Origin of the sequence: Chromobacterium vaccinii, from assembly GCF_001855275.1 — a bacterium.
GTDB lineage: Bacteria > Pseudomonadota > Gammaproteobacteria > Burkholderiales > Chromobacteriaceae > Chromobacterium > Chromobacterium vaccinii.
On the sequence record NZ_CP017707.1, the window covers coordinates 1,011,199 to 1,067,291 of the forward strand.

The window sequence follows — 56,093 nt, forward strand, 5'->3', positions numbered from 1 at the left end:
CGTGACATGCCCTCCGCGCCGCCGGCCAGGCCTGCGGCCAGCCGTCCCAATTCCCCCCGCCGGTGCTCCACGCATTGACGCAGCGCCGCCAGCAATGGGATCACCGGCCCCTCGCCCAGCCGATAGCGCACATGCTTGCCATCCCGGCGCGACAGCACGAAGCCGGCGCGCTTGAGTTGCTGCAGATGCTGCGAGGCGTTGGCCACGCTCAAGCCCGCCTGCTCGGCCAAAGCTTCCACGCTCCACTCCCCCTGCGCCGCCAGCTCAAGCAGCAGCAAGCGATGCGGGCTGCCCAGCGTACGCGCCAGCTCGGCGAATTCATCCAGCGCGCCATGCCTCGACACATCCAAGCCCATTGACATCTCCGCCTCCATCGCATCATCATTCAACCAATAAATTGAATGATAGTTTATCAAAACTTAGACTCACCTGCGAATCGAGACAAGAAAGGCATTCCCAATGGACAAGGCATGGCAATCGCTGCTGCCCTACGCGGTGGCGCTGGGCATAGGGGCGACCCTGATCATGGATGCGTGGGCGCTGTTGCTGAAACGCGCCTTCGGCATTCCATCGCTGGATTACGCGATGGTCGGCCGCTGGCTGGGCCACCTGCCGCGCGGCCATTTCCGCCATGACGGCATCGGCCGCTCCGCCCCCATCCCCGGCGAAAAAGCGCTGGGCTGGGCTGCGCACTATTTGATCGGCATGCTGTTCGCCTACTTGCTGCTGGCGCTGTGCGGTCCGGCTTGGCTTGCCCGGCCCACGCTGCTCCCGGCGCTGGCTTTCGGCCTGCTAAGCGTGGCCGCGCCCTTCCTGATTCTGCAACCGGGAATGGGGGCCGGCATCGCAGCCCGCAACACGCCCAACCCCAAGGCCGCCAGGCTTCGCAGCCTGTCCGCGCACGCGGCGTTCGGCCTGGGTTTGTATCTCGCGGCGCAGTCTTTGGCGATCTTGCGTTTTTGACGCCGAAAAATCGCTCTGCAACCTCCGGTTAGCAGGTATTAGCAATCTTTCCGTACCGTTCGGGCCAAACCGGCAATACAATGCAGCGCAAAGATTCATCGGCGCCGTCCGCGCCCAACAGCAACACGGAACAACAATGAGAATTTTCCCTCTGCTAAGCCTCGGCCTGCCCCTGCTTTCCACCCTGGCCCAGGCCGCCGCGCAACCGGCCGAATCACCGATAGACCGTTACGGCCAGCAGATTTTCAAGAACAGCAGGGCCATCGGCATGACCATGGTGGTCATCGACAAGAATCAAACCCAGATGCGCTTCTACGGCGAGACCCGGTCCGGCAGCCGGCAGACGCCGGACGCCGATTCGCTGCTCCGCATCGCCAGCATCAGCAAGGCCATGACCGGCGAAGTGTTGAGCGCGCTGACCCTGGACAGAAAAGTGAAGCTGGACGACCCGCTGCAGAAATACGCGCCGGCCGGCGTGGCGCTGCCGTCGGCGGGACAATCGATCACCCTGCTCAACCTCGCCACCCACACCAGCGGCGTGCCGCGCGAAATGCCGGGCGAAAAGCCCAAGGACACGCCGGTTTTCGTCTGGCCCAATGTCCAGCAACGCTGGAGCTGGCTGTCCGGCACCAAGAACAAGCTTGCGCCCGGACAGCGCGCCCAGTATTCCAACCTCGGCTTCGACCTGCTGGCCGACGCGCTGTCCCGCGCCTCCGGCAAGCCCTATCCGGTCCTGTTCCGGGAAAAAATCACTGTCCCGCTGGGCATGAAGGACACCACCTTCAGCCCCAGTCCCGCCCAGTGCGCGCGGCTGATGGAAGGCTACGGCGCCAGCCCCTGCGTGGACACCACGGCGGCGATAGGCAGCGGCGGGATTTATTCCACTCCCCGCGACATGCAGCGCTGGCTGCAGGAGCTGCTCCACCCGCAGAACGAGGCCCGCCGCCAGTTGCGCGACCAGACGCTGCGCATGCATTTGCAGCGCGCCGACCTGAGCAGCCTGCGCGGCATGGACGTGGCCGGCCAGGCGGACCAGCTGGGCCTGGCGTGGATACGGATGGAGCCCAGCCCCAACTCGCCGGAAATCATCCAGAAAACGGCGGGCGGCGGCGGCTTCCTGGGCTACGCGGCGCTAGCGCCGCGCAACGACGTCGCGGTATGGGTGGGCCTCACCCGCAGCGGCGGCACCCACTACCAGCATCTGAGCAACGGCGTGAACAAGCTGGTGGCCGAACTGAGCGGCTACAAGCCGGTTGCCGCGCCAATGCCCAAACCCACGTTGGCCAAAGGCAAGGCCGCCCGCGGCAAGGCGGCGATCGCCCAGGCGGCTCCGGCCAAGCCGCGCGCGAAAAAGGCCGCGCGGAAAGCCGCCGGCCCCAAGACTGCCGTCGCGAAGAACGGCGCCAAGAAGAAAACCCACTTGGTCAAGACGTCGGCACACCGGGCGCAGTGAGCGCGAAGCGCGCGATCTCGTCCTTGCGCATGAAGCGCACGCCGGGATGGCCCTGCGCGTAGCGGATGAAGGTCTCCAGCGCCCTCACCCGCGCCGGCGTGCCGGAGATGCGGTCGTGGGTGCTGATCGACATCATCCTGCGGCGATGGCCGGCCTCCTGGTACAGCAGGTCGAACTCGGCCTTCAGGTCAGCCAGATAGGCATCCGCGGTCAATGCCGGCGAGTCGTAACGGACGATATCATTGTTGCGCAGCGTGTACGGCACCACCATGAACGGCTTGCCGTTCACCGGCACCGTGAACGGCTCGTCGCGGCTGATATCGTCGATGTGGTAGACGAAGCCCAGCTCTTGCAGGATGCCCAGCGTGTTGGGCGTGCCGCGCAGCCAGAAGGCGTTGAAGCCGATCGGCCGCGTGCCGGTGGCGCGCTCGATGCTGGCGATGCTGGCCTGGTAGCCAGCCCGCTCCTGCTCCGGCGTCATCGAATACTGCGGCTCCCAGGTCTGGCCGTGGCCGGCCGCTTCATGGCCGCGCTCGACGATCTCGCGCGCCAGCCGCGGATTGCGGTCCACCGCCTGGCCCACCATGTGCGAGGTGATCTTGACGCCGGTGCGGTCCCACAGGTCCAGCATGCGCGGGATGCCCTCCTTCACGCCATAGTCGTACCAGGTCTGCATCGGCAGATCCGGATACTTCGGATCCAGCGGCGGAAACGGCCCGCCGGCACCGCGCTCCGGCTGCGCGCCGGCCTCGAACTGCATGGAGATGGAAATCACCAACCGGGTGTCTCCCGGCCAGAATCCGGTTTGCTCATGCTTGTTTTGCGTCATTTTTCCTGTCCTTCCCTTTGCCGCCCAGGCCTGCCCTTGCCCCATGGCCAGGCTCGCGCCTCCGGCCGTGGCGCTGGCCAGAAACTGGCGGCGGTTGATTGCTAGCGTTCTCTTCATCGCGTCCTCCGGCTACAGCAAACCGCCGCCATCCACATCCAGCACCGCGCCGGTGAGGAAGGCATTGCCCATCGCGAACAGATAAGCTTGGGCCAAATCCTGCGGCCTGCCCACCCTGCCCAGCGGCAGCCCGGACGCGATCCGCGCCATCGCCGCCCCGCGCCCTTCCGCGCCGGGCTCGCCCCACAGCTCGGTGTCCACCACGCCGGGACTCACCGCGTTGACCCGGCGCGGAGCCAGCTCCTTGGCCAGATTCCTGGCCGCCGCCTCCAGCGCCGCGTTGACCGTGCTCTTGAGCAAGCCGCCGGCGCTGTATTTGCGCGACAGCAGGCCTGACGTGAAAGTGATGGAGGCATCCGCGGCCAAGTAAGGCAAGGCCTGCTGCGCCGCCAGAAGATTGCCGAACAACTTCACCTCGAAGGTCTGGCGCAGATCGTCGCCCGTCATGTCCTCCAACCTCGGCGAGCCGACCCGCGCGCCGGCGGTCAGAATCAGATGGTCGATGCGGCCGATGCCGGCGAAGGCGTTGCGCAGGCTGTGCAGATCGGTGACGTCGGCCCGCAGGCTCTGCCAGGGGCCGGGCTGGGCGACGGAACGGCCCAGCACGTAAACCTGGGCGCCGGCGTCAGCCGCGGCCTGCGCCACAGCCCGCCCGATGCCGGAGGTGCCGCCCAGAACCGCCACCGTTTTTTGCCGCAGAAAATCCGTGGCCGCGCTCATGGCTTCAGCGCTCCCAATTGCTTCAACAGGGTCAGGTTGTCTTCCAGATGCCAGTTCTCGGCGATGCGGCCGTTTTTCACCCGGTAGAGGTCGAAAGCCTGGAAATCCACCGCCTGGCCTGCGCCCTGGATATCGCCGAACTTGCCGCTGAAATGGCCGGTGAAATGCAGGCGCAGCGCCACCCGGTCGGCGGCCAGCACCATATCGGTGACTTCCACCTTCAGATCCGGCACGGCGGCGCGGAAGGTTTGCGAAGCCTGCAACGGCCCGGCCGTACCCTGGCGCCGCCCCTCGGGCAGCGTGCGGTCGAGAAAGTCCGGGTCCAGCGCCAGCTCGGCGTAGCGCGGATCGCCGGTGTTCCAGAAGGCGGCGTAACGCAAGGCCGCCAGTTTCACCGCGGCGGCATTTCCGCCGTTGCGTTCGGAAAACACCCGCGCCGGTTGCGGCAACGCATCGGCGGCCATCGCGGCGCAGGAAACGAACGCCAGCAGGCTGGCGCTTATCAGATTGGGAAGACGGTTCATATCGGCTCCTGGTTGCTGGTTTGCTTGGGAGTCGATTATTGCCCTGCCAGGCCCAATTGATAATTAGCCTGAAGATTGGATGATTTTACAGTTTAATTTGAAAATAATCCCAAACCCAAGCAAGGAGCCGCACAAGCCGGCAGTGACGGCCAAAGCCGCGGCGCGGCGCCACGCCCGAAGAAAAGACCCGCCAGCATGCCGTGCTCCATCAAACCGGGGACAATAAAAAAGCGACCCGAAGGTCGCTTTTTCGCACGCTGCGCCGGCTCAGGCGCGCACGTCGAGATTTTGTCCCAGATGGGCGGGATTGGAAGCCTGGATCTGCTGCGCGGACTGTTCCGCGCCCTGCAGCAGGGTCATGGCCGCCTGCGATTGCGCCTGCATCGCCTTTTTCAGCACCAGAGCCTGCGCATTGGTGCTGACATTCGCGCTCACTTGACTTAATCCATCCATACCCCAACCTCCACGTTTGACATGCTGCCATTGCTTGCAGTGTAGCGGCCCGCAGGCCTGCTGTCACAACAAAACTGCTAGAATGTCAGCCAATCCACCCCTTTTGACGACAGGAAAACACACATGAGCGCACCCCGTCACAGCCCTCTGCTGATTCTTGGCTCCGGCCCGGCCGGCTACACCGCAGCGGTCTACGCCGCCCGCGCCAACCTGAAGCCGGTAATCATCACCGGCATGGCCCAGGGCGGCCAGCTGATGACCACCACCGACGTGGATAACTGGCCCGCCGACGCGGAAGGCGTGCAGGGGCCGGAGCTGATGCAGCGCTTCCAGCAGCACGCCGAGCGCTTCGGCACTGAAATCCTGTTCGACCACATCCACACCACCCACCTGAGCGAGAAGCCGATCCGCCTGGTGGGCGACGCAGGCGAATACACCTGCGACGCGCTGATCATCGCCACCGGCGCTTCCGCCCAATACCTGGGCCTGCCGTCCGAAGAAGCTTTCTCCGGCAAGGGCGTGTCCGCCTGCGCCACTTGCGACGGCTTCTTCTACCGCAACCAGGACGTGGCGGTGGTCGGCGGCGGCAACACCGCGGTCGAAGAAGCGCTGTACCTGGCCAACATCGCCAAGCACGTCACCCTGATCCACCGCCGCGACACCTTCCGCGCCGAGAAAATCCTGGTCGACAAGCTGATGAGCCGCGTCTCCGAGGGCAAGATCAGCCTGAAGCTGAATGCCACGCTGGACGAAGTGCTGGGCGACAACACCGGCGTGACCGGCGTGCGAGTGAAGCTGAACGACGGCGCCAGCGAAAACCTGGCGTTGACCGGCGTCTTCATCGCCATCGGCCACAAGCCCAACACCGACATCTTCAAGGGCCAGCTGGAAATGGACGCCACCGGCTACCTGATCACCAAGGGCGGCCGCGACGGCAACGCCACCCTGACCAGCATTGACGGCGTTTTCGCCGCCGGCGACGTGCAAGACCACATCTACCGCCAGGCAGTGACCAGCGCCGCCTCCGGCTGCCAGGCCGCCCTGGACGCCGAGCGCTATCTCGACAGCCTGAAGTAAGCGCCGGAACCCTGCATCATGAAGACCTTCAAGGACACTCTGAAGGGCCTTCGCCAGACGCTGCGCCAGGCCGCCCCGCCGCGGGCGGCCTTGCCGCAGCCTGCAGTGCCCGAGGAGGCGGATTTCCGCCAGTCGGTCGGCAAGGTCAAGCCGCTGAAGCCTGACGACCGCCACCACCCTCAGCCTCCCAAGCCCAGTCCCCGTCCGCGCAAGCCCAGCCAGGGCCCGGTGCTGCACGCGGCCGCCTGCCAGGAAATCCTGCAGCATCAGATAGGCTGGTTCGAACCCACCCACCAGTTGCAGCAGTACGCCCGCCCCGGCATGCCGTCCGCCACGCTGAAACGGCTGCGCCAGGGCAACTGGCCGGTTTGCGCCCAGCTGGACCTGCACGGCTACACCCGCCATCAGGCGCAGGACGCGCTGGCGCTGTTCATCCACCGCGCCCGCCACCGCGGCCAATGCGTGAAAGTGATCCACGGCAAGGGATTCGGCTCGCCGCAGGGAGAGCCGGTGCTGAAAAAACTGGTGCGCAGCTGGCTGCAGCACCACCCCGACGTGCTGGCTTTCTGCGAGGCGGAAACCGGCGGCGCGGGCGGCTCGCTGCTGGTGCTTTTGCGCCGGCCCGCGCCCGGAGAAATCCATGACGAAGGATAACGTGACAACCGCAAGGATAATCCGCTAAGCTCAAAACAAGGCGGACCCCTGCACACTACCAGGAGTTATGCATGACAGGCACACCCTGCCCCGACTTCACCCTGCCCGGCACCGCCGGCGCCGATTTTCAGCTCTCCTCCAGCCGCAAGCCGCTGGTGATCTACTTCTACCCCAAAGACAACACGCCCGGCTGCACCAATGAAAGCATGGCTTTCCGCGACCTCCATCCGGAATTCGCCGCGCTGGGCGCCGAAATCGTCGGCATCTCCCGCGACAGCCTGAAGTCCCACCACAACTTCAAGGCCAAGCTGGAGCTGCCGTTCGAGCTGCTGTCCGACGCCGAGGAAACCGCCTGCGGCCTATTCGGCGTCATCAAGATGAAAAACATGTACGGCAAACAGGTGCGGGGCATCGAGCGCAGCACTTTCGTCATCGATGCCTCCGGCAAAGTGTCGCGCGAATGGCGCGGCGTGAAAGTGCCCGGTCACGCAGAGGAGGTGCTGGCGTACGTCAAGACGTTGAAGTAGCAAGCCGTAGCCGCCCGGCCGACCGGCCGGGCCAGAACATGAACAAGGGGACCACATCATGGCCGGCCGTAAAAAGACCACCGCGTGCAAACTGTTCGTACTGGATACCAACGTACTGTTGCACGACCCCACCTGTCTGTACCGCTTTGAAGAACACGATGTGTTCATCCCCATCATCACGCTGGAAGAACTGGACACCCACAAGAAGGGCATGTCCGAAGTGGCGCGCAACGCCCGCCAGGCCAGCCGCTTCCTCGACGACATCATCAGCGGCAAAGAACTGGACATTTCCGAAGGCATCCCCCTTAAGCATGCCAGCCGCGACGCCGCCAGCGGCAAGCTGATCCTACAGACCCAGGCCATCAACGGCACTCTCCCCTCGTCGCTGCCCATGGGCAAGGCCGACAACCAGATTCTCGGCATCGTGATGGCGCTGAAGGAGCACTACCAGGGCCGCGCCGTCATCCTGGTGTCCAAAGACATCAACATGCGCATCAAGGCCCGCGCGCTGGGCCTGGAAGCCGAAGACTACTTCAACGACAAGGTGCTGGAAGACACCGACGTGCTGTACACCGGCACGCGCGAGATCGAGCAGATATTCTGGGAACGCAACAGCAAGGACATGAAGTCTTGGCAAGACCACGGCCGCAGCTACTATCAGCTGGCCGGACCGGACTGCAACGGGCTCTACGTCAACCAGCTGCTATGGCAGGAGGGCGAAAAACCGTTCCAGGCGCGGGTCATCAAGGTGGAAGGCAAGACCGCGGTCCTGGAAACGCTGAAAGACTACAGCCACAACAAGAACAACGTCTGGGGCATCACCGCGCGCAATCGCGAACAGAACTTCGCGCTGAACATGCTAATGGATCCCAACGTCGACTTCATCACCCTGCTGGGCCAGGCCGGCACCGGCAAGACGCTGCTGACGCTGGCCGCCGGATTGGCGATGACGCTGGAACAGAAGATCTACAGCGAAATCATCATGACCCGCGTCACCGTGCCGGTGGGCGAGGACATCGGCTTCCTGCCCGGCACCGAGGAGGAAAAGATGGCGCCGTGGATGGGCGCGTTGGAGGACAACCTGGACGTGCTGAACAAGAGCGACGACGACGGCGGCGACTGGGGCCGCGCCGCCACCCGCGACCTGATCCGCAGCCGCATCAAGGTGAAAAGCCTTAACTTCATGCGCGGCCGCACCTTCCTCAACAAGTACCTGATCATCGACGAGGCGCAGAACCTGACGCCGAAGCAGATGAAGACGCTGATCACCCGCGCCGGCCCCGGCACCAAGGTGGTCTGCCTGGGCAATGTCAGCCAGATCGACACGCCTTACCTCACCGAAGGCAGTTCCGGCCTGACCTACGTGGTGGACCGCTTCAAGGGCTGGGGCCACTCGGCCCACATCACGCTGCAGCGCGGCGAGCGCTCGCGGCTGGCCGACTACGCCGGCGAAGTGCTGTAAGCGCAAGGGGCGCGGCGAGCTCTTCCGCCCGCCGCGCCCCGAATGGCGAAACGGCGTCCGCCTCGCCGCGGACGCCGCTTCCCTCCCCCTTACCAGTCTTCCTGTTCGCGCATGCCGCGCAGATAGCCCAGCAGGCACAGCACTGCCACGCCTAGCACCAGCAAATCCAGCGCGAACCATTTCTTCGCGTCCCGCATGCTCTCGCTGCGAGACATCAGCTCGGCCGCGAGCGCCAGCCTTTCCACCCCATCCCGCGGCTCCGCGGCCGCGATTCGCGCCGAGGCCTTGTCCGCGCACACCACGCATACGCGCGGCTGCAGCTCATTTCCCAGCTCATGCCAACTCGCCGCCAGCACCACGGCGCAAAACGCGCAAAACAACAGCAAAAACCTGATCATTCCCATTCAGCGCGCATCCACGCCGACCTCATCCGCCCAGCCATAAAAACAATCGCCGCCAGGCGCATGCCCCTGCGGCGATTTCCAGCCGGCGTTCCGCACGCCTGCCGATCACTCTCCAACCATTCACATTTTTTAACAATCACCAGGCAGGGTCAATCAATCAATCCCGCTCAGGACAATCCCGCGGCATTCGCGCCACAAAAATGCCATATGTATCAAACAAGCGCCCTCCCCGACTCAGCGCCGGCCTCGCCCCGTCACCGCGTCCGGACCATACAGGCTCCACTCGCTGATCAGCAACATCCCGTCTCCAGTCGCCACCAGCAGTTGTTCGGCATGAGAATAAACCAGGCTGCCCGGCGCGAAGCCATGCGTCTCCACCCACCCCTCTGCGCGATGAATGAAAAAAGTGACGTTGTTGACGACCGCCGCGCACTCGAAATCGCCGAAGGCCCGCACCTGACGCAACAGCTCCGCCGTGGTGCGGTTGAAATCCAGCATCCGGTCGCCGTCGGTCCACAGCGGCCAATAGCTGCCGCCCTCCCCTTGAGGTCTCGCCCCGCTCCACAAGCGTTCAAAATCATGAGCCAGTATATGGCTCAGACGGTGCAGCGCCAGTTGCAGCTTGATGTCCAACATCTGATGGCTGTCGGCCTCTCCCAGCGCGAAACGCTCCTGCGCCAGGATATCCCCCGCATCGAACTCAGGGCTCACTTTATGGCAGGTGCAGCCCCACTCGCGATGCCCCTCCAACAAGGCGCGCACCTGCGGATAAGGTCCGCGCCCCATCGGCAACGGCGAGGGATGGAAATTGACCGCGCGCTTCAGATACGGCTTCCAGTCTGGAATGCGCCAGTTGTAACTGCCCACCAGCAGCGCTTCGCATCCCAGCTCCGCCAGTTCCTCCAAATCCCGCGGCCGCATCGGCGACAATTGCAGCGGCAGCTTGCGCTGCTCGGCGAAAGCCACCGACATCTTGTTGTGGTGCATCCGGTGGTCCACCGGCGTGCAGAACACCTTCACTGGCTGCCAACCCGCCTGCAGGAACACGTCAAGCACTGGTTTGAAACGATCGGAAAGGGTAATCGCGAAGCGCATGGCATCCACTCAGGGCAAGCAGGCCATCCGGCCCGATGGCTTGGTTATATCATTCGCCCTGCGCGCGCCTTCGGCGATGACACGCAAATTAACAGAAGCAGGCATCCGCCCATACATTCAAGCTGCGATCCTATCCAGCCATCCGCCGAAGGCCTACCCGCAGTCGAAACCCACGGATGGCATAGCAAATCTCCGACAAACCGGTCCGCTACGAGCATGCCGCGCGCCCTGCCCAGACCGATGCCGCGCCTGATCGCCATGCCCGCCGCGCCAGTCGCGCGAAATGCGAACGAGCAAGCAAAGCCCGCCAGCGCCTAATCCACCACGACAAAAGGCCCGGAGGAAACACGCTCCGGGCCAATGTGCTGCAATGAACGGTTATTCAGCCGAGGGGCAAGTGCCCCGATAGGGTATTGAGCTTGCCGACCGCGCGGCGGAAGCGCGCATGCGCGCGGGATACGGTGGATTCGCTGATATCCATCTGCTGCGCGGCGAAGTAGCCTGTCATGCCTTCCACCTCCATCAGCCACACCGCCTCGCGCGAACGTTTCTTCATGCCGATCAGGTCGGCCACCACATTGAAATCGTCCAACTTCATCTTATGCCTCCCCATGTAGTCTCGGTTCCCAGCCTGCGCCGGTGAGCCAAACATGTCCTTGCACCTCAATCATAGATGCTTGCAGAAAAAATGCAGGTAGCACGCAACTCGCGGACCTCGTTTTTTGTTGCAACCGCCAACACTCGCAAAGAGAATTTTTCAGCGACGCGATGAGCGATGCAGCTTATGCAGCACCCCGTACATGCCAGATCGGGAAATGCAGCGGCTTGAATGCTTCCCCATGCAGTCGCCCCAGCCAACTCATGCGGGTTGAATGCCCAAACCGGGGCGACATCCTTCACTTTCGCTCTCCCCTGGCCCTCACTGCGACAAAGCCGCTTACCCTCCGGTGGCTTGCATCTGCGTATAATCCCCCCGCGTGCCTTGGTGTTTTGTCCGAAGGCGCTATTGATTCATCGCATTCCGTCGGGACGCAAGCGGTCGCCAGGACTGCTATTTTCTCGCTCCCTAAAATTTTGCAGCACGGCTATATCCCCAATGATCATTCTGAAAAACGTGGCTTTGCGCCGCGGCACTAAAGTCTTGCTGGACGGCGCGACCGTCAGCATCAATCCCGGCGAAAAGGTTGGCCTGGTAGGGCGCAACGGCGCGGGCAAGTCTTCGCTGTTCGCGGTGCTGAACGGCAGCCTGCACGAAGACGGCGGCGATTTCTCCATTCCCAGCCAGTGGCGCATGGCGCAGGTGGCGCAGGACATGCCAGAAACATCGCAAACCGCCACTGAGTTTGTGGTGGAGGGCGATACCTTCTTGCTGGCGGCGCGGCGCGAAGTGGCCGAAGCCGAAGCGGGCGAAGATTACATGCGCATGGCGCATGCCTACACCGCCCTGAACGATGCCGGCGAGCACGACGCGCCCGCCCGCGCCCAGGCGTTGATCCTGGGCCTGGGCTTCAGCGTGGCCGAGTTGCAGCAGCCGGTGAACAGCTTCTCCGGCGGCTGGCGCATGCGCTTGCAGCTGGCGCGCGCGCTGATGTGCCCGTCGGACCTGCTGCTGCTGGACGAGCCGACCAACCACCTCGACCTGGACGCGCTGGTCTGGCTGGAAGCCTGGCTCAAGCAATACGCCGGCACCATGGTGGTGATCAGCCATGACCGCGAATTCCTGGACGCGGTGACCAATGTCACCCTGCACATCGACCACGGCAAGCTGGTGCGCTACGGCGGCAACTACAGCAAGTTCGAGGACATGCGCGCCGAGCAGATGATTCTGCAGCAGGCCGCGCTGGCCAAGCAGCAGGAAAAAATGGCTCACCTGCAAAAGTTCATCGACCGCTTCAAGGCCAAGGCCAGCAAGGCCAAGCAGGCGCAAAGCCGCGTCAAGGCGCTGGAACGGATGGAGAAGATCGCGCCGGTGCTGGCCGATGCCGAGTTCCAGTTCGAATTCAAGGAACCGGGCAGTTTGCCCAACCCGATGCTGACCATGTCGCAGGCTTCGTTCGGCTATCCGGCGCCGGAAGACGCCGCGGCAGGCACGCCGCCCACCGTGATTGTCAAAGGCGTGAACCGCTCGGTGCTGGCCGGCCAGCGCATCGGCATCCTCGGCGCCAACGGCCAAGGCAAATCCACGCTGGTCAAAACAGTGGCCGAAGCGCTGGCAGCCACCAGCGGCGAGATCATCCGCGGCAAAGGCCTGAATATCGGCTACTTCTCGCAGCAGGAACTGGACGTATTGCGGCCGGAAGACGACCCGCTGCAGCACATGCTTCGATTGGCGCGCGAAACGCCGGCACAACTGCGTCCGCCGGCCAACGACTGCCGCGAACAGAGTCTGCGCAATTTCCTGGGCACTTTCAATTTCAGCGGCGACATGGTCAAGCAGGCGGTGGGCAGCATGAGCGGCGGGGAAAAGGCGCGGCTGGTGCTGTGCATGATCGTCTGGCTGCGCCCCAATCTGTTGCTGCTGGACGAGCCGACCAACCATCTGGACCTGGCCACCCGCGAGGCCTTGAGCGTGGCGCTGAACGAGTTTGAAGGCTCGGTGATGCTGGTCAGCCACGACCGCGCCTTGCTGCGCGCGGTCTGCGACGAGTTCTGGATGGTGTCGCGCGGCGGCGTCAGCGACTTCGACGGCGATCTGGACGACTACCAGGTCTACCTGTTGGAAGAAGCCAAGCGCCGGCGCGAAGAGGCGGCCGGCAAACGATAAGGGCTAGGCGGCAATGGCGGACCGCCTCCGCCATTGCCGCGCGCGCTTGGCCTGCCGCGGATTCGTGCCCTAGGATGGCAAGGCTTTCTTTGTCCATTAGCCTTGCCCCCTGCAGTCCCGGCTTGGGCTCAGGCGCTGCCCACCAACCCGCGCGCTTTCGACCCCACTTGGGCCGCATCCACGCCGAACATCGCCTGCAAAGCCAATGCCTTGATGTCGGTGACGGACAGCTCCCCTTCGCAGGCGAAAACGCAGTCGCTGATAAGCAGCGGCGCATCCGCGGCGGCGCGCGCGGGCAAGCCATGCGATCCCTTGACCACGCCTGCGTCCAAACCGATCACATCCATCAGGCTGCGCATGCCCAAGGCCCGCCTGGCCAGCCGGCTGGCCACAGCCAGCTTGGGGAAACGGATGCTCGGGTCGATGAACAGTTCCGCCGGGTCGTAGCCGGGCTTGCGGTGGATGTCCACCGTGCGCGCGAAGTCCGGCGCCCTGGCGTCGTCCAGCCAGTAGTAATAGCTGAACCAGGCGTCATCCTCGGCCAGCGCGACGAAATCTCCGGCGCGCTCGTGATTCAGGCCCAGCTCGCCGCGTGCGCGCCCTTGCCACACCCCCGCCACGCCCGAGATGGACCGCAGCGCCTCCTCCACTTCCGCCGCCTTGCGCGCGCCCAGCCCGGGCTGCAAATAGACATGGGCGATCTGGTGGTCCGCCACGGCGAACGCCTGGCATTGGCTGGGATCCAGGATTTCCGCACCGGCCTCATGCCGCACCTGCAGCAGGCCCGCTTCGCGCAGATGGCGGTTCAGATGCACCGCGCGGCTCACCGGGGTGATGCCGTACTCTGACACCACCATCACCTGGTAGCCCCGCTCCCGCGCATGGGCGATCAAATCCCCCGCCACCGCGTCGATGTCCCGCAGGGACTGCCGCACCGCGGGATGCCGCAGATCCGGGCCGTGGCGCTGCAGATCGTAATCCAGATGGGGAAGATAGCTCAGCAACAGGCGGGGGCGAAAATCGGCCATCGCCAGCTTGCTGGCTTCGGCGATCCAGCGGCTGGACGCGATGGAGGTGGCCGGTCCCCAGAAATGGAACAAGGGAAACGCCCCCAGTTCCGCAGTCAGCCGGTCCCGCCACTCGGCGGGCTTGGTGTGGCAATCGGGCAGCTTGCGGCCATCGGCCTTGTAGATGGGACGCGGCGTCGCGCCGAAATCATGGCTGGACGCCATGTTGTACCACCAGAACAAGTTGGCGCTGGAAAATTCTGGATCGTGTCGCTTGCCCGCTTCCCACAAGCGCTCGCCATGGACCAGGCGGTTGGACTGGCGCCAGAACCAGACCTCAGCCAGCTCGCGGAACAGCCAGCCATTGCCGACGATGCCGTGCTGCTCAGGCGTCAGCCCGGTCAGCATGCTCGCCTGCACCGAGCAGGTCACCGCCGGCACGATATTGTTTAACGCTCTGACAGCGCCTTGGCCGGCAAACTCGGCCAAGCGGGGCGTGTGCTCCCCGATGAGGCGCGATGTCAGGCCAACGATATTGAGCAGAAGCAGCGGTTGCATACATCCACCTTTCCCCTATCACGCGACTCGCGGCGGCTCGGACGAAAAACACGCTGCGACGCGATCCGAATCTGCCATCCCTATTCCGCCTGCCGATATAGGCATTTAAATACCAACAAACTCCACAATAGAATCAAAACAGCCAATCGTCATTGAAATTGTCGAAACCCTCCCCTAGAAATACAGCTGATGCTCGCGTCCTTTCCGTATTGGTCGTTTCCGCCGCATCGCAAAATCGCTCAAGACCGTAGCAACCTTATCGAGGAGCTATCGCATGAGTTATCTCCAGTACCCCCGCCTGGCCTTCTCCGGCCTGTTCCAATCCGATGTCTCCACCGTTAACAACGATCCGCGCCATTTCGACAACGCCACCTTTGAACAGCGCTTCCAGGATCCGCGTTACCAGCCCCCTGTGCAGGAAGACGCCGGCAGCGCTCAGATCTCGATCAACAACGGCTGGTGGAACCCTTGGGGCACCGGCATCTTCGGACTGAAGAATTGCGTGGTGCAATCGGCGCTGGGACCGGATGGCCAGGAAATCCTGAGCAGCGGCGAAGACGCCGCCGTCGGCCTGCTCGTGGGCAACGCCAACGACCAGCCTTCCGGCAAGATGGTGGATCTGGATCCGGACTGGCAGCTGGCCTCCTGTATTTACGGCCAAGTGATCACCCTGCGCGCCGCCAACGGACAAGTGCTGATGCGCGGCCAATACGCGCCCAACCCCTTCCGCGACCTGTGGTTCAACCGGGTGGGCAATATATCGGGCGACAGCGCAGCCTCCGCCATCTGGCAGACTCGGCTCACCCATGTGGAATGGAATCTGGACAAGATCGACAGCCCGGTGCTGCAAGCCTTGAAAGCCATCTGCGAGCAACAGGGAAATATCCTGTCGCTGCGGCTGACCACTTACGGCTACGACGACGCATTGGGCGAAAGCTTCTTCTCCTACGGCATCCTGCTGGGAGCCATCGGTCCCGCCTATGAGACCGAGCCCGAATCCTTCATTCTCGGCCGCCGCTTCATTCCAGCCAATAATCTGCTGCCGCCCGACGCTTACCAGCCGCAAGACTATGTTCCCAATGTCGGCTGGTTCAGCGCGCAAGTGGTGACAAACGACAAAACCCAAAACAGCACTCTGTACGTGGACCTCAGCAACGCGCTGCCCTTGGTCTACAAACCCTCCCAAGCTCCGGCAGACGGCAGCCCCCCAAGGCCAATGAGCACGCCGGAAACGACTTACGAGGTGGACGTTCTCTGCGGCAGGGGCAGCGGCAATCCGGCAGCCCCTAAAGAAGGCAATAGCCAACAGCTGTGGCAGCAACCCCTGATCATCGCCCAATTGACGTCGCAGACGCTGCCGACCAGTCCCTATCTGCAGCCGGGACAAACCGTTCCGGCTCCCGCAGCTGCGCAATATCAGCCGCTGGCGACCATCGACATCAGCAATGCCAACCTGCTCAGCCGCAGCGGCATTGTCGCGGTGCCGATTCCTGCGTCCATGCAACCAACCATCAACCAACTGCCGCTGGCGTTGCTGACCTCAGCCAACCCCAATCCCGGCACTGGCTGGGCCTTGCTATTGTGCTGTGAAGGAAGCGGCGGCTGGGAAGTGCGCGCCGACCAATTCGCGCTGCGCCTTGACCCCAATGACGCGACAGCCAACGTTTTGGACTCCGACGTTTACGTCGCGCAATATGGCGTGCCGCTGGCCAATGGCGACGTCACCTTGGCCGTCACCTCCACCGGCCCCCAAGTGGATGTGGGCGACTGTCCCTCCGACACCCCGCCGGGAACAACGCCCAAGGCTCCGACCCCCACTTTCAATGTGCCGGCGGAGCAAGTCCGCTTCGTCCAGAACGCTGCGCGCACCGACGCCAACGGCATGGTGAAGCTTACCCTCAACGGTCCGCAGGCTCTGGGCTACCCCCGCTATTACATCGATGGCCAGCTGTTCAACTATGCCTACAACTTCGCGTCAGATCCCTCCGCTCCCAAGTCGGCGGCCCCCCAGCCGACGGTACAGCAAATGTTCGACCAATACGCGATCGTTGTCCGCTCCACCTATGCGGTTCCCGATACGGTCACCTGGGAAGACGTGCAGCCCATCCTGCAACAGTACGCCAACCTGTACCCGGTGATGAGCCAAGGCCTGTTCGACTTCTCCAAGAAGGAACAGGCGGACGCCAACGCCTTCATCCTCAAGTTCGTGCTGGACAAACCGGACGACGACCCGGACCAGATGCCGGTCACCCGGGATCTGTCCAGCAGCAAGCGCCAGGCGCTGATCAAGTATTTCGACAGCGTGCTGCAAGAACAGGGCCGCCCCCCCAGCATGCTGGACATGTTCGGCAAGCGTTGCCCCACCCGAGGCGGAGGCGCTCAAAAAGACTGCCCCCAAGGCTCTGTCAGCTACGGCAAGCTCGACTGCCCGGCTAAATAACCGAGCTTCCATTTCGAAAGGGTACCAATATGCTGCGCATCAAACAGAGCATCATCAATCAATTGCTGAAGGGCTGTAGCCTGGATGAGCTGAAGAAAGCCATCACTACCGCGATCGCGCTCGAGTTCTCCACCATCCCCCCCTACCTGACCGGGCTGTTCTCCATCATGCCCGGCAGCAATCAAAGAGCCTCCGCCCTGATCCAATCCGTAGTCACCGAGGAAATGCTGCACCTGACGCTGGCCTCCAACATCCTGATCGCCATCGGGGGCAATCCGGACATCATCGCCATCGGCCGCTCCCTGGTATATCCGGGACCGCTGCCGGACCAGATCGACAATGATCTGCAGGTGGGGCTGGCCGCGCTCAGCAAACCGCAGCTGAAAAAAGTGTTCATGGCGATAGAACGTCCGGAAACCAAGCCGGGAGAAATCCTGCCTGGCGAGGAAGCGCCGCAACCCACGCCTGTCGACCCCGGCGAGTTCGGCTCCATCGGCCAGTTCTACAAGGCTCTGCTGACCGCCCTGACCATCGCCAACGCCAACAATCCGGAACTGTTCGCCACACCCAGACTGGATCAGCAGCTCGACATCAGCCAATGGTTCCCGCCGGTTCCCACCGCGCCGGCTCAAGGCAAGATCCGGAACCTCGACGACGCGGCGCTGGCGATCAACACCATCGTGATCCAGGGCGAAGGCATCCAGACCGAAGACGACGCCCACGGCAACCAAGAGGGCCTGCGCCTCGAAGGCAAGCCTCGGCATGCCAGGCTGAGCGAGCGGATACTGCCCCGGCATCGTCACGGCGGCGAGGGCGGCGCATCCGCAAACGAGATTTATCCTGGCGACGGCGACGGCAGCTACGCGCACTATTTCAAGTTCGGCGAGATCTTTTACGGCCGCGAGCTGATGCCAGACCCCGAAGCCGTGTCGGGCTGGTCCTACAACGGCGCGCCGGTGCCGCTGGATGAAAGCCAGATCTACAACTTCCTGCCCAATGCCGCCGTCAGCGATTACCTGCCCGGCTCATCCGCATCCGTCGCTGCCCAACGCTTCTACGATGCCTACCAGATGCTGCTGACCAGCCTGAATCAGGTATTCAACGGCAAACCGGCAGCCATGGACCGAGCGATGGGCCTGATGTACCAGCTGAAGCTGCAGGCGCAGCAGGTCGCGCAATGTCCGGTCGGCGGCAATGCGTCCAACCTGATGGCGGCCCCGCCGTTCATGCTGATCCGTTGATCCCCCATGGCTACGCGTTCCCGCAAGCCTTCCGGAACGCGTAGCCTTCGAACAAGGAGATGCCGATGAAACTGGCCGGAACGGACCCTGTTCGCCAACTCCCGACCTCCCGCACCGCAGCAGCGGATGCTCGGCCGGATTCGCATCAACGCCTGCAACTGAACCATGACTTCAGCGTGATCCACACCCGAGACGCATTCGCCGCGGAAAATCCCTCCCTGCTCCAGGCCCTGCGCCGCCGGGAGCAGGCCAAGCGGCACCGGGTGGCGGTCTTCGTCGACGACGGCGTGCTGCGCGCCTGCCCGGAACTGCCGCGGCGCATCCGCTGCTACGCGGACACGCACGCCGCCCATCTGGAAATAGCCGGAGAGATCGTGCCGCTTCCGGGCGGAGAAGCCTGCAAGAACGATCCCCAGCACCTGTGGCGGCTGCTGCAGGCCCTGGCCGACCGCAATATAGACCGCCATTCCTACGCGCTCGCCATAGGCGGCGGCGCGGCGCTGGACGCAGTCGGCCTGGCCGCGTCGCTGTTCCATCGCGGCGTGCGCCACATCCGCCTGCCGTCCACGGTGCTGTCCCAAGCCGACAGCGGCGTCGGCGTCAAAAGCGCCATCAACTGGAACGGCCAGAAAAACCTGATAGGCAGCTTCGCCGTGCCCTGGGCGGTGATCAACGACGCGGCGCTGATAGACGGCTTGCCCGCGCGCGAGAAGCGCGCCGGCATGGCCGAGGCGGTGAAGGTGGCGCTGATCCGCGACGCGTCATTCTTCCACTGGCTGGAAGCCCGGGCCGACGCTCTCGCCCGCTTCGAGCCGCCAGACCTGGAAGAACTGATACAACGCTCGGCGGCGCTGCACCTGCGCCAGATCACCCAGGGCGGCGATCCATTCGAGCAGGGCTCGGCGCGGCCGCTGGATTATGGCCACTGGATCGCCCACAAACTCGAACGACTGAGCGGCCACGCGCTGAACCACGGCGAGGCCGTGGCCATAGGCGTCGCCTGCGACGCGCGCTATTCGACATTGGCCGGACTGCTGCCGGCTGGCGACGAGGCGCGCGTCTGGCAACTGCTGCGCGCGCTGGGCTTCGAGCTATGGCACGAACAGCTGCTGGCCCGCGACGAACGCGGCCGGCTGGCGCTGCTGCAAGGCCTAGGCGAGTTCCGCGAACACCTGGGCGGCGACCTGTGCGTGACCCTGCTGGCGGAGCTGGGCCGCGGCCGCGAAGTGAACGCCATAGACGGCGAACGCGTCATGCAAAGCATCTTCTGGCTGCAGCAGCGGCACGCCTCCGCCCTGCCCGATGCGCGCGCCGACATCAACGAAACCATCTGCGGAGCCGGGCGATGAAACTGGCGCACCTGCCCCTGCCCGCGCATCTCTCCTACTGCACCAACATCCATGCCGGCGACAGCCTGGCCGAGATCGAGGCCAGCCTGGATGATTTTCTGCCGGCGATCCGCGCCCATCTGGAGGAATGGCAGGCGCTGCCCCCCGACGCGCCATTCGGCCTGGGACTGCGGCTGTCCGCCCTGGCGGCGGAAAGCTTGATGCATGAGGATGCGCTGCGCGCCTTCGCCGCCCGGCTGGAATCGCTGCATGCCTATGTGTTCACCATCAATGCCTTTCCTTGGGGAAACTTTCACCAGAAACCGGTGAAGCAGTCGGTCTACCAACCCGACTGGCGCAGCAGCCAGCGCGCCGCTTACACCATCCATTGCGCGCGGACGCTGGCCGCCCTGCTGCCCCCCGGGGTGGGGGGCAGCATCTCCACCGTGCCGCTGGGCTTCGCCGAAGGGGACTGCGCGGCGGCGATGGCGGACTCGCTGCCGCAATTGCGGCTGGCCGTGCTGGAGCTCAATCGCCTGATGCGCGAAACCGGCAAGGAAATCGTCCTGGCGCTGGAGCCAGAGCCGGCCTGCCTGCTGGAAAACACCGCCGACGCATTGCATTTTTTCCAGCGATATTGGTTTGCCGAGGACAACTTGGCGCAACTGGCCCGGCTGGCCGACTGCGCGCTGCCCAAAGCGCTGGAATTGGCGCGCCGGCACCTCGGCGTCTGCTACGACGTATGCCACGGCGCGGTTGAATTCGAAGACCCATGCGCGACATTGGCCTCGCTGCTCGATGCAAGCATCCGCGTCGCCAAGATCCAGCTGTCCTGCGCTCTGCGGGTGGAAGCGATGGATGAGCGCGCCGCGATTCAATTGCGAACGTTCGACGACGGGATTTACTTGCACCAGGTGGTCAGGCGCAATGCATCCGGCCTGCAGCGCCACCCGGACCTGCCGCAGGCGCTGAGCCTGCCGCCCGACGCCATCCGGCGGGAATCATGGCGCGTGCACTGCCATGTGCCGCTGTTTTGGCAAGCCCCGCCGGAAGCGGCCCTGGCCAACACCCGCGACAGCCTGGACGCAGTGCTCGGCCTGCTGCGCCGGCAGGCCGTCAGCCCCCATCTCGAAGTGGAAACCTATACCTGGGACGTGTTGCCGCCCCAATTGCGCGCCATGCCCAAGGCCCAGGCGATCGCGCTCGAATTGCACACCGTTCTGAAGGAGCTGCGCCATGAGCGCTGACGCCGTTTCATCGATGCCGGCCTGGCTGCGCCTGGGCCGTGTTTCCAATCTGCCCACCGTGCTCAGCAACGCGCTGGCCGCCGCGCTGCTGGGCGCCGCGTCCGGCGGGCATGCCTTGAGCTCGGCAGACCTGGCGGCCCTGCCCCCGTTGATGTTATCGATGTGCCTGTTTTACGTGGGAGGCATGTACCTCAATGACGCCTTCGACCGCGAAATCGATGCCCGCGAGCGCCCCCAGCGCCCCATCCCGTCAGGCGAAGCGCGCGCGCAAACGGTTTTCGCCTGCGGTTTCGGCATGCTGCTGGCCGGCTGGCTGCTGCTGGGGCTATACGGCAACGATCACAGTCGCTTCTACGGCGCGCTGCTGGCATCAAGCATCGTGGTCTACAACGTCTGGCACAAGCACAACCCATGCAGCCCGCTGCTGATGGGCGCCTGCCGCGCCCTGCTCTGCCTGTGCGTCGGCTCGGCCTTCGCCGGCGGCACGCCGCCGATGCTGTGCCTGGCCGCCGCCCTGCTGCTGGCGCATATCGTCGGACTCAGCCACGCCGCCAAGCAGGAAAGCCTGGACCGCATCGGCGCCCTCTGGCCGCTGGCGGTGCTCGGCCTGCCGCCGTTGGCCTACGCGCTACTGGCGCTTGTCCGCTTCATCCCGGATGGAGCCCCCCAGGCCTGGCAAGCGCTGACGCTCGCCGCGCTGCTGGCCATCGCGCTGGCCGCCGCGCTGGCGCTCGCCGTGGCGCGGATGGTCAAGCGGTCCGCGCCCGGCGCGGTCGGACAAGCGGTGGCGCGGATGATCGCCGCCGTCAGCCTGCTGGATGGCCTGGCCTTGGCCGCCTGTCTGCCTCAGCCTGCGCCCGTGGCCATCCTCGGTTGCGTGGCGGCCTATTTCGCCACGCGTTTCCTGCAAACCTATATCCCGGGAACCTGAACATGCGCAGCGACACTCAAGACCCGACTCTCGCCCCCGCCGCCCTTTCCGTCTCAGACGCATGGAGCGCCTGGCAACCCCGCATGCGCGCCTGGCTGGAGCTGCTGCAAGGCTGGCTGAGCGCCCGCGCCGATGGCGACTGGTACGCGCGGCAATGCCAGGATCTGGCCCACGCCACCGCGGGCGACCGCCCGCTGAACCTGCTGTTCAAAGCGCTGGGCATCGCGCCGCGCAAGCTGGGCAAACAAGACTTGGCGCTCAGCGATGCGGAACAGCGCCAGGCCCGCGCCTTGCAGCCCGGCTTCGACGCCAGCCGCTGGAGCGTGGATCAGGCGGCCCGCGTCGGCTTGATTCTGGCCGCGGCCGGCAATCTGCCGGATGGAGCGGCCTTCGCCGCCCTGCTCGACGAGCTGGCGAATCAGGGCGACATCCAGGAGCAGATCGCCCTGTATCAGGGTTTCGCCCTGTATCCGCAAGATCCGGCCTTGCTCGCGCGCGCCGGCGAAGCCGTGCGCAGCGGCATCCGTCCGGTCTTCGCCGCCTTCGCGCTGCGCGATCCCTGGCCGCAAGCGATGCTGCCGCAGGCGGCGTGGAATCAGATGGTGGTCAAAACCTTCTTTCTGGATTTGCCGCTGTGGCCGATCCAGGGGCTGGCTGATCGCGCCGACCAGGATCTGGGCGAAATCCTGTGCGACCTGGCGGCGGAGCGCGCCGCCGCCGGCCGCGGCCTGAACCTGGAACTCTGGCGGCTGCTGGCGCTATGCCCCGGCGAGCGCGGACACGCGCTGCTGCGGCGGCAATACGCCGACACCCGTCCCGGCACGCACGAAATGTACGCCTTGCAACTGGCGGCGAGGGAAAGCCCGCATGCCGACGTCCGGGCGCTGGCGCCCGTCGGACTGCCCGGCATCGAATTCAGCGATGAATGGGAACGGCTGGCCCAATGGCGGGAATGAATCCAACAAGGGGAAAACCAGATGAGCGACATCCAACACGCAATCGAAGAAATGTTTTCCGAACGCAGCGCGGCCTGCCCCTGCTGCGGAGCCACCCTGAGTCCGGAAACGCTGCGGGACTTGCTGCGGCAGGCCGCGCAGCATCAGCAGGAGCGCCAGTCGTTTCACCGCCTCTCTCCCGGCGCGGGCGGCATGCTGATAGACCCGCACGCCCACATGATCGCGCGCACCACCGACGACTACGAGGCGATGGCCGCCAGCGGCGTCGTCGCCGTGATCGAGCCGGCATTCTGGCTGGGACAGGCGCGCACCAACGTGGGCAGCTTCATCGATTACTTCTCTACCATCGCCGGCTTCGAACGCTTCCGCGCCGCGCAGTTCGGCATCCGCCACTACTGCGCGATCGGCCTGAACCCCAAGGAGGCCAACAACCGCGAACTCGCCGACGCCGTGCTGGATATCCTGCCGCGCTACCTGGCCAAGGAAGGCGTGGTGGCTTTGGGAGAAATCGGCTACGACGAGCAGACCGAGCTGGAAGACCGCGCCTTCCGCGCGCAAATCGAGCTGGCCCAGGAATTCGACCTGCCCATCATGATCCACACGCCGCACCGCGACAAAAAACGCGGCGCCAAGCGGACGATGGACACGCTGGAGGCCTGCGGCTTCGATCCCGCGCGCTGCGTGATCGACCACAACAACGAGGAAACGGTGCAAGAGGTGCTTGATCGCGGCTATTGGTGCGCGTTCACGATCTACCCCTCCACCAAGATGGGCAACGACCGTCTGGCGGCCATCGTCGAGCGCTACGGACCTGAGCGCATCATCGTCGACTCCGCCTGCGACTGGGGCGTGTCCGACCCGCTGGCCGTCGCCAAGTCGGCGCGCATCATGGCCGCCCACGGCCTCGACGAAGCCGCGATACGGCAGGTGGTCTACCACAATGCGCTGGCGGTCTACGGCCTGAACGGCGAAATGAGCGAGGCCGACTGGCTGGAACCCGCGCCGGTGGATCAGCGCACGCTGTACGGCGGCAACTCGGTATTGCGCGGCCAGGCGCCGCGGGTGGACCAGGACAACCCCGACCGCATCGTGTGACGGCTAGGCATCCCAAAAAGGAAAACGGCATGACAAGCAGACAAAGCAACCCCGTGAGCCTGGTTTCGCAATGGTTCATCCGCCACGGCTGCGTCGAACAAGTGCTGTCGGCGCTGCCTGCCTATGTGCAGGAAGTGATGGAGGAGCCGGGAACGCTGATCTATCTGGTCCACGCCCCGCTGCCGGAAAACAATCCCAACCCCTTGCTGCAATCGCTGCCTCCCGCCGTGCGCCCCAGCCTGCTGTTCTTCGAAGAATATGCCGGCGAAGACGCTTTTCTGGCCCATGTCAAAGGCCCGGCCTTCACCGCTTTCGTCGACAAATACGGCCAGTGCTTCATCAGCAGCGATGGCCATCCCTATAACACGGTCACCTTCCTGCGCCGCGAGCAGGGCTTCATCCGCGGTCTGGACAGCCGTTCCCCGCAAGCCGAGCAGATCGGCAGCCTGAACCGGCATCCGGCCGTGATGTTTGAAATCATCGCCAAGGATCAGGAGCAATCCAAGGCGTTCTACAGCGAAGTGTTCGGCTGGCGCTACCAGAACGGCGGCTCCGGCTTCGCCTATGTCCACTTCCCGCTGCAATTGCGCACCCTGCTGGGCGGCATCGGCCAATCCGAGAGCGGCGTGCCCGGCATGGAGCCGGGCCACAGCTTCTATTTGCTGGTGGAGGACTTGCAACTGGCCATAGACCGCGCGCTGGCCGCCGGCGGCAGCCCGCACATGCCGATCACCAGCGTGGACGGCTACACGTTCGCCATGATCAAAGACCCGGAAGGCAACCCGGTCGGCCTGCTGCAGGCCGTCTGAACGCGCAAAACCTTCGCGCCCCCCAAATCTGTCCGCGGGGCGCAAAGGCGGAATCGCTGGCATCCGCCGCGCGGACAGGCGCTTCAACCTTGCCGACCCGCCGGCTCCGGCTAGCGGCGCGCCTCCGGCCCCACCGGCAGCCGGCCCGACATCTTCACTTCGCGCAGCGACAGGCTGGAGCGGATGGATGACACGCCCGGCAGTTCGCGCAGCACGTCGCGGACAAAAACGCCGAAGGATTCCAGATCCTCGGCCACCACTTGCAGCAGGTAGTCGCACTCGCCGGTCAGGTTATGGCAGGACAGCACCTCCGGGATCGCGCGCACCATCTCCTCGAAGCGCAACGGCGCCTCGCCGATATGGCTGCCGAAGCCGATCTGCACGAAGGCAAGCACGCCATAGCCCAGCTTCTTGCGGCTCAGCACCGCCTGATATCCCTCGATATAGCCGTCGGCTTCCAGCCGCTTCAGCCGGCGCCAGCACGGGGTCTCGCTCAACGCCACCTGTTCCGCCAGTTTCGCGTTGGACAGCCTGCCGTCCTTCTGCAGCAAGGCCATCAAGGCAAGATCTACATCATCCAGATTTGATTTTGGAAGATTCATTTGCACTTAAAACAAAAAATGAAAGAGTCTTTCTAAATTTAACGCGTTAGCGCAAGAGAAAGCAAAGCAATTTCATTCCGCCGGGCGCACACTAGCCGCATCGCCTTACTATTCCGGAGCCCGCCATGCTGTCCTTGTCCGTGTTGTCGCTCTACCTCGCCGCCCTGGTCGCCGTCTACATCCTGCCGGGCCCGGACATGGCGCTGGTGATGGCCACATCGGCCAGCCGCGGCATCGGCGCCGGCTTGCTGACCGCGCTCGGCATCGCCGCTTCGCGCTTTCTGCATGTGATGATGTCCGGCCTGGGCCTCGCGGCCCTGATGGCCACGCATCCGCTGCTGTTCAACTCGGTGCGCTGGATAGGCGCCGGCTATCTGCTGTGGCTGGCGTGGAAGGTGGTGCGCGCCAAGCCGGCGCCGGAAGATGCGCCCCAGGCGACCGAGTCCGGCCGCGCGGCGATCGCCCGCGGCTTCCTGACCAATCTGCTCAATCCCAAGGCGCTGATGTTCTGCGCCCTGTTTCTGCCCCAGTTCGTATCGCCGGCGCACGGCGCGGTGCTGCCGCAGTTCGCGCTGCTCGCGGTCATCCTCGTTGCGGTGGGGCTGTGTTTCGACACCGCCTACGCCTTCGCGGCCTGCGGCATCGCCCGCCGTCTGAAGGGCCGCCGCCCGGCGGCGAAGCTGCAGAAAGGCCTGCTCGGCGGCGTATTCGTGCTGATGGCCGGACGGCTGATCTTTGGCTGATCCCGCCGCGGGACGCTTGCCCTAGCCAACGCGCCGACGCAATGAAAAGAGCCATCCCGGGATGGCTCTTCGTCCGTTCAGATCAATGACGCGGCCAGAGCCGGATAGTCGGTCAATCCGCGCGCGCCGCCGCCGAACAAAGTGGCCCGATTATGCGCCGCCAAGGGTGCGCCGGTGCGCAAACGCTCCGGTAGGTCCGGGTTGGCGACGAAAGGCCGGCCGAAAGCGATCAGATCGGCCCAGCCGGCGGCGATCGCCTCCCGCGCCCGCTCTGCCGTGTACTTGCCGGCATAAATCAGCACGCCGGGGAAGGCGGCGCGCAGCTTCTGCTTGAAGGCCATCGGCATCAGCGGCGCGTCGTCCCAGTCAGCCTCGGCGATGTGCAGATAGCCAACGCCCAGCTCGCCCAGCAGCCTGGCCGCGGCCAGATAGGTGGTTTCCGGGTCGTCGTCGACGCAGCCGTTCAGCGTGGTCAACGGCGCCAGGCGAATGCCGACGCGCGACGCGTCGCCGCAGCCGTCTATCAAGGCCAGCGCCACTTCGCCGAGAAAACGCAGGCGGTTCTCCAGCGAGCCGCCGTATTCGTCGGTGCGGGCATTGGCGTTCGAATCGATGAACTGGTTCACCAGATAGCCGTTCGCGCCGTGCAGCTCCACGCCGTCGAAACCCGCATCCATCGCGTTGCGCGCGGCGGCGCGGTATTGCGCCACCACCTCGCCGATCTCGGCGACGCTCAAGGCCCGCGGCGCGGAAGCCTGGACAAAACCCGGCGTGCGGCCGTCCTCGCCGGCGATGAAAACATTGACGCCGACGGCCTGGATGGCCGACGACGACACCGGCTGCTCGCCGCCCAGCAAGCTGGCATGGCTGAGCCGGCCGACGTGCCAGAGCTGCGCGAAGATGCGGCCGCCGGCGGCATGCACTGCATCAGTCGTCTTGCGCCATCCCGCCACCTGCGCCGGCGTGTGGATGCCGGGCGTCCACGCATAGCCCTTGCCTAGCGGCGCGATATACGTCCCTTCGCTGACGATCAGGCCGGCGCCGGCGCGCTGCGCGTAATACTCGGCCATCAACTCATTGGCTTCGTCGCCGGGTTGGCTGGCGCGCGAGCGCGTCATCGGCGGCATCACGATGCGATTGGGCAGCGTCAGCGCGCCGAGCCGCAGCGCTTGAAACAGAGGGTCCTGCATCATGGAATGTGTCCTGTCGTTGCCGCGGCCTGCTGGCCGCGGATGGGTTGCATCAAATGGGAGGCAGCTCGCTCAATCCCATTGCGGCGCCAGGCCGACCGGGTTCACTTCGCGGCCGTTGCGCTCCAGCGCGGCGATCTGCTCCATGTCCTCGTCGCTCAGGCGCAGGGTCTGCGCCAGCAGGTTGCCGGCCAGGTTCTCGCGTTTGGTGGACGACGGAATCACTGAATAGCCCTGCTGCAGCGCCCATGCCAGTGCCACCTGGGCCGGCGTGGCCTGGCGTCGTTGCGCAATAGCGGCGATCACCGGATCGCCCAGCGCCTTGCCGTAGGCAAGGGTCATGTAGGAAGTGACATGTATGCCTTCGTCCTGCAGGAAGTTGACCAGCTTGCGGTTTTGCAGATAGGGACTCAGCTCGATCTGGTTGGTCGCGATCGCGTCCTTGCCCACTGCGGCGATCGCCTGACGGGTCAGCTCGATGTTGAAGTTGGAGACGCCGATCCGGCGGGTCAGGCCCTTGGCCTGGGCGTCGGCCAGCGCGGCCATGTAGGCCTCGACGGACACACCGTTGCCGGGGGCCGGCCAGTGGATCAGCGTCAGATCGACGTAGTCAGTGCGCAGCTTGGCCAGGCTGCCCTCCAGGCTGGCCGCCAGTTTTTCCGGCGCATGGTTGTCGACCCAGATCTTGGTCGTCAAGAACAGGTCTTCGCGGTTCACGCCGGAAGCGGCGACCGCCTTGCCCACGTCCGCCTCGTTGCCGTAGATCTGGGCGGTGTCGATGGCGCGGTAGCCGAGAGCCAGGCCGTTGCGGACCGAGTCGATGACGATCTGGCCTTGCAGGCGGAAAGTGCCGAGGCCGAAGGCGGGGATGGTGTTCATGGTGTGTGCTCCGTGGAGGTCATGGGGAAACCGGCAGCAGGCGCGTGCGTTCCTGCCCGATGCAAGAACAGCGTGAAATGCGAGCTGCCGTTGAAAAGACTCGGATGACGCGCTCAATGCGCAGAGGCCGCGGCTTCGGTGGCGCGCGTCGGCATGCCGTCGCGCCGGTCCAGCGCGCCGCTGAACGCGGTCAAGCCGAAGGCGGCCAACGTCACCGCGGCGGCGATCCACGGCGTGTGGCCCAGACCGACGCGTTCGACGATCAGCCCGCCCAGCGAGGCGCCGCCGGCGACGCCGAGATTGAAGGCGGCGATATTGAAGCCGGACGCGACATCGGCGGCCTCCGGCACGAAACGCCGCGCCTGCTGGACAACATAAACCTGCAGAGCAGGCACGTTGCCGAAGGCCACCGCGCCCCAAGCCAGCATCGTCAGCGCCGCCAGCCAAGCGATATGGACGGTGAAAGTCAGCGCCAGCAGCACCAGCGCCAGCAGCAGAAAAATCCGCTTCAGCGCCTTGACCGGGCCGGCGCGGTCCGCCAGCCTGCCGCCCCAGACATTGCCGAAGGCGACCGACACGCCGTAGCCGACCAGCACAAGGCTGAGCTGGGCCGGCGTAAAGCCGGCGACCTGTTCCAGCAGCGGCGCCATATAGGTGAAGGCGATCAGCGAGCCGCCGTAGCCGACCGCCGTCATCGCGTAGACCAGCAGCAGGCGCGGCTGCGTCAGCGCGCCCAGTTGCCGCGCCAGCGGCGCCGGTTCCGCCTGCGCCAGGCGGCGCGGCACGAAGGCTAGCGCGCCGACCAAGGCGATCAGGCCGAACAGCGCGACGACCAGGAAGGTGGCGCGCCAACCGAAATGCTGGCCGATGAAGGTGCCGAGCGGAATGCCGGCGACGAAGGCCACCGTCATGCCGCTGAACATGGTCGCGATCGCGCGGGCGGCCTTCTCCTGCGGCACCAGCGTGGTGGCGATGACGGAACCGACCGAGAAAAACACGCCGTGGGCGAGCCCGGTGAGCACGCGCGCGACGATCAGCGACTCATAGCCGGGCGAGCGCCAGGCGACGAGATTGCCGACGGTGAACAGCGCCATCAGCGCGGCCAGCAGCATCTTGCGCGGCACGCGGCGGGTGAGCGCCGTCAGCAAGGGCGCGCCGACGGCGACGCTGAGCGCATAGAGGCTGACCAACAGGCCGGCCGAAGGCAGGCTGGTCTGTAGATCGGCGGCGATGGTCGGAATCAGCCCGACGATGACGAACTCGGTCGTCCCGATGGCGAAGGCGCTGATGGTCAGCGCAAGCAAAGCGAGTGGCATGATGGGCATCCATGGGTCCGTGAGGAATGGACGCAGTGTGCCCGCTTTACTTTTGCGGAAAAACCAGCTTATAAACGAAACTCTTTTGAAAAAAAATCAATAATGAAAATCACGCTGGACGAACTCCAGGCCTTCGCCACCGTGGTGGACACCGGCTCCATCACCGCCGCGGCCCAGCAACTGGACCTGACCGTGTCGGCGACCAGCCGCTCGCTGGCGCGGCTGGAAGAGAAGCTGAAAACCACGCTGCTGCGCCGGACCACGCGCCGCCTGGAGCTGACTGAGGAAGGCCGGACGTTTCTGCACAGCGCGCGGGCCATCATCGATTCGGTGGACAGCGCGGAAGAGCAGATGCTGGCGCGGCGCGAACAGCCGTCCGGACGGCTGCGGGTGGACGCCGCCACGCCGTTCATGCTGCACGTGATCGTGCCGCTGGTGCGCGGCTACCGCGAGCGCTATCCGCAGGTGGAACTGGAGCTGAACAGCCACGAGGGCATCATCGACCTGCTGGAGCGGCGCACCGACGTGGCGATCCGCATCGGCCAGCTGAAGGACTCGACTCTGCACAGCCGTCTGATCGGCCACAGCCGGCTGCGCATCCTGGCCAGCCCGGCCTATCTGGAAGCCCGCGGCCAGCCACAGAGTGTAGAAGAATTGGGCAAACATGCCCTGCTGGGCTTCAATCAGCCCGAGACGCTGAATGTCTGGCCGCTGCTGGACACAGACGGCGAGGCTTATCGGATAGAACCGGCGGTGCGGACCTCCAGCGGCGAAACGCTGAGGCAGCTGGCGCTGGAAGGCGCCGGCATCGTCTGCCTGTCGGACTTCATGACCGAGCGGGACCGCGAGTCCGGCCGCCTGGTGCAAATCCTCGCCCCCGACACCCTGGACATGCGCCAGCTGGTCCAGGCCGTCTATTACCGCAACACCGCGGTGTCGTCGCGAATCGCGTCCTTCATCGACTACCTGGTCGAGGCGTTGGGCGGCAAGCTTCCCGAACGGCGGCCCGCGGAGTGGGCAGCTGCCGCGAAATGAAAAAAACCTTCCCGGTCGGGAAGGCTTTTCGCTTGCGCTGCCGCTACGCGGCAGGCGTCGGGAGCCATCAAACCTCCCAGTATTCCTTCTCCCTGCCCTGCGAGCCGGGATTAAGCTGCTCGCGCAGGCTGCGCAGCTTTTCCGGCTCGCCGCGCACGCGGAAGCGGCTGCCCTCTTCATCGGCATGCTCTTCTAGCACCTGGCAGTGGCTGTAGATCTCGCCGCGCAGCTGCTGGGCGGACCACGGCAACAGCAGCTCGTCCTCCACCAGATCCTGCTGGAAGAAAGAGACAATGGCCGCGCGCAGGCTGGACACATCATCCGGACGAAGCGCGCTCATCACCACGCAGCCTGGGTAGCGCTGTTGCAATTCCGCCGTCCAGGCGGCCTGCGCGGCCTCGTCGCCGACATGGTCGATCTTGTTGAACACGCGGATGCGCGGCAGCTCGTCGGCGCCGATTTCCTTCAGCACCTCGTCGGTCACTTCCAGCTGGCGCAGGAAACCCGGATCGCTGGCATCGATGGCATGCAGCAACAACGAGGCATCCAGCGCCTCTTCCAGCGTGGATTTGAAGGACGCCACCAGGCCGTGGGGCAGGTTCTTGATGAAGCCGACGGTGTCGCTGACCAGCACGCGCGGCACGCTCTCCGGGTACAGCACCCGCACCGTGGTGTCCAGCGTGGCGAACAGCTTGTTGGCCACCAGCACCTCGCTGCCGGTCAAGGCGCGCATCAGCGTGGATTTGCCGGCGTTGGTGTAGCCGACCAGCGACACCCCGCCCAGGCCCATGCCCTGCCGCTCCAAGCGGCGCGCGCGCTGGGTCTTGCGCTCCAGCTCCATCGCGATGATTTCGCGCTGCAGCTCGGCGATGCGGTCGCGCACCTTGCGGCGATCCAGCTCGGTGTGCGATTCGCCGGAACCGCGGCCGCCCATGCCGCTGCGCTGCCGGCCTTGCGGGCCGGCCAGCTTGGCGGCCTCGCGCAGGCGCGGCGCCATGTAGCCGAGACGGGCGATCTCCACCTGGGCGCGCGCCGCGCGCGAGCGGGCGTTGCGGTGGAAGATCTCCAGGATGACCATGGTGCGGTCCATCACCTCGCAGCCTACGGCCAGCTCCAGATTGCGCATCTGCGACGGCGAGATTTCATGGTCCACCAGCACCGCGTCGATTTCGACCACGCTGGCGTCCAGCGCCTGCGGTTCGTCTTCCAGTTCGTCGCCGCGGATGCCGCGTTTGACGAACGTGCTGATTTCTTCCAGCTTGCCCACGCCCATGTAGGCGGTGCGGTCGAAGCTGCTGCGCTTTTGCACAAAGGTCTGCACCACCTGGAAGCCCAGGGTCTTGGCCAGCTCGCTCAGTTCGGTGAGCGAGGCCTCGAACTCGACATCGCTGACTTCAGGCAACTGCACCGAGGCCACAATGGCGTAGCGGGGCTTCTCTTTGACTTCTGTTTGCATCTACGGATGGCTTTATTTTGGATGAAGAGCCCAGATAGTACTCGCAAACGGCGTTTTCCGCTGGCAAGTCGCGCTTCTTTCTTGACCGGATCGCCGGCGCGGCCGATACTCGTGCCGCTTCGGGCCCAGCCCCTTTATTCAATAGCCGTAATCATTCATGCCATTCGCTTCCCTGGGCCTGCAGCCCGATCTGGTCCAGTCCGCTCTTGAGCAAGGCTATATCCAGCCCACCGCCATCCAGAGCGCCGCCATTCCCGCCATCCTGCAAGGCGGCGACCTGCTGGCCACCGCTCAAACCGGCTCCGGCAAGACCGCGGCCTTTTGCCTGCCGCTGCTGCAGCGATGGCTGGCCAAACCTCGCGGCATACTGCGCCAGCCCCAGGCGCTGATCCTGCTGCCCACCCGCGAACTGGCGGCCCAGGTCGGCGAGATTCTGCGCGACCTGGCGCAGGCCCTGCCGCGCAAGCTGAAAGTGGCCGTGGTCTACGGCGGCGTGTCCATCAATCCGCAAATGATGGCGCTGCGCGGCGGCGCGGACATCGTGGTGGCCACGCCTGGACGCTTACTCGACCTGCTGGACCACAACGCGCTGCGGCTTTCCGCCGTCAAGACGCTGGTGCTGGACGAGGCCGACCGCCTCCTGGACCTGGGCTTCGCCGACGAGCTGGGCAGCGTGCTGGACCGGTTGCCGCCGACGCGGCAGAACCTGCTGTTCTCCGCCACCTTCCCGCCCGCGGTGCGCGCGCTGGCGGAAAAGCTGCTGAACCAGCCGCTGCGGATAGACATAGAACAAACCGCCGCCACCGCGCCGGACATCCTCCAGCGCGCCATCGAGGTGGACGCCGACAAGCGCACCCTGCTGCTGCGCCATCTGCTGGCGGCAAACGATTGGGATCGGGTATTGGTATTCGTCGCCAGCCGGCAGGCGGCCGACCGGGTGGCGGACAAGCTGCATCGCAACGGCGTGCCCGCCGCCGCCCTGCACGGCGATTGCAGCCAAAGCCAGCGCGGCCAAGTGCTGGCCGACCTCAAATCGGGCCGCTTGCGGGTGCTGGTGGCCACCGATGTGGCGGCGCGCGGCATCGACATCGCCCGGCTGCCGCTGGTGGTGAACTACGACCTGCCGCGCTCGCCGGTGGACTACACCCACCGCATCGGCCGCACCGGCCGGGCCGGCGCCCGCGGCGAAGCCATCAGCTTCGTCAGCGCCGACTGCGCCGCCCACTTCAGGCTGATCGAAAAACGCCAGCAGCTGCGGCTGACGCGCGAACGGATAGACGGCTTCGAGCCGACCGAGGCCGCCGCCCCGGCCGCCTCGATGACGGACCCCGACGGCAACGGCGGCATCAAGGGCAAACGCAAGAGCAAGAAGGACAAGCTGCGCGAAGCCGCCGCCCGGCAACAGGCAGGCGGCGACTAAGGCAAGCCAGGGCGGCCGCTCCGCAAATGGAGCGGGCGCGGCCGCGCCGCGGCTTCCCCCAGGCTAAAACGCGGCCTCGTCGCTTGGCCCCGCCTCCTCGCCCGGAGCAGGCGGAATGTACTCCAGCAAATCGCCGGGCTGGCAATTCAGATGCCGGCAAATCGCCTCCAGCGTCGAGAAACGAAAACCCTTGATCTTGCCCTGCTTCAGCAGCGACAGATTCTGCTCGGTGATGCCTATGGCGTGGGCCAGATCCTTGGATTTCACTTTGCGCTGAACGAGAAGCACGTCCAGGTTGATTTTTATCGGCACGGGGCGCTTTCTGTCAGAGGAATTGCTTGTTCTCGCGCGCCAGGGCTACGCCCTCTTGCTGAATGCGCGCAATCACCATCACCACCGCTGCGATGAACAAGCTTTCCAGATTGCCGGTGTCCAGGCCAAAGGTCAGCTGGCGGTGCCCCGCCGGCTGCATCATGGTCAGCCACAAGCCCATCAGCGGCTGAACAAGAATATCGGCCAGCACCCAGAACGCGATGCGGGAGCCCACCTTCGCCAGCAAGGACGCGGAACGCTCGGAAAAATATTCGGCCTGCGCGTAAAACCGGAACAAGCGGCGCAGCGCGTTCAGCCCCTGGGCCAAGACCAGCAGCGGGAGGCAGGATATTACTGCACCGCCCAGCCGTTGCCAAAGCGGCAAGACCGTCATGTCGAAGTGGCGCAGGCCATAAAAGCCATTGTGATCGTCGAAAGAAATAGTCAAACCAGCATCCAGAATCGCTTTGGGAAACAGCCAGAGCAAGAGATGGAACATCAGCATCGCGCAGATGCCCAGAAAGGTGACACAGGCCATGACGGCGCAATAACGGCTTAGTCGCGGAGAATTCATCGGTGTCCTTTGCTTGTCTCGAAACGGCGCGCATGCGCGCCATCTCATGAAATCAGTCACACACACTCAAGTAGCGGGATCATTTATTATTGTTAAACGATAATTTATTGTCGTGCAAGTTTAACAACAATCCCTGTGGCGCGGCTGTCACACCTCACCTCACAATCTTGCCCCAATGCGAAACGCCAAGATGCAGACCCAGCCTGCCCTTGCTGCTGATTTGCCTTCAAGCGGCCAAAAATTCATTCATTACAATCAATAATTATTGTTTTACGATTATTAATTTTCACATTACAGTCATTTATTCGTGCGAGTGGCAACACCATCTCGCGGTCCGAGAATGATGCGGGGAGCCATGCCCCCGGATGGCAAGAATGAGGTTTGGCATGAATGAGCAACAACTGCGGGGCGGATCGGACAACAGCCTGATCGCCAAGTTTCTGGCGCTGGCGGGTCCGTACTGGCGCTCAGAGGAAAAATGGATGGCCTGGACGCTGCTGCTGGCCATCGTCGTCTTGAACGTCGCCATGGTGTATTGCAATGTATGGCTCAACCAGTGGAACGGCGACTTCTTCAATGCCCTGCAGCAGCGCGACTGGAGCGGCTTTCAGGACCTGCTCCGCTCATTCGCCGCGCTGGCCTTCAGCTTCATCGGCTGCGCGGTGCTGATGTCTTACCTGACCTCGGCGCTCAATCTGCGCTGGCGGCGATGGCTGACCGATTTTTATCTTGGGCAATGGCTGGATGGCCGCGCCTACTGCCTGCTGGAGCTCAAATCCTATGGCACCGACAACCCGGACCAGCGCATCGCCGAGGATCTGAAAGCCTTTGCCGCCACGTCGCTGAATCTGGGCTTCGATCTGATCCGCAACCTGACGACTCTGGCCTGCTTCATCGGCATCCTCTGGCATTTGTCGGGGCCGCTGGCTTTGTCCTTGTTCGGCTGGCAGGCGAGCGTTTCCGGCTATCTGGTCTGGGCCGCGCTGGGATACGCGCTGCTGGGCAGCTGGCTGATGCATGTCCTGGGACGCAGGCTGTCCCGCATCAATATGGAAGGCGAGCGGCGCGAAGCGGACTTCCGCTATGCCGCGGTCAGGCTGCGCGAGCATGCGCAAGCGGTGGCGTTGAGCGGCGGAGAGGAATTCGAGCGCAAGGCCCTCAACCGCCGCTTCCAGGACATCTGCGCCAACTGGCGGCAAATGATAGCCGCGGAATGGCGGCTGACGGGCGCCCGCTCCGCCTATTCCCAGCTCGCCGTGATCTTCCCCATGCTGACCTGCGCGCCGCGCTACTTTTCCGGCACGCTCGCGCTGGGCGGCCTGATGCAGGTCATTTCGGCGTTTGGCCAGGTCCAGGGCGCGCTGAGCTGGATGGTGAACGCCTACGAGGGCTTGGCCTCATGGAAGGCCAATATCGAGCGCCTGGCCTCGTTCCAGGCTGCGACGGCGCGGGCGCGGCATGAGCTGGCGCACAGCCGGATCGCGCGCTCGGAGTCGGAGGGAGACGATATCCGGCTATGCAAGCTCTCCGTATCGCTGCCTGATGGACAGCCGCTGCTGGAGGGCCTGGACCTGCACGCCTCCGGCGGGGAGCGGATCGCGCTCAAGGGCGCGTCCGGCAGCGGGAAAAGCACCTTGCTGCAAGTGCTGGCCGGCATCTGGCCATGGGGAGGGGGCCATGCCGTGCTGCCGGCGAAAAAAATGATGTTCTTGCCGCAACGGCCGTATCTGCCGCTGGGCACCTTGCGGGAGGCCATCAACTACCCCGCGGCTGCCGACGCGTTTTCCCTGGCTGAACAGGAGTTTGTGCTGGCGCGGTGCCGGCTGGCGCATCTGACGCCGCAGCTGGACGATTACGGCAATTGGTCGGCCAGGCTCTCGCCCGGCGAGCAGCAACGACTGGCTCTGGCCAGGGCCCTGCTGCACAAGCCGAGCTGGCTGCTGCTGGATGAGGCGACCTCGGCATTGGACCCGCACAACCAAAGGCATTGCTACCAGCAGTTGCGCAGCGAACTGCCGGATTGCGCGGTGATCAGCGTCTCCCACCGACCCGAAGTGGACGCTTACCATGATAGGGTCTGGCGGATAGATGGATGAACCCGCGCGCCGTCAGCCCGAACTGCGCCCGGTCTTTCCGGATTTGGATTTCGCCGCGGAAAGATTGAGCGCGACCGCGGCGAGGATCAGCGCCTTGAACGCATCCGCGTCTATCGCGTCCCCTTCGCGGATATCGATGGCGCGCCTGGCGTTGCCGTCCAGGCTGGCGTTGAAAAGCCTGGACGGATCGTCCAGCGAAGCGCCTTTGAGAAAGGTCAGCTTGACCGCCGACTGGTAGGATTCGCCGGTGCAGATGATTCCGGCATGCGCCCAAACCGGCGTGCCCATCCACTTCCATTCCTCGACGACATCCGGGTCCGCCTCCCGGATAAGCTGGCGCATCCGGCTCAAGGCCTCCCCGCGCCAGTCGCCAAGCTCGGCGATTCTTTCATCTATTCGTCGGGCCGCCGGCAGGGCCTCGGTTGAAACCGCTTTCTGCATCGCTTCCTCCGCTCAAGAGAACGCCATGGCTCCATGGATCCGGCCCGGCCTGCCGCTTCGCTTGTTCATGGAAGACGGCCCTGTGAATTCCGGACTCGGACGGGCATCCATGCCAGCTACACCTTCCGCCGGACTGACCGCGCAGCCGCGGATATCGCGCCCGCCGGCAAGAGTCAGGGCTGAAGAAACAGGCCGTTGATGTCCACGCTGGCGCTGCGGCCCACTTTTCCGCCATGTTCCGCCATCCAGGCTTGCGCCGCCTGGCGCCCTTCGTCCCGCAGCCAGGCCAGGAACGGGCCGTAGGTCAGCGCCCGGCTGGACGAGTCGAGTTCGGCCAGCAAATCATGGGCTTCCACCAGATGAAAGCGCGTGGCCAGCAGATGGCGCTCCAGGCGGCCGCGCAGATAAGCAGGCGCATCCGCCATTTCCCGCAGCAAGGCGAACAGGCGCATCTCGCGCAGGAAGGCGCTGTTGAAACCCAGCAGCATCGCCCGACGCTGGATCTCGTCGGCGGTGCGCGGGGTATCTCCATGGATCATAGGCGACAGCAACACCAGCAGGATGTCGTCGCTGCGGCAAAACTTGAATAGCGGAAAGATCGCCGGATTGGCGGCAAAACCGCCATCCCAATACGGCTCCCCTTCTATCATCACCGCCTGCTGCAGTGATGGCAGACAGGCCGAGGCCAGCAAGGCGTCCGCGGACAAGTCTGCATTGCGGAACAACTTCAGCCGCCCGCTGTTGGCATGCGTTGCCGCCACGAACAATTGCACCGGCGAAGCCTGCCGAATGCGCTCGAAATCGAACAGCGAAACGATGATGTCGCGCAACGGGTTGTAATCCAGCGGATTGAGCTGGTACGGAGAGAACCATTGCGACAGCTGCAACACCATTTTCAGGCTGGGGGACACGGTGGAATCCATGCTGAAAGGCAGGGGCCGGGCCATTTCTCCCGGCAGGCTCTCCCCCACCCTGCGCCAGAACGCTGCCAGCGCCTCCCGGGCGGCATCCGGCCCGCCAAGGCACAGGCCATGCGCGACGGCCACCGCGTTCATCGCCCCGGCGCTGGTGCCGCTCAAACCGTCGAAACGATAGCGGCCCGCCTCCAGCAGCGCGTCCAGCACGCCCCAGGTGAACGCCCCATGCGCGCCGCCGCCCTGAAGCGCCAAACTCAGCGACGGCTTGCCTTCCATACGCCGGAACATAGCCGCTCCAATGATGTTGCACCGCACAAATATGGCACGGCGGCTTGCCATTAACAAGTTGCGTTTACATGAATGCAGAGTGCCGCGCTTGCCACTCAGCCTATCAATGGAGGCACACGTGGCATCGGAAGACCCGGCCATCCGCGCAAGCGCGTGGCCAGCTCCCCCTGCCTTTTCCAGGCAAGCGCTTGTCCGCTCCGTCAAATTAGTTAGTTTGCTAATTAATAAAATAGCCGCTACAATCCATTTACATCACGACTATCCCCATCCGGCCTGCCGGCCGGCAAATATCCATGGAAAACATCGATCTGTTACGCCTGAGGCTGACCAGCAGCCTGCGCCCGATGGGCGTGCTGTGGCGGCATATCGCGCAGGAAGCGCTGACGGTTCACGGCATCTCGGTATCCGGCGGCTCCGCGCTGCTGTTCATCGGGCGGCTGGGCGAAGGCGTCAGCCACAGCGCGCTGGCCGAGGAGCTGGGCATGGAGCCCGCCTCCCTGGTTCGCATCGTAGACCAGTTGAGCCAGGCCGGTCTGCTGCGGCGGGAACAGGGACTGCATGACCGCCGGGTGAAAACGCTGTGGTTCACCGAGGCCGGCCGTGAAGTCACCCGCAAGATAGAGACCGAGCTGGTGGCGCTGCGCTCGCGCGTGCTGGCGCCGCTCAGCCAGGCCGACCTGGAAGCCGCGCTGCGGGTGTTCCACGCACTGGAGCAGGCGGCGCAAACCCGGCCTCCCGACGACCCCATGCTGGACAAACGCCATGATCGCGCTGCCCGCTAAACGCGACTGGCTGTTCTCCGCCCGCACCTTCGCCGCCGCGATGCTGGCGCTGTACATCGCGCTGGCGCTGGGCCTGCCGCGCCCCAGCTGGGCGATGGGCACCGTCTACATCGTGTCCCACCCGCTGATCGGCGCCACCCGCTCCAAGGCGGTGTACCGCGTGTTCGGCACCTTGCTCGGCGCGGCCGCCGCGGTATGCGTGGTGCCGCCGCTGGCCAACCAGCCGGTGCTGCTGAGCCTGGTGGTGGCGCTGTGGTCCGGCGCCCTGCTCTACCTGTCCATGCTGGACCACACGCCGCGCCACTACCTGCTGCGGCTGCCGGCCTACACCATGCCGCTGATCGCGCTGTCGGCGGTGTACGCGCCGGAGAACGTGTTCGACATCGCCATCGCCCGCAGCGAGGAAATCGTCCTCGGCATCGTCTGCGCCAGCGTGGCGGCGGCGCTGGTGCTGCCCACCCGCGTGTCAGCGGTGCTGAGTCCGCGCGTGGACGGCTGGCTCAAGGACGCCGCCGCCTGGGCGACCGACACGCTGGGCAGCGCCCCCCAGCCGCCGTCGGCGGGCCGCAACCGGCTGGCGGCCGACCTGCTGGCCTTCGACCAACTGCTCACCCACCTCTCCTACGACGCCACCAGCCGCAACGCCGAGCGCACCGCGGGCGAGCTGCGCGCGCGGATGAGCATGCTGCCGCCGCTGTTGTCGTCGCTTTCCGAGTTGCTGGCGGTGCTGCGCAAGACGCCCGGCGGCGTGCCCCCGGACTTGCTCCAGTTGATGGGAGACACCTCCAATTGGCTAAGCTACCCGGCCGACAACCCATGGTTTCTGAGCCAGGCGCGCGCGCTGCGCCGCCAGCTGGACGCGCCGCCTCCGGACGGCGGCTGGCCGTCTTTGCTGGAAGGCACGGTGCGGATGCGGCTGAAATCGCTGGTCAATCTGTGGCAGGACTGCCTGACGCTGCGCGCGCTGATCTCGCGCGGGCTGCCGCTGTGGGACTGGAAACCCGCCTACCGCCGCTGGGAAGTGGGCGTGAAGGCCCGCCACTACGATTACGGCCTGCTCGGCTTCGCCGCCGGCACCGCCGCGCTGGGCATCTTCCTGGGCTGCCTGGCCTGGATCGCGCTGGGCTGGCAGGACGGCGCCAACGCGGTGATCCTGGGCACGGTGGCCTGCTGCCTGTTCGGCTCGATGGACGAGCCTGCGCCGATGCTGCGCACGCTGTTCATCGTCAACACCATCTGCACCATGCTGGCCGGCCTGCTGCTGTTCGTCGTGCTGCCGGCGGTGCACGAATTCGAGATGCTGGCGTTGTGCCTGGCCCCGCCCTTCCTGTTGGGCGGCGCGCTGATGAACCAGGCGCGCTTCGGCCCGGTGGCGATGCTGCTGGTGGTATTCACCGCCAATTTGATCGGGCTGCAGCAAAGCTATAACGCCGACTTCCAGTCTTTCCTCAACAGCAATCTGGCCGGCGCGGCCGGGATCTTGTTCGCGCTGGTCTGGACGCTGACTACCCGTCCCTTCGGCGCCGAGCTGACGTTGCGCCGCCTGATCCGCTCCAACTGGCGCGATCTGGCGCATAACGCCGCCGGCCGCCACGGCGGCGACTACGCGCGGCTGACGGCGCTGATGCTGGACCGGCTGTCGCTGCTGGCGCCGCGCCTGGCAGCCGATGGCGCGGATCCGTCCGCTGGTTTCCGCGAGCTGCGAGTGGGCTTCAGCGCGCTGGACCTGCAGCGCGATGAGCACCGCCTGACCGGCGCCGCCCACCAGGCGGTGGACTCGGCGCTGCAGGGCGTCAGCGAGCACTTTCGCGCCTGCGCCGACGCCGATCGCTACCTCGACGCGCCGGATGCGCTGCTGGGCCGGCTGGACGCGGCCATCGCCCTCACCCTGGCCGACCCCGCGCCGGCCGCGCGCGAGGCGCGCAACGCGCTGGTGGAAATGCGCGTGTCGCTGTTCCCCGATGCCGAAGGCTGCCAGCCGGCATCGACCGTTCCAGGAGCCCAGCCATGATAGGCGAAGTCAATTTCTACGGGGTGTACTTCCCCAGCCTGCTGGTGATGATGGTGATCGCCTTCGCCGCCAGCAGCCTGCTGCGCCGCGCGCTGGCCCGACTGGGCCTGTACCGCGTGGTGTGGCACCGCTCCCTCTTCAATTTCGCGCTTTACCTGATCGTGCTGGGCGGCACGATCGCGCTGTTTCACAGGTGACATCATGAACAACCGCATTCGCAAAGCCGGGTCCGTGCTGCTAACCCTGGCCACCGTCGCCGTCGCCATCGTGGTGGTGCGGCATATCTGGATCTACTACACCGACGCGCCGTGGACCCGCGACGGCCATATCGCCGCCGACGTGGTGCAGGTGGCCCCGGACGTGTCCGGGTTGATCACCGAAGTGAAAGTCTCGGACAACCAGCTGGTCAAGAAGGGCCAGGTGCTGTTCGTGGTGGACCGCGCGCATTACGAACTGGCGCTGCGCCAGGCCGAAGCCGCCCTCGCCGCGCAGCGCGCCACGCTGGCCCAGGCCCGCCGCGAGGCCTCGCGCAACCACTCGCTGACCGACCTGGTGGCCACCGAGGCCCGCGAGGAAGGCGACGCCAAGGTGCAGCTGGGCGAAGCCACGCTGGCCGCCGCCGAGGCCGCCGCCGGCCTCGCCCGGCTGAATATGGAGCGCACCGTGGTGAAAAGCCCGGTGGACGGTTACCTGAGCGACCGCACGCCGCGCACCGGCGATTACGCCGCCAGCGGCCGCGCGGTGCTGTCCGTCGTCGACTCCCGCTCCTTCCACGTCGACGGCTATTTCGAAGAAACCAAGCTGGGCGGCGTGGAGCTGAACCAGCCGGTGGACATCCAGATCATGGGCGAATCGCGCAAGCTGCGCGGCCACGTGCAGAGCATCGCCGCCGGCATCGAAAACCGCGACCGCAGCAACGGCGCCTCGCTGCTGCCCAACGTCAACCCTACCTTCAACTGGGTCCGGCTGGCGCAGCGCATCCCGGTGCGCATCGCGCTGGACGAGGTGCCGGCCAATTTCCGGCTGATCGCCGGCCGCACCGCCACCGTGTCGGTGCGCCAGGGAGGCCGTTCATGAAAGCCGCGCTGAAGCTGACCGCGCTGGCCTTGGCCGGCGCGCTGGCCGGCTGCGCCGCCGTCGGCCCGGACTACCGCCTGCCTTCGCAGGCCGCGCTGGGCAAGCCCGCCGCCAATGCCGCCTTCCAGTCGGCCAACAATGCGGCCTTCGCCCAGCAGCCGGTTCCCGCCGGCTGGTGGCGGCTGTACGACGACGCCAGGCTGGACAGCCTGGTGGCAGAAGCGCTGAGCGCCAACGCCGACCTTCGCGCCGCCGCCGCCAATCTGCGCAAGGCGATGGCGGTGGAAGCCTCGGTCAACGCCGAGCGCGATCCCCACGCCAGCGTGTCCGCCACCGTTCAGCGCGCCCAGGACTCCGGCGAGGCGTATTTGATCGAGAAAAAACTGCCGGTGGCCAATGTCGGAGACGGCGGCCTGCAGATAGGCTACGAGATCGACCTGTTCGGCAAGCTGGCCCGCGCCGAGGAAGCCGCCCGCGCCGGCACCCGGGCCACCGAGGCGGCGATGGACCTGGCGCGGACCACGGTGGCGGCGGAAACCGTGCGCGCCTATGTCCAGGGCTGCGCGGCCGGACACCAGCTGGCGGTGGCCAAGCGCGAGCTGGAGCTGCAGAACCGCGGCGTGGCGGTGGCCAAACGGATGCAGTCCGCCGGCCGCGGCCGCGCCACCGACGTGGAGCGCGCCCAGGCCCAGGCCGACATCCAGCGCGCGGCGCTGCCCCGCCTGCAAGCAGAGCAGGACGCCGCCCGCTTCCGCCTGGCCGCGCTGCTGGGCAAGGCCCCGGCCGAGCTGCCCGCCGCCGCCTGCTCGGCGCTGCCCCAGTTGAAGCAGCCGCTGCCTGTCGGCGACGGCGCGGCGCTGCTCAAGCGCCGCCCTGACGTGCGCGAGGCTGAACGCAAGCTCGCCGCCGCCACCGCCCGCATCGGCGTGGCCACCGCCCAGCTCTACCCCAGCGTCAGCCTGGGCGCGTCGGCCGGCTTCACCGGCCTGCTGGAGCATGTGGGCGAAGACCGCACCCAGCGCTGGAGCCTGGGGCCCCTGATCAGCTGGACCATCCCCGATAGCGGCGCCCGCGCCCGGGTGAAGGCTGCCGAAGCGGACGCCGACGCGGCGCTCGCCCACTTCGACGGCGTGGTGCTGAACGCGCTGCGCGAGACGGAAACCGCTTTGACCTTTTACGCCAGGGACCTGGAGCGCAACGCCGACTTGCGCTCGGCGCGCGACAACGCCCGCGCCGCCGCGCACGACAACCGCCGCCTGTACGCGGCGGGACGCGCGCCCTACTTGGCCAGCCTGGACGCGGACCGCGCGCTGGCCGGCAACGAATCGGCGCTGGCGGCATCAGACGCGCAACTGGCGCTGGATCAGGTCAGCCTGTTTCTGGCGCTGGGCGGCGGCTGGGAGCAGACGCCGCGTTGAATCCCTCAATCGAACAGAACGACAATATGAAACAGGAAGTGATTTTTCTCAGCGAGGACCTGGAGCTGGTCGGCCATCTGTACCGCCCCGCCGACTACCTGCCGGGGAAACGCTACCCGGCCATCGTGGTCAGCCATCCATTCACCGGCGTCAAGGAGCAGGTGGCGGGGCGCTACGCCGAGCGGCTGGCGCAGGACGGCTATCTCGCGCTGGCATTCGACACCGCCTACCAGGGCGAGAGCGAAGGCCTGCCGCGCCACCTGGAAACACCCCATTCGCGAGCGGAAGGGATCAAATCGGCGGTCAGCTACCTGTCCAACCTGCCCGATGTCGATGCCGAGCGCATCGGCGCGCTGGGCATCGCCGCCGGCGGCGGCTACGCGGTGTTCACCGCTCGCACCGACCCGCGCATCCAGGCCGTGGCCACCGTCAACGCGGTCTGCCAAGGCAGCCTGCTGCGCGACGGGCTGAACGGCAGCCGATCGCCCGAACAGCTGCAGAGCCTGCTCGCCGCCGCGGCCGAAGACCGCACCGCCCAAGACCGCGGCGAAGCCGCCGCCACCCGCGACGCGCTGGCGGAAACGGCGCAGGCGGCGGCCGAACCGCCGCAGCGCCTGCTGCGCGAGGCTTACGACTACTACCGCACGCCGCGCGGCCATCATCCCAACGCGGAAAACCGCTTCGTGGTGTCCGGCCTAGACGCGCTGGCCGGCTTCGATGCCTTCGCCCGCATCGACATGCTCGCCCCGCGGCCGCTGCTGATGATAGCCGGCGCCGACGCCGACACCCGCTACTTCAGCGAGCAAGCCATCGCCGCCGCCGCGGAGCCGAAAGAGCTGTGCCTGATCGCCTGGGCCTCGCACTTCGACCTGTACGACCGCGAACCGTGCGTGGCGGCCGCCGCGGCCAAGCTGAAAGCCTTTTTCGACCGGAGCCTGCCCTAGCCCGCCAACAGCGGCTCGGCCTCGTTGGCCGCCGCCGGCGCCTCCCACAGCGCCGGCAGACCGTGGATGGCGCGCGCCTTCAGGCATTGCGCCGAGCCGGCCTCCACCTCGCGGCAGGGGCTGGGCCGCAGCGGATAGACACCGCAACCGACGCTGTCGCCCACCTCGCCCTGCAAGGCGGCGCAGCGCGGGCTGGCGGACCAGGTGCCGCGCATGCAGCGGGTCCAGCCGTTGAGTTTTTCGGTGAGATGGCCGGGAACCGGGCCGCCGCCGTCATCGGCCTCGGCCCAGTAGAAAGAAACGCGGAAACTGGCGCAGCACGCGCCGCAGGATTGGCAGGGATTGCTTTTTTCACTCATGGCAAGCAAGAAAAACAGGTTGCGGATCGCGCCCGGGATGGGCGAATAAAATGCGATCCGGGTATTCTGTCAGGCCTGCCTGCCGCCCTCAAGTAAAACTATTTTGACGCCTGCCGTTCCAGCCAGCCGGCGATGCCCAGCCCGGCCGCGCGGCCGCTGGCGAAACAGGCGGTCAGCAAGTAGCCGCCGGTCGGCGCTTCCCAATCCAGCATCTCCCCGGCGCAGAACACGCCAGGCAGCGCGGCCAGCATCTGCCGCTCGTCCAATGCGGAGAAGCTGACGCCGCCGGCGGTGCTGATCGCCTCGTCGATGGGCCGCGCCGCAGTCACGGTCACGGGCAAACGCTTGATCGCGGCGGCCAGCCGCGCCGGGTTCTGGAAACTTTCCTTGTCCAGGCATTCGCGCAGGATGCCGGCGCGCGCGCCCTTCAGGTTCAGCCGGCTCTGCAGATGGCTGGACAAGGAGCGCGAGCCTCGCGGATGCGAAACCTCGGCCAGCACCCGCGCCTCGTCCCAGGCCGGGATCAGGTCCAGATGGCAGGTGGCGGAGCCTGCGCGGGCGATCTCGTCGCGCAGCAGCGCCGAGCAGGCGTAGATCAGGCTGCCCTCGATGCCGCTCCTAGTGATTACGCATTCGCCGACGCGCTTGAATTCGCGGCCGTCGCCGCCCTGAAAAGCCAGGCCGACGGACTTCAGCGGCTCGCCGGCGAACTTGTCGGCGAAGAAATCGCTCCAGCCGGCATCGAAGCCGCAGTTGGACGGCTGCAGCGGCGCGGTGGCCACGCCCTTTGCCTCCAGCCACGGCATCCAGCGGCCATCCGAACCCAGCTTCTTCCAGCTGCCGCCGCCCAAGGCCAGCAGCGTCGCGTCTGCGCGCACAGCCAGTTCGCCGTCCGGCGTGTCGAATTGCAGGCTGCCGTCGGCGTTCCAGCCCTGCCAGCGGTGGCGCACATGGATGCGCGCGCCAGCCTCGCGCAACCGGCTGAGCCAAGCGCGCAGCAGCGGCGCGGCCTTCATTTCCTTGGGAAACACCCGGCCGGAGCTGCCGACGAAAGTCTCCACCCCCAGGCCATGCACCCAGGCGCGCAGCGCGTCGGCGTCGAAACCCTTCAGCAGCGGCTCGATCTGCTCCGCGCGGTCGCCGTAACGGCCGACAAAGGCTGGATAGGCTTCGGAATGGGTGATGTTGAGGCCGCCGATGCCGGCCAGCAGGAATTTGCGGCCCACCGACGGCATCGCGTCGTACACGTCCACCGCATAGCCGCGCGCCGCCAGCACCTCCGCCGCCATCAGGCCCGCCGGGCCGCCGCCTATGATGGCGACGCCGCGCCTTGTGCTGTCATTCATGCCCATTCCTTGTATTCCTGTCCCGTTTTCACCATAGCCGTGGCGGCAAGGGCGCGATTGTTGCAGAAATCGGCCGTCAACCCAAGCGCAAGCGTTTTCCGGGCAATGTTTGATCCAGGCCAGAAGTCCGGTTCCCGTTCTCCAGCAGAATCCATACGGCATAGCCAGGACTGTCCGCAATCCGGCCGACAATAACGACGCCACACACACAGGAGACGGGGCCCGCCACCCCGAAACGCGATGAGAAAATTTTCCGATTGGCCGATCTGGCTGCGCCTGACCGGCGCGATCTGGACCTGCCTGGTGCTGGCCTGGGGCGGGCTGATCGCCTGGGAAACCCAGGCCAGCCGCGAGATCGCCGTGGAGCAGGCCAAGGACCTGGCCCACAGCATGAACGAAATGACCCTGGCCGGACTGACCGGCATGATGATCACCGGCACCGTCGGCCAGCGCGACGTGTTCCTGGACCAGATCCGCGAGCTGTCGGCGGTGCGCGACCTGCGCGTGATACGCGGCGACGCGGTCAGCAAGCAGTTCGGCCCCGGCAGCGCCGGCGACAAGGCCCGGCCGGGCGACGAAACCGAGCGCGCCGCGCTGCGGGACGGCAAGCCCCACATCCAGATAGAGTCCACCCCGCAATTGGGCGAACACCTGCGCGTGGTCTACCCGGCGCTGGCTTCCGCCAACTACCTGGGCAAGAACTGCCTGGCCTGCCATCAGGTGGCGGACAAGACGCCGCTGGGCGTGGTCAGCATGCGCATCTCGCTGGAAAACCCCAGCGATACTATAGGTGTACGCAATAACATAGCCTGTAGTAGAATATTTTCAAATGAAAAATTCAAAAGTTTACAGCTACTTACGATTTAGTGACCCTCGCCAAGCCACTGGCTCCTCCGCAGACAGACAAATTCAATATGCTACCCGATGGGCTGCCGAACACGGCCTAGTCCTTGATGACGCCCTGACCCTGCGAGACGAAGGACTAAGTGCCTATCACCAGCGTCACGTCAAACAAGGCGCTTTAGGGGCCTTTCTTGAAGCAATCAGCGCAGGACGCATTAGCGCAGGATCAGTCCTCATTGTTGAAGGCTTAGACCGCCTCAGTCGCGCAGAGCCTATCCTTGCCCAAGCTCAATTAGCCCAAATTATCAATGCTGGCATCACAGTTGTTACGGCGAGTGATGGTAAAGAATACAATCGTGAACTAATCAAAAATAATCCAATGGATTTAGTGTATAGCCTTCTCATTATGATTCGTGCCCACGAAGAGAGCGATACAAAATCTAAACGGATTAAAGCGGCCGTTAAAAGACAAGCCGAAGCTTGGATCGCCGGAACCTTCCGTGGGCGGATAGTCAATGGCCGAGACCCTCAATGGCTTGATTGGGATGGAGAAAAATGGATTCCCATCCCTGAACGGGTAGAAGCCTTCAAAATAGCTTTTCGTATGTATAAAGATGGATATGGGGCCAAGCCTATCTTCCAGCACCTATTCAAGCTTGGCTTGACAATGACTAATAAAGGGCTTCCCAATCACGCCAACTTTTACAGATCAATTCGCAATCCAGCACTTTACGGAACAAGGATATTAGAAGTTGGTGGGGAAAAATTTGAACTCAAGAATTATTACCCTGCAATTATCACAGAAGAAGAATATAACTCTCTTCAAACAGAGGCCGGTGGACGATTTAAATTCTCTCAAAACGGCGGGATAATTGGTGTCGTATCAGGACTTGGAATTCTACGATGCGGATATTGCGGCGCAGCTGCCGTAGTTAAAAATTATTTAAATAGAAAAAAAGAGTCAAATGGCAACATAAAAGACAGCCATCGACGATTAATGTGTTTGGGAGCCATAACGACCGGAATTCACAGCTGCCCAATGCCGGCTACATCATCCGTCGCCCCGGTAGAAAATGCAATAATGGAATACTGCAGCGACCAATTTAATCTACTATCACTGCAAAACGGTGAAGATCAATCGCTATCCATTCGCGCCAAGCTCAGCGATAAAAAAACTGAACTAATTAGCATTGAAAACAAAATTCAAAAAATTACCAATACCATACTTGAAAGCGAACTCAATGCGCCAAAATTTCTCATTAAAAAAGCAAGCGAGCTAGAAAGCCTGCAAGAACTCGCCAAAGATCAAATAGAGAAATTAGAAAATGAACTCGTTCTACTTAGTCAAAATCTAATAGAACCAGCACTTGCCGAAACATGGGCAGGATTAACTGATGGCGTCAAAAATCTTGAGAATGAATCAAGGATTTCGGCAAGAAAATTAATCTCTGATACATTTGAGAAAATAATCGTCTACACCAATAGCATCAACCCACCGGCTCGAATTTCAAAAACAAGGAAATTTTCGACAATTGATTTAGTTCTAATCCCCAAAAGGGGAAATTCTCGGACATTGCGAGTAAATCGTCTTACAGGAAAATGGGTAACGGGAGAAGACTTATTATCCACACACCAAACTTTACAGAAAAGCTAATTTAGATTAGTATTCATCCCAACGGTGGCACGCAGAAAGTCACTCGTTTTCGAGGAGGCTAGTCGTTGCCATCCTAGATGAACGTGATGAAACTTTCCCAGCTGGCAACCATCCGAACTGATTTTCCTGAAGCACACTTTTGGATTATTAGACGGAGTTCAGCAGCGCATGTTGGCAAGCCGACCCGAGAGTTCAACCCTGAACATATCGGAATTCGGATCACTGCTTTAAATTTGCTCCTCCCTGATTACCTTTATTATGTAATGGTGCATATACATCATACTGAATATTGGAAGACACTAGCGACAGGGACGCTGGACTTGGTTAACATTCGGGTTTCTGACGTTCGCAATATCGAGCTGTCACCGACGTAAGCCCCAAAAGTCCCGAGCCGAAAGGCTTGGGACTGGCTTCTTAAGTCAAGAGAGAAAAGGCCATGAAGATTCCATTGCCTAGCATTGCCGATCAACAGCAATTCATCAATGAACAAGCCACTCGCCAGGCCATCGCAACGCTTGAAGAAAATTTAAAAGCACCAAAGCTACCGCCCCAAGATGAAATAGACGAAAGTCAATATAGTCGTGCTCACCTACTCCGCGAAGGGGAAGGATGGGAACCACCACACCATGATATTGTTTGCGCCTACTTCTCCCACCTTCAAAAGCATTTCCCTCAATTCAACTCGGACAATACTTTAGGTGAACTATTAGGAACCTCTGGCCACCGCATCCGTGAGTTCAAGCAAGGGCGAAAAATGTCTTATGGTATTTGGAGAAAGCTCTTAGTCATAACAGGTCGCGCTCCACAAGATGTTTTAAAAGTCCTTGGCCGCATGGTCTAAGCTCCGTGGCCCCCTTGACTTAATCCATTTCAGTTAGTTATATTACAGCCTGTAATTATCAAATCAATAATCAAGGAACATTAATGGACTTGTCTAAACTGGACTTCCCCGAGCTGGTTGCCCTGAAAGCCGATGTAGAAGGCGAAATCAAGCGTCGTGAAGTGGAAGAAAAATCTAAGGCTAAGAAGCAAATTCTCGAACTCGCTCGCTCTTTTGGTTTGAGTGTTGAGGACGTGCTGAGCAGCAAGGCAGCCACTGTTCGCAAGCCCGTTGAAGCCAAATACCGTCATCCCGACGATAGCAATCTGACTTGGACCGGCAGAGGCCGTAAGCCGGCTTGGGTCCAAACTTGGATCGACAGCGGCAAAGCACTGGAAGCATTAGCCATCTAATTTCAGCCATCAAGAAAGCGCCTCACGGCGCTTTTTTTATTTCTGCCATACACCAAAGCAAATAATTTCTATGGTTGATTATGCCTTATCGGATCATCACTATTGCTTCCGCCTTATCCTCAAATTCAGCATGCCATATAACTAAACCTGTCCAAAAGGACAGTAACCCTTATTCACTCCCTTATCTGTAAAAGGGTTATCCTGCAGTCTTCCCATTCTGTTACAGCCCGACAAGCGCCCGACGTCAGAGGCGCACTCATGGAACTGCCATGGATATAACCGCCCTGCTCGCCTCCTTCGCCTCAGCCTTTTCCCAAGCCAACCGCCATATCACCCTTGCCATCGCCAGCGACACCGCCGGCCCGGAACAGCTACTGCCGCAGACGCTGGACGGCGAGGAAGGCGTATCCCGCCCCTACCGCTTCCAGCTGGATTGCCTGTCGCCAGATGGCCAGATCGAACTCAAGTCCCTGCTCGGCCACCCGGCCCGCATCGGCCTGATGAATGCCGAAGGCGGCGAGGACGTGCGCTGCGGCGTGATCAGTCAGGCGCGCTTGTTGGGCAGCGATGGCGGCTTTTCCCGCTATGGCATCACGGTAGAACCGCCCTTTGCCTTGCTGCGCCATCGTCGGACTTCCCGCGTGTTCCAGGACATGACGGTTCCGGACATCATCAAACAGATCATCAGCGAGCATCAGGCGGCCAATCCTGCCTTTGCCCGCGTTCAGACGCTGGACATCAAGGTGGATGCCGCCCAGCCTTCGCGCAGCTACTGCCTGCAATATAAAGAGAGCGATTTTGATTTCATCGTGCGGCTGATGCATGAGGAGGGTTTCGCCTGGCGCTTCGAACACGTCGATGGCGACAGCCCCCAGGTGCGGCTTGTCGTGTTTGACGATGCCTTCAGCCTGCCCGCCGGCAGCGCGCCCAGCGTGCGCTTTCACCGCGCCGACGCCACCGAGGAACAAGACGGCCTGACCGATTGGCAGGCCGCGCGCCAGATCGTCGCCGGCGGCGTGGCGCTGGCCAGCTACGATTACCAGCCCACGAGCACCAGCCACAGCAGCGACACAAGCCAGGTGGACCAGGGACAGGCCGGCCAGGCGCTGCAGAGCAGCCTGAGCCATTACGACTCTCCCAGCCTCTACTATGCCAGCGACGCCGACCAGCTCAGCCGCTATGCCCAGCTGCGCCAGCAGGCGCACGACTTGCAGGCCAAGACCTTCACCGGTTCAGGCGCGGTGCGCGGCCTGCAGGCCGGCGCGTGGTTCCAGCTGGACGACCACCCGGCGCACCAGGGCGACAGCGCGGAACAGCGCGAATTCGTCGTCACCGGCCAACGCATCCAGGCCCGCAACAACCTGCCGGGCGACCTATCCCGGCAGCTGCAGGCCATCGCCCCCGGCTTGGGCCTGCAGACGGCAGACCCGACGGCCGCGCCCTATCAGACCGAATTCCAGGCCCAGCGGCGCGGCATCCCGCTGACGCCGGCCTATGCCGACACCCCACACGCCAAGCCCACCAGCCTGGGCACCCAAACCGCGACCGTGGTCGGCCCGGCTGGCGAAGAAGTGCACACCGACCAACACGGCCGCGTCAAAGTGCAATTCCACTGGCAGCGGCCGGAGGAACACCCGACCATCGGCTCAGGGATGGATGACAAGTCTTCCTGCTGGCTGCGCGTGGCCATGCCTTCGGCCGGCGCGGCGTGGGGGCATCAGTTCATTCCGCGCATCGGCCAGGAAGTGCTGGTCAACTTCATTGAAGGCGATATCGACCGCCCCTTGATTACCGGCGTGCTGTACAACGGCAGCCATCCCACGCCGACATTCAGCGGCGCCGGCAGCCTGCCGGCCAACAAGACGCTATCCGGCATCAAGTCGAAAGAGCACCAGGGCGGCGGCTACAACGAATTGCTATTCGACGACACGCCAGGCGAAGTGCGCGCCAAGCTGTCCAGCGAGCCGGGCAAGACGCAGCTGAACCAAGGCTTTCTGACCCACCCGCGCAGCGACGGCAAGGCCCAGCCGCGCGGCGAAGGCTTCGAACTGCGCACCGACAACCACGGCGCCATTCGCGCCGCGCACGGCCTATTGCTGTCCACAGAAACGCAGAGTGGAGCCGGCGGCAAGCAACTGGCGCGCGAGCATGCGCAAAGCCAGATCAACAGCGCGCTGAGCCTGGCTCAAGTGCTGGGCGAAACCGCCGCCGGCCAGTTGGCCGACACCATGGAAACCGGCCCGGATGCAATCGACCCGGACAACGCCAAGAACGGCGCCAAAGAAAAAGGCAACCTGGCGCACCTGGCCAGCGCGCTGAAGGCATGGGAGGCCGGCACCAACACCAACGGCGGCGGCGAGGTTCCCGGCCAGCAGCCCGTTATCATCCTGTCCGCCCCGGCCGGCATCGCCAGCCTGACCGAACAGAGCCAGACCCTGGCCGCCGGCCAAAATCTGGATCTGATTTCCCAGCGCGACAGCAACCACACCACCGGCCGGCGCTGGCTGCACAATGCCGGCATGCATATCAGCCTGTTCGTCGCGGGCGTCAAGGACAAGGTGGCATTCAAGCTGATTGCGGCGAAAGGCAAGGTGCAGCTGCAGGCGCAGAGCGACGGCATGGAGCTGACTGCCGACAAGGATTTGACCATCACATCGGCCAAGCAAAAGATTCACGCCAACGCCAAGCAAGAAATCCTGCTGAGCAGCGGCGGCGCCTATGTCCGGATCAAGGATGGCAAGATCGAACTGCACGCGCCCGGCAACGTCAGCATCAAGGCCGGCAAACACGATTGGAGCGGGCCGGATCAGATGGGGCCGCCCTTGCCGCAGTTCCCCAACAATGTCTGCATCCCCTGCCTACTGAAAGCGATGGCCGCGCGCAGCCCGGTCGCCACCACCACGCCCGGAGCCTAAGCCATGTTCCTGCAGAATCACCACGCCCCGGAGTTGCTGCCGCAGTTGCATCAATGGATGGCCAAAAACGAGGACGGCCATTACTGCTGGCTGATGGACGGCAGCCAGCTCAGCGCCAAGGAAAAGCGCTGGCTGCTGCGCCATGGCCAGCCTTGGCAACGAGCGCTAGACCACAGCCCAATGGCTGAGCTGGAAGACTTCGGCCCGCTGATCTGGACGCAGCCGCTGCATTTGCAAGACTGGTGGCCGGACTGGCTGGCCATCACGTCCGGCCGCCCGCTGCTCAGCGTGGTGGAATTCCGCCACGCCATCCCTGATGGCGCGTTCTGGCACTGGCTCAGCGACTTCCGCACCGACGACGGGCAAAAGCTGCTGCTGCGCTTTGCCGACATCCACACGCTAGCCAATGTGCTGCCGCTGATGTCCGACGAACAATTAACGTTGCTCGCCTCCCAGGTTGCGCGCTGGGGCTGGATCGGCCGCACAGGCGAATGGGAAGCGGCCACCCTGCGCGACACGCCCGAGATTCCGCAACCGTGGGAACCGCTGGAGTTTACGCAAGCGCAATTCGATAGAATGATGGACCGCGCCCGCCCGGACATGCTCCCGCCGATCCTCGCACACCATGAGGTGGAGCTGCCCCAGGACGAAACGCCGGCATCGCTTCATCTGCGTCTTGGCCAACTGGCTGAAGCCATGAGCAGCTATGGCATTCAGGATGAGCCAAGCCAAGCGCTTTTTGCCTCCCTTGCTTTTGAGCAGGGGGATAGCTTCCATCAAGAAACAGAATGGCAAGAGTACTGGAATCGAACCCGCAAGGGGCAACTCCTTACCTCTGCGCTATCAGAATAATCAATATTGAACAGGCAATAAAATGCGCCTCCTTCTTACAATTTTGTTTATAGCGACACTAACCGGGTGTAAAGACGAAATGGTCGCAGTCCCGGTTGGAGCATACAACTACACCAATCATGACATTAATACGGTTTGGGCAAATGGAAAATGGGTCGGAGGACCTAGAGTAAACGAGGGGGGCGGAACTGCCGGCTCCATTGAGCTACCCATGAAATATGCTTCAGGAACAATTGTAAAAGTCGAATGGCAAAGAAATGCATGCATTCATGGCACGCCTGACTGTAAAAAAAGAGATGCTAGCGGGAATATTATTCAAGTCTTTGGAAGCAAGACAGTAACTATTCCGCCATACGATGGCGAAACCATGGCCGAGGTCCAAATTCTGTTACTGCCTAACAATGAAGTTAGAATCTATGCAGATAATAGAGGAATCACGCATCCGGATCACCCTTCACATAAAGAATTCGGCAATATTCTAGATGATGGATTACGTCCTCTAGATGGAATATGGCCCACAGATAAAAAGGGGGCATCGAAATGAGCGTACAAAATGCTAGCTGCCCTGCACCTGAAAAAGAAAGCATCGCTCAGAAAGCCACTCGCTTTCAAACAAAGGGGGAATTAACCAACAATAACAAAAATAATTCCCCTAGCTGCAAAACAGACGCTTGGGTAACATTCTTCTTTGATGGCACGAATAACAACCGAGACAGGGACTTAGAAGAAGCCAAAAAAACCAAGCCTCGCTCTCGTTGCGACCACTCTAATATTGTTTCGCTTTTCGACACCGCCAAGCTTGATCCAGACTCACATTACTTTTCCCACTACATGCAAGGCGTTGGGACAATTTTTAAATTAATAGGCGAAGAAGAACCCAACGACCTTGGCCTTTCCATGGCAGCCGGTGGACAGGCCCGGCTAAGCTATGCTTACTATCAGCTTTGCAATGCCATTAGCTACTCCTTCAATAAAGTTCGAATATTCCAAGCTTCAGAATTTAAAAAGGAATTGAAAGTCTCGAAGGACAGGAACCCGAATCCTAGATTTCCTGACCTATCATCACTTGATGCCGTTCAAAAAAAATTAGCACTGCACATAGGGAACAATAAAAACACCCCTAAAATTGCGATCGTCAATATTGCCGTATTCGGATTCTCACGTGGAGCTGCATTAGCAAGAGTATTTTGCCGCTGGCTGGAATTATCTTGCAAACGCCAGGGCGATACTTGGCTATTTGCCGGCTGCGTTCCGATTAGGCTTTATTTCTTAGGAATATTTGACACTGTTGCATCCGTCGGGATGGCACACTCAACACCAGGGATAGGAAGAGCACCAGGTCGCTCAGCCAATGGTGTCGTAGATGGGCAAAACAGCTGGGCTACGTCTGACATGTTAAAAGTGACCAGCTTCACCAAAAAATGCCGCCATTATGTGGCCTCTCATGAAGTGCGTTACTCCTTCCCTTTAACCAGCATTCGGCATGAAGATGGCAGCATGCCCCTAAATGCAGTTGAAGTTGTTTATCCTGGCTCTCACTCTGACGTAGGCGGTGGCTATGGCCCAGGAGATCAAGGAAAGGCCGTAGGTCATCGCCGCAAGTTGCTCAGCCAAGTTCCACTATTGAACATGTATAACGAAGCCAGATCGGCCGGCGTTCCACTACAACCATTTTCAACGTTAGCAGATAAAGAAGTACAGGGTGATTTTGAAATCGATCCATTGCTAATAAAACGCTTCAATTCATACATGGCATGGGCTAGCGCCGACGGTCGTATTGTAGAAGATGCACTATATGCCCATTTGAAAAAATATTGGCATTGGCGCATTGCTACCAGCCCGCAGTTTATGCAGCAAGATTGCATCCAACAGCTTAGCAAAGGGAGTACAGAACGTAGCTCGCGCTCCGACAAGCAAGACTTAGAGGATATGCGCGCCAGTGAAAAAGATTGGCAAGGCGACTTATCCAGAGCGCGCATAGCACAAAGCGAAGTTAATGAAGCTGCTGAGCTATTGCGGCTACAATCTGAAGAGGCCAAGAAACCCGTACCGAAGGATGTTCATGATTTCTTTGATCAACATCTTCACGACTCACATGCCTCATTCTATATGATCGGCCCGACAACGGCATGGCAGCGACAACAACGCATCGCAGATGCAAGGTATAAGAGCAAGAGCGTAATATACAACCCCGCCACCGGCCTAACACCAAAGAAACTTAGTCCATTCGAACAGAAATTGGTAAAGTGTGCGCCGGGCGACTCAACCGACCCCAAGAAAATCGATAGCTCAAACTATCCCGTAGTAACGGATAGTGATTATTCCGACCTTGTCAAAGGGGATGGCGCTGGCGGTCTGGTCGCATCTGCAATGACGAATACCCGCCGCGAGGTTGGCGGGCATGCTCACCAACGCGCAACATTCGTAGGTCGCAATGAGTGCTATGCGAAAACCACCAGTGCTATTGACTTCCTCGCACGCGACACACTAAAAGCCCGCCAGGATCAACTAGCCTATGACTACAAAGAGCAAGTCAGGATACGCAATCTTGCTTTTGAAAACCAAAAAACCATTTTGAAAGGCCAAGGACTACCGACGGATAAGCTAGAAAAGACTCATCAGCAAGATATGTTCCAGCTCGGTGTAAAATTCCGCCAACAAATCCAGAGCCTTTAAGCCTTAACCTGCCGCCCTGGCAACAACTTAGCAAGCTCTGTGATTTCAGTTTGAATCACA

At 63.4% G+C, this 56,093-nt stretch carries 54 protein-coding genes (1 of these 54 running past the window's edge); 33 read left to right on the top strand and 21 right to left on the bottom strand.

All coding sequences use genetic code 11. The annotated features are described in order from the left end of the window. Positions 1-362 carry the 5' portion of an ArsR/SmtB family transcription factor gene (locus tag BKX93_RS04490; protein WP_046168099.1) on the bottom strand. It extends 298 nt beyond the left edge of the window, so 362 of the gene's 660 nt are visible here — the first part of the coding sequence; its start codon is at positions 360-362; the stop codon falls past the left edge of the window. Between the two features lie 97 nt (positions 363-459). On the opposite strand from BKX93_RS04490, the gene BKX93_RS04495 reads away from it, so the two are divergent. Further along, positions 460-963, top strand: a complete 504-nt coding sequence (locus BKX93_RS04495) for a DUF2938 domain-containing protein (protein WP_070978887.1) — start codon at positions 460-462, stop codon at positions 961-963. 136 nt (positions 964-1,099) lie between these two features. Further along, positions 1,100-2,416 (top strand): D-alanyl-D-alanine-carboxypeptidase/endopeptidase AmpH, encoded by a 1,317-nt coding sequence (gene ampH, locus BKX93_RS04500; RefSeq protein WP_046157618.1) that lies wholly within the window; start codon positions 1,100-1,102, stop codon positions 2,414-2,416. Here the strand turns inward: ampH and BKX93_RS04505 are convergent. The 4 genes from BKX93_RS04505 to BKX93_RS04520 form a co-directional block, all read right to left on the bottom strand. After that, entirely contained in the window at positions 2,388-3,362 is a 975-nt protein-coding gene (locus tag BKX93_RS04505; protein WP_070978889.1) for a polysaccharide deacetylase family protein, read from the bottom strand. The genes ampH and BKX93_RS04505 overlap by 29 nt on opposite strands. Before the next feature lie 12 nt (positions 3,363-3,374). Next, positions 3,375-4,082: an SDR family oxidoreductase gene (locus BKX93_RS04510; RefSeq protein WP_046157616.1), complete on the bottom strand. Its 708-nt coding sequence runs from the start codon at positions 4,080-4,082 to the stop codon at positions 3,375-3,377. Beyond that, complete coding sequence (locus BKX93_RS04515; RefSeq protein WP_052717582.1) at positions 4,079-4,606, bottom strand: ester cyclase; 528 nt, start codon at positions 4,604-4,606, stop codon at positions 4,079-4,081. The genes BKX93_RS04510 and BKX93_RS04515 overlap by 4 nt, the downstream gene beginning before the upstream one ends. A gap of 267 nt (positions 4,607-4,873) precedes the next feature. Then, positions 4,874-5,041, bottom strand: a complete 168-nt coding sequence (locus BKX93_RS04520; protein WP_021475965.1) for a putative motility protein — start codon at positions 5,039-5,041, stop codon at positions 4,874-4,876. Between the two features lie 141 nt (positions 5,042-5,182). Between BKX93_RS04520 and trxB the strand changes: the two genes are divergently transcribed. From trxB to BKX93_RS04540, 4 genes are all read left to right on the top strand, one after another. After that, on the top strand, positions 5,183-6,136 hold the full coding sequence (gene trxB / locus BKX93_RS04525) for a thioredoxin-disulfide reductase (protein ID WP_046157615.1): 954 nt from the start codon (positions 5,183-5,185) through the stop codon (positions 6,134-6,136). Positions 6,137-6,154: 18 nt separating this feature from the next. Continuing rightward, positions 6,155-6,790: a Smr/MutS family protein gene (locus BKX93_RS04530; protein WP_070978893.1), complete on the top strand. Its 636-nt coding sequence runs from the start codon at positions 6,155-6,157 to the stop codon at positions 6,788-6,790. Positions 6,791-6,861: 71 nt separating this feature from the next. Continuing rightward, positions 6,862-7,317, top strand: coding sequence for a peroxiredoxin (locus BKX93_RS04535; RefSeq protein ID WP_046157613.1), 456 nt, complete (start codon positions 6,862-6,864; stop codon positions 7,315-7,317). Between the two features lie 58 nt (positions 7,318-7,375). Then, positions 7,376-8,779 carry a PhoH family protein gene (locus BKX93_RS04540; protein WP_046157612.1) on the top strand — a complete coding sequence of 468 codons (1,404 nt, stop codon included), beginning with the start codon at positions 7,376-7,378 and terminating at the stop codon, positions 8,777-8,779. 89 nt (positions 8,780-8,868) lie between these two features. Here the strand turns inward: BKX93_RS04540 and BKX93_RS04545 are convergent, their stop codons facing one another. From BKX93_RS04545 to BKX93_RS24510, 4 genes are all read right to left on the bottom strand, one after another. Next, on the bottom strand, positions 8,869-9,177 hold the full coding sequence (locus tag BKX93_RS04545) for a hypothetical protein (RefSeq protein ID WP_070978895.1): 309 nt from the start codon (positions 9,175-9,177) through the stop codon (positions 8,869-8,871). Positions 9,178-9,417: 240 nt separating this feature from the next. Beyond that, entirely contained in the window at positions 9,418-10,278 is an 861-nt protein-coding gene (locus tag BKX93_RS04550; RefSeq protein ID WP_046157610.1) for a methionyl-tRNA formyltransferase, read from the bottom strand. Between the two features lie 382 nt (positions 10,279-10,660). Beyond that, a complete protein-coding gene (locus BKX93_RS04555) occupies positions 10,661-10,876 on the bottom strand; it encodes a sigma factor-like helix-turn-helix DNA-binding protein (protein WP_021475958.1) in 216 nt (71 codons plus the stop codon). A 65-nt stretch (positions 10,877-10,941) separates the two neighbouring features. Next, complete coding sequence (locus BKX93_RS24510) at positions 10,942-11,178, bottom strand: hypothetical protein (RefSeq protein WP_144410253.1); 237 nt, start codon at positions 11,176-11,178, stop codon at positions 10,942-10,944. A 196-nt stretch (positions 11,179-11,374) separates the two neighbouring features. Here BKX93_RS24510 and BKX93_RS04560 point away from each other — a divergent pair, with 196 nt between their 5' ends. Beyond that, entirely contained in the window at positions 11,375-13,042 is a 1,668-nt protein-coding gene (locus BKX93_RS04560; RefSeq protein WP_070978897.1) for an ABC-F family ATP-binding cassette domain-containing protein, read from the top strand. Between the two features lie 128 nt (positions 13,043-13,170). Here the strand turns inward: BKX93_RS04560 and BKX93_RS04565 are convergent, their stop codons facing one another. Next, entirely contained in the window at positions 13,171-14,607 is a 1,437-nt protein-coding gene (locus BKX93_RS04565; protein ID WP_070978899.1) for an alkaline phosphatase family protein, read from the bottom strand. Positions 14,608-14,881: 274 nt separating this feature from the next. On the opposite strand from BKX93_RS04565, the gene BKX93_RS04570 reads away from it, so the two are divergent. The 8 genes from BKX93_RS04570 (at position 14,882) to BKX93_RS04605 (ending at position 24,654) form a co-directional block, all read left to right on the top strand. Next, the gene (locus BKX93_RS04570; RefSeq protein WP_070978901.1) at positions 14,882-17,047 is read left to right on the top strand and encodes a hypothetical protein; all 2,166 of its coding nucleotides are present in this window, start codon (positions 14,882-14,884) and stop codon (positions 17,045-17,047) included. A 29-nt stretch (positions 17,048-17,076) separates the two neighbouring features. Then, on the top strand, positions 17,077-18,288 hold the full coding sequence (locus tag BKX93_RS04575) for a ferritin-like domain-containing protein (RefSeq protein ID WP_046157606.1): 1,212 nt from the start codon (positions 17,077-17,079) through the stop codon (positions 18,286-18,288). Between the two features lie 65 nt (positions 18,289-18,353). Then, positions 18,354-19,637 carry a 3-dehydroquinate synthase gene (locus tag BKX93_RS04580; protein WP_145929263.1) on the top strand — a complete coding sequence of 428 codons (1,284 nt, stop codon included), beginning with the start codon at positions 18,354-18,356 and terminating at the stop codon, positions 19,635-19,637. Then, positions 19,634-20,863 (top strand): metabolite traffic protein EboE, encoded by a 1,230-nt coding sequence (eboE, locus tag BKX93_RS04585; protein ID WP_070978905.1) that lies wholly within the window; start codon positions 19,634-19,636, stop codon positions 20,861-20,863. The genes BKX93_RS04580 and eboE overlap by 4 nt, the downstream gene beginning before the upstream one ends. Beyond that, on the top strand, positions 20,853-21,794 hold the full coding sequence (locus BKX93_RS04590; RefSeq protein ID WP_070978912.1) for a UbiA family prenyltransferase: 942 nt from the start codon (positions 20,853-20,855) through the stop codon (positions 21,792-21,794). Before eboE ends, BKX93_RS04590 begins: the two co-directional genes overlap by 11 nt. A gap of 2 nt (positions 21,795-21,796) precedes the next feature. Then, positions 21,797-22,750 (top strand): EboA domain-containing protein, encoded by a 954-nt coding sequence (locus BKX93_RS04595; protein WP_145929264.1) that lies wholly within the window; start codon positions 21,797-21,799, stop codon positions 22,748-22,750. Positions 22,751-22,771: 21 nt separating this feature from the next. Then, the gene (locus BKX93_RS04600; protein WP_222103288.1) at positions 22,772-23,845 is read left to right on the top strand and encodes a TatD family hydrolase; all 1,074 of its coding nucleotides are present in this window, start codon (positions 22,772-22,774) and stop codon (positions 23,843-23,845) included. 29 nt (positions 23,846-23,874) lie between these two features. Continuing rightward, on the top strand, positions 23,875-24,654 hold the full coding sequence (locus BKX93_RS04605) for a VOC family protein (RefSeq protein WP_046168078.1): 780 nt from the start codon (positions 23,875-23,877) through the stop codon (positions 24,652-24,654). Positions 24,655-24,764: 110 nt separating this feature from the next. On the opposite strand, the gene BKX93_RS04610 is transcribed toward BKX93_RS04605, so the two are convergent. After that, positions 24,765-25,256, bottom strand: coding sequence for an Lrp/AsnC family transcriptional regulator (locus BKX93_RS04610; RefSeq protein WP_046168077.1), 492 nt, complete (start codon positions 25,254-25,256; stop codon positions 24,765-24,767). Positions 25,257-25,381: 125 nt separating this feature from the next. On the opposite strand from BKX93_RS04610, the gene BKX93_RS04615 reads away from it, so the two are divergent. Beyond that, positions 25,382-25,999 carry a LysE family translocator gene (locus BKX93_RS04615; protein WP_052717579.1) on the top strand — a complete coding sequence of 206 codons (618 nt, stop codon included), beginning with the start codon at positions 25,382-25,384 and terminating at the stop codon, positions 25,997-25,999. 77 nt (positions 26,000-26,076) lie between these two features. Here the strand turns inward: BKX93_RS04615 and BKX93_RS04620 are convergent, their stop codons facing one another. The 3 genes from BKX93_RS04620 to BKX93_RS04630 all read right to left on the bottom strand — a co-directional run bounded on the left by BKX93_RS04620 (position 26,077) and on the right by BKX93_RS04630 (position 29,384). Next, positions 26,077-27,192: an alkene reductase gene (locus BKX93_RS04620; protein ID WP_046168076.1), complete on the bottom strand. Its 1,116-nt coding sequence runs from the start codon at positions 27,190-27,192 to the stop codon at positions 26,077-26,079. 69 nt (positions 27,193-27,261) lie between these two features. Next, the gene (gene dkgB, locus BKX93_RS04625) at positions 27,262-28,068 is read right to left on the bottom strand and encodes a 2,5-didehydrogluconate reductase DkgB (RefSeq protein ID WP_046168075.1); all 807 of its coding nucleotides are present in this window, start codon (positions 28,066-28,068) and stop codon (positions 27,262-27,264) included. Positions 28,069-28,181: 113 nt separating this feature from the next. Continuing rightward, positions 28,182-29,384: an MFS transporter gene (locus BKX93_RS04630; protein WP_070978916.1), complete on the bottom strand. Its 1,203-nt coding sequence runs from the start codon at positions 29,382-29,384 to the stop codon at positions 28,182-28,184. A gap of 102 nt (positions 29,385-29,486) precedes the next feature. Between BKX93_RS04630 and BKX93_RS04635 the strand changes: the two genes are divergently transcribed. Continuing rightward, positions 29,487-30,419: a LysR family transcriptional regulator gene (locus tag BKX93_RS04635; RefSeq protein WP_070978917.1), complete on the top strand. Its 933-nt coding sequence runs from the start codon at positions 29,487-29,489 to the stop codon at positions 30,417-30,419. Between the two features lie 67 nt (positions 30,420-30,486). Here BKX93_RS04635 and hflX read toward each other — a convergent pair whose 3' ends face one another. After that, a complete protein-coding gene (hflX, locus tag BKX93_RS04640) occupies positions 30,487-31,875 on the bottom strand; it encodes a GTPase HflX (RefSeq protein WP_070978919.1) in 1,389 nt (462 codons plus the stop codon). A gap of 157 nt (positions 31,876-32,032) precedes the next feature. Here hflX and BKX93_RS04645 point away from each other — a divergent pair, with 157 nt between their 5' ends. After that, complete coding sequence (locus BKX93_RS04645; RefSeq protein ID WP_186009490.1) at positions 32,033-33,295, top strand: DEAD/DEAH box helicase; 1,263 nt, start codon at positions 32,033-32,035, stop codon at positions 33,293-33,295. Positions 33,296-33,358: 63 nt separating this feature from the next. Here BKX93_RS04645 and BKX93_RS04650 read toward each other — a convergent pair whose 3' ends face one another. Together BKX93_RS04650 and BKX93_RS04655 are read right to left on the bottom strand one after the other, a co-directional pair. Beyond that, positions 33,359-33,607: a helix-turn-helix domain-containing protein gene (locus BKX93_RS04650; RefSeq protein WP_070978921.1), complete on the bottom strand. Its 249-nt coding sequence runs from the start codon at positions 33,605-33,607 to the stop codon at positions 33,359-33,361. A gap of 13 nt (positions 33,608-33,620) precedes the next feature. Continuing rightward, the gene (locus tag BKX93_RS04655; RefSeq protein WP_145929265.1) at positions 33,621-34,241 is read right to left on the bottom strand and encodes a DUF2975 domain-containing protein; all 621 of its coding nucleotides are present in this window, start codon (positions 34,239-34,241) and stop codon (positions 33,621-33,623) included. A gap of 326 nt (positions 34,242-34,567) precedes the next feature. Between BKX93_RS04655 and BKX93_RS04660 the strand changes: the two genes are divergently transcribed. Continuing rightward, positions 34,568-36,277 carry an ABC transporter ATP-binding protein/permease gene (locus tag BKX93_RS04660; RefSeq protein WP_186009491.1) on the top strand — a complete coding sequence of 570 codons (1,710 nt, stop codon included), beginning with the start codon at positions 34,568-34,570 and terminating at the stop codon, positions 36,275-36,277. 12 nt (positions 36,278-36,289) lie between these two features. Here BKX93_RS04660 and BKX93_RS04665 read toward each other — a convergent pair whose 3' ends face one another. Both BKX93_RS04665 and BKX93_RS04670 read right to left on the bottom strand, forming a co-directional pair. Next, positions 36,290-36,718 carry a DUF1801 domain-containing protein gene (locus BKX93_RS04665; RefSeq protein WP_070978923.1) on the bottom strand — a complete coding sequence of 143 codons (429 nt, stop codon included), beginning with the start codon at positions 36,716-36,718 and terminating at the stop codon, positions 36,290-36,292. Between the two features lie 173 nt (positions 36,719-36,891). After that, on the bottom strand, positions 36,892-37,923 hold the full coding sequence (locus BKX93_RS04670; RefSeq protein WP_046157591.1) for a patatin-like phospholipase family protein: 1,032 nt from the start codon (positions 37,921-37,923) through the stop codon (positions 36,892-36,894). Positions 37,924-38,216: 293 nt separating this feature from the next. Here BKX93_RS04670 and BKX93_RS04675 point away from each other — a divergent pair, with 293 nt between their 5' ends. From BKX93_RS04675 to BKX93_RS04700, 6 genes are read left to right on the top strand one after another with little or no spacing between them, the layout of a single operon-like run. Beyond that, the gene (locus tag BKX93_RS04675; protein WP_070978925.1) at positions 38,217-38,705 is read left to right on the top strand and encodes a MarR family winged helix-turn-helix transcriptional regulator; all 489 of its coding nucleotides are present in this window, start codon (positions 38,217-38,219) and stop codon (positions 38,703-38,705) included. Next, the gene (locus BKX93_RS04680; RefSeq protein ID WP_070978927.1) at positions 38,686-40,716 is read left to right on the top strand and encodes an FUSC family protein; all 2,031 of its coding nucleotides are present in this window, start codon (positions 38,686-38,688) and stop codon (positions 40,714-40,716) included. The genes BKX93_RS04675 and BKX93_RS04680 overlap by 20 nt, the downstream gene beginning before the upstream one ends. After that, positions 40,713-40,913: a DUF1656 domain-containing protein gene (locus BKX93_RS04685; RefSeq protein WP_046157588.1), complete on the top strand. Its 201-nt coding sequence runs from the start codon at positions 40,713-40,715 to the stop codon at positions 40,911-40,913. Before BKX93_RS04680 ends, BKX93_RS04685 begins: the two co-directional genes overlap by 4 nt. 4 nt (positions 40,914-40,917) lie before the next feature. After that, entirely contained in the window at positions 40,918-41,793 is an 876-nt protein-coding gene (locus tag BKX93_RS04690) for an efflux RND transporter periplasmic adaptor subunit (RefSeq protein ID WP_070978929.1), read from the top strand. After that, on the top strand, positions 41,790-43,211 hold the full coding sequence (locus tag BKX93_RS04695) for an efflux transporter outer membrane subunit (RefSeq protein WP_070978931.1): 1,422 nt from the start codon (positions 41,790-41,792) through the stop codon (positions 43,209-43,211). Before BKX93_RS04690 ends, BKX93_RS04695 begins: the two co-directional genes overlap by 4 nt. Continuing rightward, on the top strand, positions 43,208-44,155 hold the full coding sequence (locus tag BKX93_RS04700) for an alpha/beta hydrolase (RefSeq protein WP_222103289.1): 948 nt from the start codon (positions 43,208-43,210) through the stop codon (positions 44,153-44,155). Before BKX93_RS04695 ends, BKX93_RS04700 begins: the two co-directional genes overlap by 4 nt. On the opposite strand, the gene BKX93_RS04705 is transcribed toward BKX93_RS04700, so the two are convergent. Both BKX93_RS04705 and BKX93_RS04710 read right to left on the bottom strand, forming a co-directional pair. Continuing rightward, positions 44,152-44,514: a YkgJ family cysteine cluster protein gene (locus BKX93_RS04705; RefSeq protein WP_070978933.1), complete on the bottom strand. Its 363-nt coding sequence runs from the start codon at positions 44,512-44,514 to the stop codon at positions 44,152-44,154. The genes BKX93_RS04700 and BKX93_RS04705 overlap by 4 nt on opposite strands. A 98-nt stretch (positions 44,515-44,612) precedes the next feature. Then, on the bottom strand, positions 44,613-45,860 hold the full coding sequence (locus BKX93_RS04710) for a TIGR03862 family flavoprotein (protein WP_046157638.1): 1,248 nt from the start codon (positions 45,858-45,860) through the stop codon (positions 44,613-44,615). 240 nt (positions 45,861-46,100) lie between these two features. Here BKX93_RS04710 and BKX93_RS04715 point away from each other — a divergent pair, with 240 nt between their 5' ends. The 8 genes from BKX93_RS04715 (at position 46,101) to BKX93_RS23580 (ending at position 56,033) form a co-directional block, all read left to right on the top strand. Further along, the gene (locus BKX93_RS04715; RefSeq protein ID WP_046157584.1) at positions 46,101-46,727 is read left to right on the top strand and encodes a hypothetical protein; all 627 of its coding nucleotides are present in this window, start codon (positions 46,101-46,103) and stop codon (positions 46,725-46,727) included. Next, on the top strand, positions 46,690-48,357 hold the full coding sequence (locus BKX93_RS23555) for a recombinase family protein (RefSeq protein ID WP_082107243.1): 1,668 nt from the start codon (positions 46,690-46,692) through the stop codon (positions 48,355-48,357). The genes BKX93_RS04715 and BKX93_RS23555 overlap by 38 nt, the downstream gene beginning before the upstream one ends. Before the next feature lie 436 nt (positions 48,358-48,793). Continuing rightward, positions 48,794-49,198 carry a hypothetical protein gene (locus tag BKX93_RS23565; RefSeq protein WP_082107242.1) on the top strand — a complete coding sequence of 135 codons (405 nt, stop codon included), beginning with the start codon at positions 48,794-48,796 and terminating at the stop codon, positions 49,196-49,198. Between the two features lie 83 nt (positions 49,199-49,281). Then, positions 49,282-49,590 carry an H-NS histone family protein gene (locus BKX93_RS23570; protein WP_083340443.1) on the top strand — a complete coding sequence of 103 codons (309 nt, stop codon included), beginning with the start codon at positions 49,282-49,284 and terminating at the stop codon, positions 49,588-49,590. 269 nt (positions 49,591-49,859) lie between these two features. Further along, on the top strand, positions 49,860-52,505 hold the full coding sequence (locus BKX93_RS04725; RefSeq protein WP_070978935.1) for a type VI secretion system Vgr family protein: 2,646 nt from the start codon (positions 49,860-49,862) through the stop codon (positions 52,503-52,505). Between the two features lie 3 nt (positions 52,506-52,508). Then, a complete protein-coding gene (locus BKX93_RS04730) occupies positions 52,509-53,357 on the top strand; it encodes a DUF4123 domain-containing protein (protein WP_070978937.1) in 849 nt (282 codons plus the stop codon). 22 nt (positions 53,358-53,379) lie between these two features. Further along, entirely contained in the window at positions 53,380-53,901 is a 522-nt protein-coding gene (locus tag BKX93_RS23575; protein WP_082107289.1) for a DUF3304 domain-containing protein, read from the top strand. Further along, positions 53,898-56,033, top strand: coding sequence for a phospholipase effector Tle1 domain-containing protein (locus tag BKX93_RS23580; RefSeq protein ID WP_082107288.1), 2,136 nt, complete (start codon positions 53,898-53,900; stop codon positions 56,031-56,033). The genes BKX93_RS23575 and BKX93_RS23580 overlap by 4 nt, the downstream gene beginning before the upstream one ends. Positions 56,034-56,093 lie beyond the last annotated feature (60 nt).

Excerpts from the sequence above, each read along its gene's own strand:
- BKX93_RS04670 (WP_046157591.1), bottom strand. The coding sequence starts at position 37,923 with ATGTTCCGGCGTATGGAAGGCAAGCCGTCGCTGAGTTTGGCGCTTCAG.
- BKX93_RS04510 (WP_046157616.1), bottom strand. The coding sequence starts at position 4,082 with ATGAGCGCGGCCACGGATTTTCTGCGGCAAAAAACGGTGGCGGTTCTG.
- BKX93_RS04620 (WP_046168076.1), bottom strand. The coding sequence starts at position 27,192 with ATGATGCAGGACCCTCTGTTTCAAGCGCTGCGGCTCGGCGCGCTGACG.
- hflX (WP_070978919.1), bottom strand. The coding sequence starts at position 31,875 with ATGCAAACAGAAGTCAAAGAGAAGCCCCGCTACGCCATTGTGGCCTCG.
- BKX93_RS04665 (WP_070978923.1), bottom strand. The coding sequence starts at position 36,718 with ATGCAGAAAGCGGTTTCAACCGAGGCCCTGCCGGCGGCCCGACGAATA.
- eboE (WP_070978905.1), top strand. The coding sequence starts at position 19,634 with ATGAAACTGGCGCACCTGCCCCTGCCCGCGCATCTCTCCTACTGCACC.
- BKX93_RS04725 (WP_070978935.1), top strand. The coding sequence starts at position 49,860 with ATGGATATAACCGCCCTGCTCGCCTCCTTCGCCTCAGCCTTTTCCCAA.
- BKX93_RS04515 (WP_052717582.1), bottom strand. The coding sequence starts at position 4,606 with ATGAACCGTCTTCCCAATCTGATAAGCGCCAGCCTGCTGGCGTTCGTT.
- BKX93_RS04705 (WP_070978933.1), bottom strand. The coding sequence starts at position 44,514 with ATGAGTGAAAAAAGCAATCCCTGCCAATCCTGCGGCGCGTGCTGCGCC.
- BKX93_RS04505 (WP_070978889.1), bottom strand. The coding sequence starts at position 3,362 with ATGAAGAGAACGCTAGCAATCAACCGCCGCCAGTTTCTGGCCAGCGCC.
- BKX93_RS04660 (WP_186009491.1), top strand. The coding sequence starts at position 34,568 with ATGAATGAGCAACAACTGCGGGGCGGATCGGACAACAGCCTGATCGCC.
- BKX93_RS04680 (WP_070978927.1), top strand. The coding sequence starts at position 38,686 with ATGATCGCGCTGCCCGCTAAACGCGACTGGCTGTTCTCCGCCCGCACC.
- BKX93_RS04715 (WP_046157584.1), top strand. The coding sequence starts at position 46,101 with ATGAGAAAATTTTCCGATTGGCCGATCTGGCTGCGCCTGACCGGCGCG.
- BKX93_RS04695 (WP_070978931.1), top strand. The coding sequence starts at position 41,790 with ATGAAAGCCGCGCTGAAGCTGACCGCGCTGGCCTTGGCCGGCGCGCTG.
- BKX93_RS04615 (WP_052717579.1), top strand. The coding sequence starts at position 25,382 with ATGCTGTCCTTGTCCGTGTTGTCGCTCTACCTCGCCGCCCTGGTCGCC.
- BKX93_RS23565 (WP_082107242.1), top strand. The coding sequence starts at position 48,794 with ATGAAGATTCCATTGCCTAGCATTGCCGATCAACAGCAATTCATCAAT.
- BKX93_RS04495 (WP_070978887.1), top strand. The coding sequence starts at position 460 with ATGGACAAGGCATGGCAATCGCTGCTGCCCTACGCGGTGGCGCTGGGC.
- BKX93_RS04635 (WP_070978917.1), top strand. The coding sequence starts at position 29,487 with ATGAAAATCACGCTGGACGAACTCCAGGCCTTCGCCACCGTGGTGGAC.
- BKX93_RS04565 (WP_070978899.1), bottom strand. The coding sequence starts at position 14,607 with ATGCAACCGCTGCTTCTGCTCAATATCGTTGGCCTGACATCGCGCCTC.
- BKX93_RS23575 (WP_082107289.1), top strand. The coding sequence starts at position 53,380 with ATGCGCCTCCTTCTTACAATTTTGTTTATAGCGACACTAACCGGGTGT.
- BKX93_RS04530 (WP_070978893.1), top strand. The coding sequence starts at position 6,155 with ATGAAGACCTTCAAGGACACTCTGAAGGGCCTTCGCCAGACGCTGCGC.
- ampH (WP_046157618.1), top strand. The coding sequence starts at position 1,100 with ATGAGAATTTTCCCTCTGCTAAGCCTCGGCCTGCCCCTGCTTTCCACC.
- BKX93_RS04545 (WP_070978895.1), bottom strand. The coding sequence starts at position 9,177 with ATGATCAGGTTTTTGCTGTTGTTTTGCGCGTTTTGCGCCGTGGTGCTG.
- BKX93_RS04560 (WP_070978897.1), top strand. The coding sequence starts at position 11,375 with ATGATCATTCTGAAAAACGTGGCTTTGCGCCGCGGCACTAAAGTCTTG.
- BKX93_RS23570 (WP_083340443.1), top strand. The coding sequence starts at position 49,282 with ATGGACTTGTCTAAACTGGACTTCCCCGAGCTGGTTGCCCTGAAAGCC.
- BKX93_RS04685 (WP_046157588.1), top strand. The coding sequence starts at position 40,713 with ATGATAGGCGAAGTCAATTTCTACGGGGTGTACTTCCCCAGCCTGCTG.
- BKX93_RS04535 (WP_046157613.1), top strand. The coding sequence starts at position 6,862 with ATGACAGGCACACCCTGCCCCGACTTCACCCTGCCCGGCACCGCCGGC.
- BKX93_RS04575 (WP_046157606.1), top strand. The coding sequence starts at position 17,077 with ATGCTGCGCATCAAACAGAGCATCATCAATCAATTGCTGAAGGGCTGT.
- BKX93_RS04645 (WP_186009490.1), top strand. The coding sequence starts at position 32,033 with ATGCCATTCGCTTCCCTGGGCCTGCAGCCCGATCTGGTCCAGTCCGCT.
- BKX93_RS04590 (WP_070978912.1), top strand. The coding sequence starts at position 20,853 with ATGAGCGCTGACGCCGTTTCATCGATGCCGGCCTGGCTGCGCCTGGGC.
- BKX93_RS04730 (WP_070978937.1), top strand. The coding sequence starts at position 52,509 with ATGTTCCTGCAGAATCACCACGCCCCGGAGTTGCTGCCGCAGTTGCAT.
- BKX93_RS04580 (WP_145929263.1), top strand. The coding sequence starts at position 18,354 with ATGAAACTGGCCGGAACGGACCCTGTTCGCCAACTCCCGACCTCCCGC.
- BKX93_RS04675 (WP_070978925.1), top strand. The coding sequence starts at position 38,217 with ATGGAAAACATCGATCTGTTACGCCTGAGGCTGACCAGCAGCCTGCGC.
- BKX93_RS04690 (WP_070978929.1), top strand. The coding sequence starts at position 40,918 with ATGAACAACCGCATTCGCAAAGCCGGGTCCGTGCTGCTAACCCTGGCC.
- BKX93_RS04710 (WP_046157638.1), bottom strand. The coding sequence starts at position 45,860 with ATGAATGACAGCACAAGGCGCGGCGTCGCCATCATAGGCGGCGGCCCG.
- BKX93_RS04555 (WP_021475958.1), bottom strand. The coding sequence starts at position 10,876 with ATGAAGTTGGACGATTTCAATGTGGTGGCCGACCTGATCGGCATGAAG.
- trxB (WP_046157615.1), top strand. The coding sequence starts at position 5,183 with ATGAGCGCACCCCGTCACAGCCCTCTGCTGATTCTTGGCTCCGGCCCG.
- BKX93_RS23580 (WP_082107288.1), top strand. The coding sequence starts at position 53,898 with ATGAGCGTACAAAATGCTAGCTGCCCTGCACCTGAAAAAGAAAGCATC.
- dkgB (WP_046168075.1), bottom strand. The coding sequence starts at position 28,068 with ATGAACACCATCCCCGCCTTCGGCCTCGGCACTTTCCGCCTGCAAGGC.
- BKX93_RS23555 (WP_082107243.1), top strand. The coding sequence starts at position 46,690 with ATGAAAAATTCAAAAGTTTACAGCTACTTACGATTTAGTGACCCTCGC.
- BKX93_RS04570 (WP_070978901.1), top strand. The coding sequence starts at position 14,882 with ATGAGTTATCTCCAGTACCCCCGCCTGGCCTTCTCCGGCCTGTTCCAA.
- BKX93_RS04550 (WP_046157610.1), bottom strand. The coding sequence starts at position 10,278 with ATGCGCTTCGCGATTACCCTTTCCGATCGTTTCAAACCAGTGCTTGAC.
- BKX93_RS04600 (WP_222103288.1), top strand. The coding sequence starts at position 22,772 with ATGAGCGACATCCAACACGCAATCGAAGAAATGTTTTCCGAACGCAGC.
- BKX93_RS04610 (WP_046168077.1), bottom strand. The coding sequence starts at position 25,256 with ATGAATCTTCCAAAATCAAATCTGGATGATGTAGATCTTGCCTTGATG.
- BKX93_RS04540 (WP_046157612.1), top strand. The coding sequence starts at position 7,376 with ATGGCCGGCCGTAAAAAGACCACCGCGTGCAAACTGTTCGTACTGGAT.
- BKX93_RS04605 (WP_046168078.1), top strand. The coding sequence starts at position 23,875 with ATGACAAGCAGACAAAGCAACCCCGTGAGCCTGGTTTCGCAATGGTTC.
- BKX93_RS04595 (WP_145929264.1), top strand. The coding sequence starts at position 21,797 with ATGCGCAGCGACACTCAAGACCCGACTCTCGCCCCCGCCGCCCTTTCC.
- BKX93_RS04630 (WP_070978916.1), bottom strand. The coding sequence starts at position 29,384 with ATGCCACTCGCTTTGCTTGCGCTGACCATCAGCGCCTTCGCCATCGGG.